This is a genomic window from Nonomuraea diastatica (assembly GCF_004349015.1).
Taxonomy (GTDB): Bacteria; Actinomycetota; Actinomycetes; order Streptosporangiales; family Streptosporangiaceae; genus Nonomuraea; species Nonomuraea diastatica.
The window spans coordinates 1-47,783 of record NZ_SMKP01000068.1; the positions used below are offsets into that span (position 1 = coordinate 1).

Sequence of the window (47,783 nt, forward strand, 5' to 3'; positions counted from 1 at the left end):
GGGCGGAGAGCATCATGATCGGGTCGGCGCCCCGGGCCGACAGGTGGTGCACGCGGGCACGCGGGGTCAGGCCGTGTTCGCGTACGGCCCTGGGCGAGGCGACGAGCAGGGCGGCGGCGCCGTCGGAGATCTGGGAGGCCAGGGCTGCGGTGAGCCTGCCGCCTTCGGCCAGGGGCTTGAGCCCGGCCATCTTCTCGGGCGAGGTGTCCGCGCGCGGGCCCTCGTCCACTGCGACGCCCTCGTAGGGGGCGATCTCGCGCCGGAAGTGACCGGCCTCGATGGCGTGCAGGGCCCGCCGGTGCGACGTGTACGCGTACCGCTCCATCTCCTCGCGGGTGATCTGCCAGCGGGCGGCGATCTGCTCGGCCCCGGCGAACTGCGAGACCTCCCGCGTGCCGTACCGTTCGGCCCAGCCCTTGGAGCCCCCGAAGGGGGTCTCGTGCCCGAGCGGGCGGCCCGCGAGCATCGCGGCCGAGATGGGGACCATGCTCATGTTCTGCACGCCGCCGGCCACCACCAGGTCGTTCGTGCCGGAGAGCACGGCCTGGGCGGCGAAGTGCAACGCCTGCTGGGAGGAGCCGCACTGGCGGTCGATCGTGACGCCCGGCACCTCCTCGGGCAGGCCGGCGGCCAGCCAGCAGGTGCGGGCGACATCGCCGGCCTGCGGGCCGATGGTGTCGACGCAGCCGAAGATCACGTCTTCGACGGCCGAGGGGGCGGCGCCGGTGCGGCGCATCAGCTCCTTGAGCACGTGGGCGCCGAGGTCGGCGGGGTGCGCTCCGGCCAGTCCGCCGTTCCTCCGCCCGACGGGGGTGCGGACGGCTCCGACGATGTACGCCTCGCTCATCCTCGCATCGTAGCAAGCGCTTGGTCTAGCGCGGAACGCCGCATGAACTGGGCAGGTTAGGTGAACAAGCGATTGTCTGAGGCTTCATAATGGGAAGGTGACCACGCGAAAGAACTCCGGCACCGCGACCACCCCGGCCAAGCGCCAGCGCACGACCTCGTCAGGGTCGGCGTCTGAGCGCCGCGACCATCTCGTCAAGCTCGCCGCGGAGCTCTTCGCGCGCAAGGGCTTCCAGGCCACGACCGTCCGCGAGATCGCCGACGAGGCCGGCATCCTCTCAGGAAGTCTCTACCACCACTTCGACTCCAAGGAGACGATCGTCGACGAGGTGCTCTCCACCTTCCTCGACGACCTCATCGCCCGCTACCGCGCCGCCCTCGAGTCCGGTGGCGACGCTCGCACCGTGTTGTCGGAGATGGTCCGCATCGGCTTCGGCACGCTCGAGCCCCACCGCGCCGCGATCACCGTCATGCAGAACGACTGGAACTATCTGCGCCAGTTCCCCCGGTTCAACTACCTCGTCAAGGCCGAGGACGAGGTCGAGCAGATGTGGGTGGCGCAGATCAAGGCCGGCCAGGCGGCCGGGCTGTTCCGGCCCGACGTCGACCCCAAGCTGACCTACCGCATGATCCGCGACACCATCTGGGTCGCGGTCCGCTGGTTCCGCCCCGGCGGCAGGCTCAACACGAGCGGCCTGGCCGAGCACTACATCACCGTGTTGTTCGACGGGCTCGCCACGGGCGAGCGCACCACGCACCGGAAATGAGCCTCGGCAAGGCGGTGCGGCTGGCACTGCAGGAGGTCGCCGAGCCGGCCAAGGCCGAGACGATGCGCGCCTACATGAAGTCCGCGCTGCCGTTCCTCGGCGTCCAGGCCGTGGCCCGGCGGACGGCGCTGCGGCGGGTGTTCGCCGGGCACCGCCTGGCGACCGCGCCCGAGTGGCGCCGGGCGGTGCTGGCGTTGTGGCGGGAGGCCGAATACCGCGAGGAGCGCTATGCCGCCGTCGAGCTGTCCGGCCACCGCTACTACCGCGAGTTCCAGACCCTCTACACCGTGCCGATGTACGAAGAGATGATCGTCACCGGCGCCTGGTGGGACCTCGTCGACGAGCTGGCCACCCACCGCGTCGGCGGGCTGCTGGCCGCGTTCCCCGAGACCATGCGGCCGCTCATGCTGGAGTGGGCCCACGACGCCGACCTGTGGAAACGCCGCACCGCGATCCTCTGCCAAAACCGCTTCAAGGCGCGCACCGACACGGCCCTGCTCTACGCGTGCATCGAGCCGAGCCTGTCCGACAACGACTTCTTCGCGCGCAAGGCCATCGGCTGGGCGTTACGCGAATACGCCAAGACCAACCCCTCCGAGGTCGTACGCTACGTCAACGCCAAGGGCATCTCGGGCCTGAGCCGCCGTGAGGCGCTGAAGAACCTGCCCGCCACCTGAGACGCTATCCCAAGAGCGTCTGGGTGCCGAGGACGGCCAGCAGCGCGAGGCGTTCGGCGTCGTCGGTGCCGGGCTCGGCGGTGTAGACCATGATGCGCAGGTCGCCACCCGCCACGCTGAGCACGTCGCAGTCAAGCGTCACGGGGCCCACCTGCGGATGTTCGATCGTTTTGCGCGCCGCCTCGTGCCGGCCGACGATGCCGGAGTCCCACAACTCGGCGAACCGGTCGCTGCTCGCGCGCAACCGCGCGATCAGGCGGCCCACCTGCTGGTCGGCGGGATAGCGCCCGGCGGTGGCGCGCAGGTCGGCGACCAGCGCGGCCTCGAACGCGCGCCGTGCCTCGGGCGTGTGGCGCACCCGGCCGCCGGGGCCGACGAAGTTGCGCCACACACCGTTGCGGTCGTCGCCCCGCCATCCGGACGGATCGCCCATCAGCGCCGCGTACATCGGGTTGGCCAGGAGCAGCGTCCAGGCCGCGTCGTAGACCCCGACGGGTGTGCCGGCCAGCCTGTCGAGCAGCCGCTGGACGCTCGGAGTGATGAACCCGGGCACCATCTCGGGCCCCGGCGGCTCAAGCCCGGCCATCCGGAACAGGTAGGAACGCTCGTCCGCCGACAACCGCAGCGCCCGCGCCAGCGCCTCGACGACCTGGGCCGACGGGCTGACGGCGCGGCCCTGTTCGAGGCGGGTGATGTAGTCGGCGGAGATCCCGGCCAGCAGGGCGAGCTCCTCGCGGCGCAGCCCGGCCGCGCGCCGGCGACCGCCGCCGGGCAGCCCGACCGTCGCGGGCGAGACCCGGTCGCGCCAGCGCCGCACCGCCTGCCCGAATTCCGTCCGCGTCATGCCACCAGTGTGCACGTGGCACCGGTGTGCTCGCCTGGTACTGGCGGTCCCAGGACAACGGGGCCACTGGCCGGCCGGGGCCGCCCCGCCGGAGGCTGAGGACATGACGACAACACTGATCACCGGAGCGAACAAGGGCCTGGGCTTCGAGACCGCCCGCCGGCTCATCGAAGCAGGTCACACCGTGTACGCCGGCAGCAGGGACGCCGAACGCGGGCGCCTGGCGGCCGAGCGGCTGGGTGCGGGGTTCGTCCTGCTCGACGTCACCGACGACGACTCCGTCGCGGCCGCGGCCAAGACCATCGAGGCCGGCGGCGGGCTCGACGTGCTGGTCAACAACGCGGGCGTCGAAGGGCGCACCCCTGACGGAGGCGTCTTCGGCGCCGCGGACGTGACCGCCGGCATGATGCGCACGCTGTTCGAGACGAACGTCTTCGGCGTCGTCCGCGTCACCCACGCCTTCCTGCCGCTGCTGCGGCGCTCGGCGGCCCCCGTCATCGTCAACGTCAGCAGCGGCCTGGCGTCGCTGGCCGGGGTCACCACCGCGGGCACGCCGGCGTACGCCTACCCGGGTGTCGCCTATCCCGCGTCGAAGGCCGCGGTCAACATGATCACCGTGCAGTACGCGAAGGCGTTCCCCGGCATGCGGATCAACGCGGTGGAGCCCGGCTACACCGCGACGGACCTGAACGGGCACACGGGCACGCAGACCGTGGAGGAGGGCGCCGAGATCATCGTACGGATGGCGCAGGTGGGCCCCGACGGTCCGACCGGGGGGTACTTCGACGTCTCGGGCACTCTCCCGTGGTAGGTCACCTGGTCCACAGGGCGTCCTGGACCGCCTGCACCAGGGCCATCAGCTCCGGTGTGACGTGCTCCTTCGACCAGGCCAGGGCGTAGGTGATGCGCAGGTCGCCCGCGTCGAGCGGCACGAAGCGCACGTCGTCCCGCTTGATGGTCCTGGCCAGGAGGTGCGGGATCGGCAGCAACCCGGCGCCCGCCGCCACCAGGTCGAGCGCGGCGGCGAAGTCGTCGTCGGCCACCATGCGCGCGCGGCCGGGCAGCCCGGACCACGGCCGGCTGAACGGCGTGAGCAACACCTGGCCGCCCAGCTCTGCCGGGGCGACCTTGGCCGAGGGCGCCAGCCGGTGGCTCAAGGGGACGGCCAGGTGGTCGACGGTGACGTGGAACCGGGCGGCCGTGACGAACTGCGCGGGAGCGGGGGTGGCGAGGATGGCCGCGGAGATCTCACCGCTCGCCAGCGCCTGCGCGGCCGCTCCCCGGCCTGCGGGCCGGAGCTCCACGCCGAGCGCCGGGGTGCGGCTCGCGAGCCGCCTGGCGATCCGCGCGGCGAGCGCGCCGACGAGCGGAGGATAAGCAAGGTGAATGGTCGGCCGGGCCAGCCGCGCCGCCTCATCGGTGAACGCCCGGGCCGACTCGATCACCTGCCGCGCGTGCGCGAGCAGCGCCCTGCCTTCCGCCGTGAGCCGCACCTCGCGGGCCGTACGCTGGAAGAGCTGGATGCCGGTGGCGCGTTCGAGACGGGTGATGGCCTGGCTCATGGCGGGCTGCGACATCCCCAGGTCGGCGGCGGCCCTGGAGAAGCTGAGCCGTTCCGCCACCCTGGTAAAGCAATGGATCTCCCTGAGCATAAGCAGCACCAATACATAGTGCATGACGCGCGGGGTACTCGGCAGGATCTCAACGATCTGATCCACGTCCTAGGGAGCCTGGAAGATGTCCCCATTTCCCACGTCCACGGTGCTCGGATACCCGCGGATCGGCCCGCACAGGGAGCTGAAGCGGGCGCTGGAGTCCTACTGGGACGGGCGCGCCACCCGCGACGATCTCGACCGGGTGGGCGCCGAGATCCGCGAGCGGACCTGGCGCAGGCTGGCCGAGCTGGGGTTGGAGGGGCTGCCGAGCAACACCTTCTCGATGTACGACCAGGTGCTGGACACGGCCGTGCTGCTGGGCGCGGTGCCGGCGCGCTATCGCGACGCGGACGACCCCTATTTCGCGATGGCCAGGGGCACCGAGCAGTTGGCCCCGCTGCGGATGACGAAATGGTTCGACACGAACTACCACTACATCGTGCCGGAGATCGGGCCCGACACGGTGTTCGAGCTCGACCCGGGCAAGCCGCTGTCCGAGGTGCGGGAGGCGCGGGCGCTGGGGTACGAGACGCGGCCCGTGGTGGTGGGGCCGGTGACGTTCCTGCTGCTGGCCTCGGCCCTCGACCGGCTGGACGAGGTGCTCGCCTGCTACGAGGAGCTGCTGTCCGTGCTCGCCGCGGAGGGCGTCGCATGGGTGCAGCTCGACGAGCCGGCGCTGGTGGCCGACCGGACGCCGGAGGAGCTGGCCGCCGTACGGACCGCGTACGAGCGGCTGGGGGCCGCCGGTGCGCGGCCGGGGTTGTTCGTGGCCACGTACTTCGGTGAGACGGGAGAGGCGCTGCCGGTGCTGGCCGGCACGCCGGTGGAGGCCATCGGCGTCGACCTGGTCAGGGGCGGCGTGCCGGGAATCGACCTGCCGGGCAAGACCGTGGTCGCGGGTGTCGTGTCGGGGCGCGACGTGTGGCGCACCTCGCCCGAGCGGGCGCTGGCGGCGCTGGCCGGCGTACGCGCCGGGCGGGTGACGGTGAGCACCTCGTGCTCGCTGCTGCACGTGCCCTACGACGTGGCGGCCGAGCCCCGGCTGGATCCGGCGCTGAAGGAGCGGCTGGCGTTCGCCGAGCAGAAGGTGGCCGAGGTGGTGGCGCTCTCGCGGACCGCCTTCCCCTCGTCCACCGCCGGTCTCGTCCCGGCCGCGCCGTCCGTGGCGCCGTCCGTGGCGCCGTCCGTGGCGCCGTCCGTGGCGCCGTCCGTGGCGCCGTCCGTGGCGCTGCCCGCGCCCGTGGCGGCGGAGGGGCGCGGCCCGTACGCGGAGCGCGCGGCGGCCCAGGCCGAGCGCCTGCGGCTGCCTCCGCTGCCGACCACCACGATCGGGTCGTTCCCGCAGACCGGCGCGCTCCGCGCGGCCAGGGCGGCGGTCGCGGCGGGCACGCTGTCGCGGGAGGACTACGAGCGGCGGGTCGAGGCCGAGATCGAGCGGGTCATCCGGCTGCAGGAGGGGCTCGGCCTCGACGTCCTCGTGCACGGGGAGCCGGAGCGCAACGACATGGTCCAGTATTTCGCCGAGCACCTCGACGGTTTCGCCGTCACCGCCAACGGCTGGGTCCAGTCGTACGGGTCGCGCTGCACCCGGCCGCCGATCCTGCACGGCGACGTCGGCCGTCCTTCGCCGATCACCGTCCGGTGGGCGGCCTATGCGCAGTCGCTCACCGGCAAAGCGGTCAAGGGCATGCTCACCGGGCCCGTCACGATCGTGGCCTGGTCGTTCGTCCGCGACGACCTGCCGCTGCGTGACGTGGTGTTCCAGGTGGCCGACGCGGTGCGCGAGGAGGTGAGCGACCTTGAGGCCGCCGGGGTGAAGATCATCCAGGTGGACGAGCCGGCGCTGCGTGAGCTGCTGCCGCTGCGGCGGGCCGCGCAGGACGACTACCTGGAGTGGGCGGTGGCGACGTACCGGAGGGCCACGTCGGGGGCGAGCGACCGCACGCAGATCCACACGCACCTGTGCTATTCGGACGCCGACCAGATCCTGGCCGCCATCGACGGCCTGGACGCCGACGTGACCACCATCGAGTCGGCCCGGTCGGGAGGCAGGATCCTGGGAGCGGTGAAGGCGTTCGGGCGCGGGCTCGGGCCGGGCGTCTACGACATCCACTCGCCGCGCGTGCCGAGCGCGGCGGAGGTCGAGGAGCTGCTGCGCGCGACGCTGGCGGTGCTGCCCGCGGAGCGCGTGTGGGTCAACCCGGACTGCGGGCTGAAGACGCGGACGTACGAGCAGGTGGAGGCGTCGCTGGCGAACGTGGTCGCGGCCGCCCGCGAACTGCGCGACGCGTTGTGAGGCTCAGGCGTGGCGCTCGGTGAACTCCTCGATCGTCATGCCGAACAGCACCTCGTCGTCGAAGCGGCCGCCCGCGTAGTGGCATCTGCGCCGGCGGCCCTCTTCGACGAAGCCCAGCCGCCGGTGCAGGGCCAGCGACGCGTCGTTGGAGGAGTAGACCCTGGCCTCGGCCTTCTGGAACCGGCGCTCGTAGAACATGTAACGCAGCAGCAGGAGGAGGGCCTCGGTGGCGTAGCCCATACGGTGGTGCGGCGTGCCGATGGCGATGCCGTAAAGGAAGACGCCATGGACGCGGTCGGCCCCGTGAGTGAGGAGCGATCCGACCGGGGCGTTGCCGTCCTTGGCGGCGATCACGAGCGAGAACTCGTCGAGATCGGCATCCTGCTCGGCCTCCTCGGCCATCCGCTTCTTCATGCGGGCGGCCGACATGGGCGGCTCGATCCGCCAGGCGTTCCTGACCGCGTCAGAGTGCTCGTCGAAGGCCTGGAACGCCTCCCAGTCCGTCGGCTCCCTGGCGCGCAGGCGTACGCGCTCGCCCACCCAGATCGATACCATTGCAGCAGTCAACCAGACCGCGCCCGCCCGCAGCGAACCGATTACCGCCGCTGAAAGTTTCACCAGGTTTGGGCAGGCAGGGGGCCTGGCGGCGCCTGCTCGCTTGACTATGTCCCGGGCGCTCGCTGATCTAATCCCAGGAAAGCGCTTTCCTTCGGATGGGAGCAGACAGTGAGATCCTTACCTCAGGCCACCGGACAGGGCTGGCGGCGCCTGCTCGCCGTCCTGGCGGCGGCGATCCTCGCCCTGACCGGCGCCGTCGTCGCGCAGCCGCCGCCCGCGAGCGCGGCCAGCGTCGACACCAGCGCCTGGTACGTGCTGGTCAACCGGCACAGCGGCAAGGCCCTCGACCTGTACGACTTCGCGACCGGCGACGGCGCGCCGATCGTGCAGTGGGCCCGCAACGACGGAAACCAGCAGCAGTGGCAGTTCGTCAGCTCGGGCGACGGCTACTACCGGCTCAAGTCGCGCCACAGCGGCAAGGTGCTGGACGTCTACGAGTGGTCAGCCGAGGGCGGCGCGGAGATCGTCCAGTGGGCCGACCTGAACGCCGCCAACCAGCAGTTCCGCCTGGCCGACTCCGACGGCGGCCACGTCCGGCTGATCAACCGCAACAGCGGCAAGGCCCTGGAGGTCTGGGAGTGGTCCACCGCGGACGGCGGCCGCATCTCCCAGTGGGACGACCTCGGCGGCGCCAACCAGCAGTGGCAGCTCGTCAAGATGGGCGGCGGCGGGTCCGGCGACTGCGGCAGCGGGTCGTTCAACGCCGAGGCCGTGCTCAACGGCAGCACCTGGACGGCCAGGAACGGCGGCACCACCCTCTACACCGGCGGCAGCATGATCGAGGCCATGCGCGCGGCTGTGGGCAGCCTGACGTCCGGCCGCACCTCCAAGCAGAAGGTGATCGTCCGCGGCTCCGGCTCGATGAACGCCAACCAGTCGCTTGACCTGCCCAGCTACACCGTCCTCGAGGTCTGCGGCACGATCAACGTGTCGGGGAGCATCAGCGCCAACAACGCGGCCGTACGCGTCCAGAACGTCACCGACGTCGAGGTCACCCACCTCAACGTGACCGGCAACCCGTACTTCGGGGTGTTCGTCCGCAATGGCACCAACATCACGCTCGGCCGGCTCGACCTGCGGCTCGGGTCGTCCGGGCTCGGCGTCCGCATCGACAACCACGCCAACAGGAACGTCCGCACCCGCAACGTGCGCATCGACAGCGTGTACGCCTCCGGCGGCAGCAGCCACGGCGTCGAGACGTACGGCGTGGACGGCATCACCATCGGCACCGTCACGGCGCGCAACACCGGCGAGTCGGGCCTGCTGCTCAACGACACGATCAACGCCACGGTCGGCACCGTCGACGCCCAGGGCGCCGGCACCGGCACCGGGTACGCGGCCTTCCGCATGGCCAACCGCAACGGCCGCATCGGCAGTGGCTACCCGACCAACGTCCGGGTCGGCACCGTCGTCGCCAGGGGCGGCGGACGCGGTGTCTTCTGCGTCTCGGAGAGCGGCGGCGCCGTCATCGACCGCGTGGACATCGCCCAGACCGGCAGCAACTCGATCCTGATCGAGAACTGCTACAACGTCACCATCGCCGCCCAGAGCGGCACCGTGAACGGCTCCGACATCCGCATCGCCGCCCGCAGCGAGTTCCCCGTGACGTCGGACATCACGCTGCAGAACCTGACGCTGACCAACTCCGCCATCAACGAGAACCCGTGCGGCAACAACATCGTCATCCGTAACATCGAGCTGGTGAACTCGCAGATCAACCGTTGTTGACGCGCCCTGTGGGCGAGGCCGCGTTCCGGCGCGGCCTCGCCCGGGTCACTTCAGCGCTCCCGAGGTCAGACCGGACTGGATCTGCCGCTGGAAGACCACGTAGACGACCAGCATGGGCAGGATGGCCAGGGTGAGGGCGGCGAACAGGGCCGCCCAGTCCGCGTCGTATCCGGCGGCGGTGGAGATGTCGGCGATGCCCTGGGTGAGCACCCACTTGTCGCGGTCCTGGAGCAGGATCAGGGGCTTTTGGTACTGGTTCCACTGACCCAGGATGTTGAAGATCGTGATGCTGATGATGCCGGGCTTGGCCATCGGGAGCATGATCTGGAAGAAGACCCTGGTGTGCGATGCCCCGTCCACCATCGCAGCCTCGCCGACCGCCGTCGGCAGCGTGCGGAAGAAGGCGGCCAGGAAGAAGATGGTGAACGGCATCGAATAGGCGATGTACACCAGCACCGCGCCCGCGTACGTGTTCAGCCCGATGAACTGCCCGATCACCGGTATGTTGCCCATGTTCTGGACCACGAAGAACAGCGGGGTCAGTGCCAGGAAGAACGGGAAGGCCAGGCCCGAGACGAACAACATGTAGATCGCCCGGTTGCCGCGGAAGGGGTAGCGCGCCAGCACGTACGCCGCCATAGAGCCGATGAGCATCGTGCCGAACGTGCTGAACGACACCACGATGACGCTGTTGAGCATGTACTTGCCGATGTGGGCCTGCTCCCAGGCCCTGGCGAAGTTGTCCCAGCGCAACGTGGCCGGGAGCGACCACGCGTGGCCGAAGATCTCGTCCTCGCTCTTGACCGAGGCCAGGAAGGTCCAGATGATCGGCACCGTCACGAGGAGAGTCCAGATCGCCAGCGTCAGGTGCGTCAGCACGCCCAGCGGCCCCAGCCGCCGCCGCCGCTCCGCGCGGGCGGCGCTTCTCGAAGGCGCCCCTGTGGTCGCGGGGGTCATCGTAGCCATCTCTCTCAGTACTCGATTCGTTCGCGCCGCGACAGGCGCAGCGACAGGATCGCGAAGCCGACGGTGAAGAAGAACATCACCACGCCAAGGGCGGAGGCGTAGCCGAACCGGAAGTATTCGAAGGCGTTGCGGTAGATCTCGGCCGGCATGACCGTGGTCGACCAGTCGGGCCCGCCCTGCTGGTCGGTCATCACCCAGACGATCGCGAAGGCGTCCATGGCGAGGATGCCCAGATAGACCCAGGCGACCTGGACGGTGTCCCACAGCAGCGGAAGCGTGATGCGGAAGAACAGGGTGATCCGGTTGGCCCCGTCGATCTGGGCGGCCTCGAACATGTCCTTGGGGATGCCCGCCAGCCCGGCCGAGAACAGCACGACGTAGAAGCCGACCGCCTGCCAGACCAGGACGCCGAGCACCGACCAGAACGCGATATCAGGGTCGGACAGGAACCCGATCGCGTCGAGCCCGAGCCCCATCAGCGGGGCGTTCAGCATGCCGCTGCCGTCGGGCCGGAACACCTGCTGGAAGAGCACCGCCACGATGGTGACGGCCAGGACCTGCGGGAAGAAGAAGACCACCCGGTAGAAGCCGGACCCGGGAATGCCCGACACGCCCTGCCGCCCTCCCACGTTGAGCAGGAAGGCGAAGAACAGGGCGATGACGATCGTGATCAGCGGCAGCAGCACGAGCAGGGCGCCGTTGTGGGTGACCGCCTTCCAGAAGACGCTGTCACCCAGCAACCGCTGGAAGTTGTCGAGCCCGATGAACGTCGGCGCGGCCGTCACGCCGCGCCAGTCGGTCATCGCGATGTAGAACGCCTGGATGTACGGCGAGATCACGTAGACCAGGTAGAGAATCACCGGGGCTGCCAGGAACGAGGTGATGAACAGCCCACGGCGATACCTGTTGAACAGCATCAGCGCTTGTACTTCTTGATGGAGGAGTCGTTCTTGATCTCGTCGGCCTTCTTCTGGACGCGCTCGAGGTACGCCTTCGCGGTCAGCCGGCCGGACATGAGCTCGCCGGTGGCGGCCTTGGCCTCGTCGTTGAGCGGCCCGTACCACTTGTCCCAGCGGTAGTAGACGGTGTTCTCGCCCGCGTCGGCGACCGCCCTGGAGGCGCTGGTGACGCCCGGTGAGATGTCGCGGCCCTCGCTGGCGCCCTTGACCACCGTGACCGTGGTGACCAGCTCGCTGAAGTCGCCGGCCGCCTTCTTCGACAACATGGCGCGCAGATATTCCACGCCGGCCTGCGGGTGGGCGCTCTTGGCGGAGACGATGAAGTTCTCGCCGGGCTGGGTGTGCAGGGTGCCGTACGGCATCGCGTCGGAGCCGGTGATGTCGGGGAGGGGGAACATCGCGTACGCGAAGTCGTCCGGCGTGGTGGTCTTCTGCTCGTTCTCCAGCCACGAGCCGCAGGGCAGCATGGCCACCTGGTTCTTGTTCTGGGCGGTCTGCGTCTGCACGTGGTCGAGGCCGGCGGTGCCCTGCATGAGATATTTGGCGCCCACCTCGGCCCAGCGCTCGGCGGCGGTCCGCACGGGCTCGGCGGTCCAGGCGCCATCTTCCAGGTTGTCGATGTTGACCAGCACCTCCTTGCCGCCGATCTTCGCGGCCATGGTGAGCAGCGGCTCGTACAAGTACTGCGGATGCTTGCCGGCGTAGGTGAAGGGCGCCATCTCGCCCGACTTCTTGACGGTCTCGCACAGCGCGAGGAACGCGTCCCAGGTCTTCGGAACCTCCCAGCCGTTGTCCGTGAAGACCTTCTGCGAATACCAGATGCCGTGGATGTAGTTGACGTAGCCGAGGACGCTGAACTTGCCGTCGTAGGTGCCGATGTCGATCACCGCCTGGTCCAGGAGGTCGCGCACCTTGACGTTGGGGTCGTCCCACGAGGGCGCGTCGAGCAGCGGCGTCAGGTCCTGCAGCTGCCCGTCCTGGGAGAGGGCGCCGAAGTCCATGAAGTTGGCGCCGGAGTTGTCGATCACCTCGGGAGGGTTTCCCCCGGCGAAGCGCGGCTGGAGGACCTTGGTGATCTCCTTGGTGGAGTTGTGCTTGATCTCGACGTTCGCGTACTTGCTCTTGAACAGCGGCTGGTGGATGTCCGTGGCGTAGGCCTGGCCGAAGCCTCCGTCGAAGATCCACACCTCGAGGGGTTTGTCACCCACGCCGAACGGGTTGGCCGCGCTGGTGGCGGCCGGCGCCGCCGAGGAGGGCGCGGGCTGGGAGGCAGGGGTCGCGCACGCGGCGAGCGCGCCCGCCACGGGCACGAGAGCGGCACCGCGAAGAAGCTCGCGCCTGGTGATTTGGGGGGTGTTGGGCATGGTTACTGCTCCTGACTTTTCATGCTCCGCGCCTGATACGCCCTGCGTAGCGGCTCTCCAGCGCCTTGTTGTGCTCGTCCCCGCCCGCCACGTTGGCCGACAGGTAGATGGGAGGCGTCTCGCCCATCGCGACGAGCTCGTCCACCGCCTCGGTGACCACCATCTGCGCGAGCAGCGCGGAGGTGATCGTGGAGACCGCACCGTAGCTGCCGCCTCCTGGCAGGTCGAGAAGGGCGTCGCCGTACGGCGCGCCGTTGTCCAGCACGACGTCGGCCAGGTCGAGCAGCTTGCCGCCCGACGGGTGGCGCGAGGTCATCTGGGTGCTGTGCTTGACCGAGGTCAGCGCGATCATGGGATGGCCCTGGTCCTTGACGATCCTCGCCAGCTCGACGACCGTGCCGTTCACGCCAGAGCTGGAGATCAGCACGAACACGTCCTGCGGCGCGACCGGCGCCAGGTCGTAGATCTGCCGCGCGACGGCCGGGTCGCGTTCCAGCTCCGGGGTCAGCACGCCGGGCGGCTGCCCGCCGTACAGGACGAGGTCTCTCGGCGAGAGGCGGTTGCTGGGGACGAGGCCGCCGGCCCGTCCGGCGATCTCCATGGCGATGGCCTCGGAATGCCCGGAGCCGAAGGCGTTGACCACGCCGTCCGCCCTGAGCGAGGCCACGAGCAGCGCCGCCGCCTTCCGCACCGGCTCGGCCTGGCTCTCCGCGACCTGGCGCGCCAGATCGAGGACCTTGTCTGCGTACGTCATCTAGCCTCTCTCCACCCGATGGCTTTCCACGGCACTGATCGTTCGCTCGAACGCCTCGTTGGTCCGTTCGTACGTGCTCTGGGCGATCGCCACGTAGACGGCGTCCAGCACGAACAGTTGCGAGTGGACGGCGGCCAGCCCGCCGAGCCGGAACGTGGTCTCCCTGCTGGCGGTGGTCAGCATCAGCTCGGCCAGCTCGGCCAGCGGGGAGCGGGCGAAAGAGGTGACGGCGACCGTCAGCGCGCCGTGGCTGCCGGCCTCGGCCAGCGCCTCGATGACCTCGCGGGTGCGGCCCCTGTGGCTGATGCCGATGGCCACGTCGCCCTCCTCGAGCAGCGCCGCCTCCGACAGCGCCACGTGCGCGTCTCCCGCGCTCCAGCAGGGGACGCCGATGCGGCGCAGCCGGCCTTCGAACATGGTGGCGACGTTACCGCTGGTGGAGACGCCGACGATGAGGACGCGCGGGGCGGCCACGACGGCGGCGGCCACCTGGGCGACCACGTCGAGGTCGAGTTGCGCGGCGGTGTCGTGGATCAACCGGACGTCGGCGGCGGCCATCACCTCGATGGCCGCGTCGAGCGGGTCGTCGGGGGTGATCTCGTGGCCGACGCCCGCGCCCCAGCCCGCCTGCGCCGCCCGCCCGGTCTCGGTGGCGAGGGCGACGCGCAGCTCGGCGTAGCCGGAGAAGCCGAACGCCCGGCAGAACCTGGTCACGGTGGCGGGCGAGCTGCCGGCGCGCTCGGCCAGCGCGATGATGGTCGACCGCGCGGCCTCGGCCGGATCGCCGAGAATCACCTCGCCCACCCTGCGCAGTGCCTCGGGCAAACCGGGTAGCTCTGTTTCGACGCGCCCTAGCGCTCCTGAAGTCACGAATATTCCTTCCGAATACTCGGTCTTCTGGCGAAAATTATTCTTGCTTCCTGGCCACGTCAAGCCCCAGACTCAGTCCGTGATGCAATCGCTAGTCGTCGGTGTCGATGCCGGAGCCACCTCCACGCGGGTGGCTGTTCACACGCTCGACGGCACGCGGGTGGGCTATGCACGGGCGGGCGCGGGCAATCCGACCGCCCACGGGCTGACCAAGGCGGTGTCGGCGATCGCGACCGCGCTCGGGCAGGCGCTCGGCTCCCTCGACGGGTCGCGGGTGGTCGCCTCGCTGGCCGGGGTCGCGGGGCACGTCCAGGAGATGGTGCCCGCGCTGGCGAAGGTCTGGGCCGGGCACGGCATCGCCGCGGGGCCGCGTTACATGGGCGACGTGCCGATCGCCTACGCCGCGGGGTCACCCGAGCCGGACGGCTCGCTGCTGCTGTCGGGCACGGGCGCGGTCGCGGCCAGGATCGCCGGGTTCGAGCTCGGCGTGGTCGCCGACGGGCTGGGATGGTTGCTGGGCGACGCGGGCTCGGGCTTCTGGATCGGCCGCGAGGCCGCCAAGGCGGTGGTCGACGCCTTCGACCGCGGCCTGCCGGTCGCGGCCCTGGACCACACGGCGCCGGACGCGGACCGCGATCCGGCTCCTGACGCGGAAGCGAACCGCCGGCCCGGCTCTGGCGCGGGAGCGGACCGCGAGCCCGCTCCTGGCACGGGAACGGACCGCGAGCCCGCTCCTGGCGCGAGCGGTGCGGGGGCCGGGAGCGGCCTGCTCGTCGCCCTCGTCGGCGAACACTTTCTCGGCGACGAGCGGCCCGCCGCGCCGCGCGCCGTCGCCGACCGCATCGTACGCCTGGCGCAGGCCGACCACATGCGCCTGGCGAAGTTGGCGTCGCTGGTCAGCCGGGCCGCGTCGGAAGGCGACCCGCTTGCCACCGGGATCGTGCGCGAGGCGGCCGGCCACCTGGTCGCCACGCTCAGAAGGGTGCACGCGTCAGGGCCCGTGGTGCTGGCAGGCAGCGTGCTGACCAGCCCAGGGCCGGTGCGCCAGACCGTGACGGAGTTGCTCGCGGGCGAGCAGGTCACGACGGCGGGTGACGCGGCGAGCGCGGCGGCCTGGCTGGCGGCCCGCGACCTGCTCCCGGAGCCCGACGCCAAGGCCCTGCACACCGCCTTCACCACCACCTTCTGACGGGGGCACCACGGGCTCAAGGTGTCGGTTCTTCAGCCGCAGGGGCGATCAGATCTTCTTGACGACGATCGAGTCGGGGACCAGCTTCTCCAGGTCATCCTCGTCTGAGGTGCAGGTGGTGACCTGGCCTTCCTGCTGGCGCGCGATGACGGCCAGCACGGCGTCGATCGCGTGCTTGTGGCCGTGCAACTTGGCATCGGCCAGGAACCTTCGCGTCTGCCGAGCCTGATCCTTCCCTATCGCGGCCACGTCGAGCCGGGACAGCACCCAGTCCCAGCGTTGCTCGGTGATTCTGCCGTCATGAGCCTCGATCACCGTCATTGGAGACGTCACCACCTCCGCCTGCCCCCGCGCCGCGAGATCCAGCCAAGCGATCATTTTCTGTCGCCACGCACGGCTAGGGACAGGGCTTGACAGTCGAACACGAAGATCCGCAACGTTGGCCGCCGGGGCTCACCGCTTCGCTTGCTCACGCAACTGCCCCCGCGTCGCTCACTCCGCCGGGGCGGCGACGGTCGTGCTCGGCGTCGAGGTGTTCCAGTTCCTCGGTCACCGCCGCGCGCTCGGCTTCGGTGACCCTGCCATATTCTTCCTCCAGCCAGTCCACCAGCTCCAGCAGCCTGTCCCGGTCCCGTTTGACGCGCAGAGCCTCGGCGACGTACGCCGACAGGCCCCGATCTCCCGTCTCCGCACGAATCTCCTCGAGTTCCTCGGGAATCGTCACCGTCACCTTCTTGGTGGCCATATTTGAGGCCATACTCCAGGTATCCATCCCCTTACGAGCATGCCCAACCCGATCAGGGCGCGGGCGCAGTAATGCGTCACCCATCCTGATCATCCGGCCACCCCCGTCAGCACTTTGATCCAGACGAGAAGTGTCTGGGCGCGCCCACCGAGGGCGCACTGGTCGACCAGGACCTCTCCACCGACCCGGCGGGTCCTGCGGATGAAATACTGCCCGCCGGCCTGGCACAGCTCGTAGAACGTCGGCACGCAGTCGCACGTGTAGTCGCAGACGCGTATACGGTTTCCTGCTGCCCAAACGGGGTCCCACGTCAGCCGGGCGAAGCCAGGACCTGGCTCCGGCACATGGGCCGAGTGGAACCGGTCATCCGCAGGCATCGGCGGTGGTTGCGACATGCCGCAACCATAGATCTGGTCGTCTTCTCTTGTCTACATATAGCGATCACTCTGTCTAACTAGACAGAACGATATGTGAACTCTTGCCCGCATTGGCCTATGTTGCCTACGTGGTCGACTACGAAGGGGACACCCACGTCTACGTCCAGATCGCCGACATCCTCCGCCGTCGGGTTTCGAAACTCGACTCCGGACACCCGGTGCCGAGCGAGGCTGATATTCAGTACGAGTTCGGAGTCGCCAGAACCACGGCCAGGCGCGCGGTCCACGTACTGCGTGAGGAAGGACTTATCTACACCGTTCAGGGCGAGGGGACCTTCGTCGGCACACCGGAAGAAGCGCCTCGCAAGCAGCGAAAAGTGCCGTTGTATCAGCAGATCGCGACAGACATCACCGATCAGATCAAGGCGGGGAGATTCCTCCCCCGGCGCCCCATACCGGGCGAGACAGCGCTGGTGAAGCAGTATGACGTCGCGCGCGAGACAGTGCGGCGCGCCATGGCGCTGTTGCGGGAACAGGGGTGGATCTACACCGTCGCCCAGCGGGGCAGTTACGTCTCACCGAAGGAGTCGTGGCCCCAGGACTGACTTGGCCTAAGTGCTTGTATCCACACGTCTAGAATATGGGCATGCTCGACCGCGATGGCCCAGTCCCGCTGTACGTTCAGGTCGCCGACGTGATTCACCGGCGGATCGACAGCGGGGAGTTGCGGACCGGCGAACCCGTGCCGAGCGAGGCGGCCCTGGAGGCGGAGTTCGACATCGCGCGCAGCACCGCGCGCAACGTGGCCCGGGAGCTTCGCCGGCGTCGGCTCGCCCATACCGTTCGGGGCGAGGGCACCTTCGTCGGGCCCGCCGGCGTGCCACGTGAAAAGTCGACGAGAGCCAAGTATACGATCATCGCCGATGACCTGGCCGCGCGCATAAGACGCGGCGAACTCCGTCCCAACAGGGTGATCCCCAGTGAGCAGGTGCTGATGCGGCAGTACGGCGTTGCCAAGGTCACGGCCCGGCTGGCCGTCTCGCGGCTGCGGGAACAGCGGTGGGTCGTCACGGTGCCGCACCAGGGCACCTACGTGTGCGATCCGGCGCGATGGCCCGTCAGCCCTTGACCGCGCCCGCCGTCATCCCGGTGCCGACGCGGCGCTGCAGGAAGAGGAAGAGCAGCAGCGCGGGCAGTGCGAACAGGCTGGCGGCGGCCATGGTGGCGCCCCAGTCGGTGCCGAACACGTCACGGAACGACGAGAGCCACACCGGCAGCGTGCGCTTGTCCTGGTCCTTGATGATCAGCACGTTCACGAACGCGAACTCGTTCCACGCCGTGATGAACCCGAACAGCGAGGTCGCCATCAGCCCCGGCGCCAGCAACGGGAAGACCACCCGCCGGAAGGCCACCAGCCGGCTGCATCCGTCCACCTGCGCGGCCTCCTCCAGCTCCGGCGGGATGGCGGCGAGGAACCCGCGCAGCGTCACGATCGTGAACGGCAGCGTGATCATGAAGTAGACGCCGGTCAGCATGGCCAGCGAGTCGAGCAGGTCGGTGTCCCTGGCGATGATGAACACCGGCACCAGCAGCGCCTCCCATGGCGCCATCTGCGCCGCGAACACCGCCACCACGAACGTGCTCCGCCCCCGCCAGCGCATCCTGGTCATCGCGAACGCCGCCAGCAGCGCCACCACCAGCGCGATCAGCACCGCCGCGACCGTCACCAGCAGGCTGTTGCGCCAGTAGGTCCAGAACCCCGGCGCGTTGACCGCGGTGACGAAGTGTTCCAGCGTCGGATCGACGGGCCAGAACGTCGGCGTGGCCGCCTGGATGTCCCGTGTCGGCTTGAACGCGGTCAGGAACATCCAGTAGACCGGGAAGACCGTCGTCACGAGCGCGGCGACCGCCGTCGCGTTGAGCGCGAGCCGTTTCACGAGCGCACCATCCTTCGCAGGTTGCTGACCAGGGCGACGGCGAGGATCACGACCGTGAGCATGGCGACCGCCGAGCCCAGGTCATAGCGGTGCAGCACCCGGGCGACCTTGAACGCGTAGACCGGCAGGGTGGTGGTGGCGTCGTCGGGGCCGCCCTGGCTGAGCACCCAGATCTGCGGGAAACACTTGGCCACCCAGATCACCTCGAGCGAGGTGATCAGCGCGAACAACTGCCTGAGCATCGGCACGGTGATCTTCCAGAACACCTGCCAGCCGTTGCCGCCGTCGATCCGCGCCGACTCGTACAGCTCGGCAGGGATGGTGGTGAGGCCGGCGTACAGGGTGAGCGCGGCGAACGGGACCGACTGCCACACCACCAGGATCACGAGTACGGCGAACGTGGCCGTGCCGTCGGCGAACCAGGTATAGCCCTGGAAGGAGTCGAAACCGAGGGTGACCAGCAGCCAGTTGACCACGCCCAGCTCCGACTGGAACAACCACTGGAAGATCGTGGTCGCCGCGATGATCGGGGTGGCCCAGGCCAGGGCCAGGGCGCTCATCAGGGCCAGGCGCAGGCCGCGGCGCAGGCGTACGAGCATGAGGGCGACGCCGGTGGACAGGACCACGATGAGCGCCACGTTGATCGCGGTCCACACGACGGTGCGCCACACCACCTGCCAGAACTGCGCGCCGCCCAGCAACTCGGCGTAGTTCTCCAGGCCGACCAGGGTGGCGCCGCCCCTGATCAGCTCGCCCATGCGGAAGTGCTGGAACGAGATCACCGCCGCCTTGAGCATGGGATAGAGCAGGAGGAAGGCCCCGCCTGCCACCGTGGGGGCGATGAGCAGGAAGGGCCAGAACGAGCGGTGTCCAGCCCGCATCAGGATCCGCTGTTCAGGGTCGTGGTGATCGACTCGGAGACCTTCTTCGCCTCCGCCGCCGGGTCGGCGCCGGTGAGCACGGCGGTCATGTACTGCTTGATCACCGAGGTGGCCTCGACGGCGGCCCAGTTGGGGGTGTTCGGGGTGGCCCGGCCGTTGGCCGCGCCGACGGCCATCGCGGCGGTGCCCTCGTCGCCCGACAACACGCCGGCCAGCGAGGTGCGGTTGGGGACGAAGCTCATCGTCGTGGCCAGCTCTTTCTGGAACTTCTCTCCGGCCAGGGCCTTGACCAGCGCGTACGCCTCGTCCTGGTGCTGCGAGGCCACCGGGATGATCAGGTCGGAGCCGCCCGTGAAGACCGTGCCGGGTTTGTCGGCGGTCTTGCCCGGGATGGGGAAGAAGCCCATCTTGTCCCTCAGCTTGTCGTCCACCTCCAGCACGCGGGCGGCGACGCCGGGGACGGCGATGATCTGCGCGGCCTTGCCCTGCGCGAACACCTCGTGTTGCGGCGGGTTGGCCTCGTCGGCGTCCTTGGGGCCCTTGCCGAGGGCCTGGAGTCGCCGGTAGAAGTCCATGCCGGCCCGGGCCTGCGGGCTGTCGAGGGCGCCCTTCCACCGGCCGCCCTCCTGGACGGCCAGGTCGCCGCCCTCGTCCCAGATGAATCCGGCGAGCGCGTACCAGGTCTGGCCGGTCAGATAGATGCCCTGGTTGCCGCCTCTATTTAGCTTTGTCGTGATATCTAGCCACTCGTCGCGGGTTTTCGGGGGCTCCTTGATGCCGGCCTCGGCGAACAGGTCCTTGTTGTAGACGACCACGCGGTTGGCGGCGTACCAGGGGATTCCGTACTGCTTGCCGTCGATGTTCCCCGGCTGGGCCAGCCCTGGCAGCCAGTCCTCACCCTGGAGGTCGGCGATCTTGGCGGTGAGGTCCGTGACGCCGCCGCTGGCGGAGTACTGAGCGACCTGGGTGTTGCCCACCTCGATCACGTCGGGCGCGTCGGTGCTGGCCAGGGCCGCGGTGACGCGCTCGCCGATGCCGTCCCACGCCTGGATCTGGACGTCGAGGTCGACACCCTTGTGCGCGGCCTCGTACTCGGTCTCGAACTGCTTCAGCAGCTCCTGCGTGACGCTGCCGTCCATGATCCACGCGGTCAGCTTCGCAGGGGCGCCGCTCGCCGCCGCCCCGGTCTCCGGCTCTGCGCCGGTGCCGCACGCGCCGAGCGCGAACACGGCCGCCAGGGCAAGGATGCGGTACTTCATGGTGATCCTTCTGGTGCTGGGGGGGTGGGACCCGCGCCCGCCGGGCGGGCGCGGGGCGCGGTCACGCGTTGGGGACGGTGTCCTGGAACGCGGTGCCGGACGAGCGCAGCGAGCCGACCCGGCTCTGCACTTCGGCGGGCGAGAGCACCTCGTTCTTGCTGTGGTAGACGTAGTCGACCTGCTGGCGGTACGTACGGGTGCCCGTCGCTCCCTGGAGATCGATGAACCACTGGTTGAACATGATCCACATCGGGGTCTCGGGGTAGTAGATGTCACCGTGGTCGGCGAAGAGCCGGCCGTCCACGTAGTACTTGATCCGGCCGCCGGAGACCTGGATGACGAGGTCGTGCCAGCCGGCGAAGCTGGCGCGCTCCTCCGTGTGGGTGTTCACGGCCTGCCAGGGCTCGCCCTGATAGGTCTCCCAGCTCGTGGCGTAGAGGATGTTGGCCGGCTCGCCCCAGCCGCCGTTCGGCAGATATTCGAAGTCCAGCTCGCCGTAGTCGGGGTCGAGGTTGAAGCGCAGCGGGGTGATGGTGAAGAACGTCTGCACCACGTGCTCGCCGTCGGGTCCGCTGGTCGGCGCGTCGCTGAAGCGCACGCGGGCGGCGTACGTGCCCTCGTGGAACTTGCGGTTGGCGGTGGACAGCTCGGTCTGCACGGTGCCCGAGGGGGTGCCGTTCGTCGAGGAGTCGAGCGTCAGCAGGCCGCCGGGGAACGAGATCGCGCCGGGCGACCAGGTGGCGCCGGGCACGCCGGGCCCTCCCGAGCTGGAGCGGACCGTCCAGCCGCGCTGGGCCAGCCGGGGGTCGTTCGAGCCCGTGTAGGTGAAGTCGTCGAACAGCTCGCCGCCCGGTCCTGGGGGCACGGTGGGCGTGACGGTGGGGTCGGGGTCGCTGCCGTTGGGCTGGCCCCAGGAGAGCGTGCCGTTGACGTAGACGGTGACCTTGTCCCAGTTCGAGTAGCTGGTCTGAGGGCCGTAGGAGTAGTCGTCGCCCTGCGTGAACGTCTGCCAGTCCGAGCGGTAGAAGCGCAGCTGCATGTCGCCGGTGGTCCGGCCGGGGGCCAGGCTGCCCGAGGTGAAGCCCACCTCCAGATACTGGTCGCCGCCCTGCTGGCGGACGAACTGGCCGCTCACCGTCGAACATCCCACGACCGCCCAGGAGCAGGCGAAGCGGTAGGTCTCGCTGCCGGTGAGGTAGTAGCGGATCTTGACCTGGTTGAGCGGGATCGTGGTGGTGCCGTCGTTGAAGAGCTGGAGCCAGGGCTCGGCCTGGGCCGTGGTGGCGCCGGGTGCGCTGGTCCGGTATTGAAGGCGGACGGCCTGGTCGGCGTTGGCGGGCGCGACCAGGGAGACGGCGACGATGAGAGCGGGGATGGCTAAGGAAAGCAGGACCTTACCGAACTTTCGGGACATGAGTGGGGTTCTCCTTGGTTGGGCGGTCCCCCGACTGTCGTGCGGTGCCAAGAGCAGCGGTGATGCGGCGCGAGTCACGCGCCGGAGTGGGTGCGGCGCGGGTCACGCGCCGGAGTGGGTGCGGCGCGGGTCACGCGCCGCGGCGGATGCGGCCCGCGTACAGCGCCTCCAGGCGAAGGTTGTGCGCGTCGCCCTCGGGGACGTTGACCGAGAGATAGACCGGTGGCACTTCACCGGCTTCGAGCAGGTTGCTGACGGTCTGTGCCACGACGAGCTGGGCCAGCAGGGCTGAGGTGATGGTGGAGACCGCTCCAATGGAGGCGGGCGCTGTGGCGCCTCCGTCGGGCAGGGGCAGGACGGCGTCGCCGTAGGGGGCGTGGTTGTCGAGGACGACGTCGGCCAGGTCGGCGAGCCGGCGGCCCGAGGGGTGGCGGGACGCGACGGCTTCGCTGTGGGCGCGCGAGGTGATCGCGATCAGGTCGTGACCGCGCTCCTTGACGAGCGTGGCCAGCTCGACGACCACGCCGTTGACGCCCGAGTTGGAGATGATGACGAACAGGTCGTGCTCCTGGACGGGGGCCAGGTCGAGGATGGTGCGGGCGATGGCGGGGTCGCGTTCGAGGTCGTAGCGGTCGAGCTCGGCTCTGGGGGCGTCGCCGTACAGGACGATGTCGCGCAGCGCGAGCCGGTTGGTGGGCACGAGGCCGCCCGCGCGGCCGGCGATCTCCATGGCGACCGCCTCCGAGTGGCCCGACCCGAACGCCTGGATCACGCCGCCCGCGGTCAGCGTCTTGGTGAAGAGGCCGGCAGCCCGCGAGATCTCCGGATCCTTCGGGATCACCTGGACGAGGTGCGCGATGTGCTCGGCGAAAGCCTGCGGGGCGACTCGCTGGTTGACCGTCATATATCCCCTTCTGGTGAGCCTGGTCCTGCCGGGCCCTGTTCTGGTAGTCGGTGTCCGGCCACGGCCCGCACGGTGACGTCGAACGCCTGCTTCGTGCGTTCGTACGTGCGCTGGGCGACCGACACGTACACGACATCAAGGACAAGCAGCTGCGAGTGGATCGCGGCGAACCCCTCGGACCTGTAGCTCGTCGCGCGGCTCGCCGTCGTCAGCACCAGCTCGGCCACCTCGGCCAGCGGCGACCTCGGCTGCGAGGTGACGGCCACGGTGATCGCGCCATGGCTGCCCGCCTCCGCGAGCACCTCGATGACCTCGCGTGTCCGGCCGCTGTGGGAGATGCCGATCGCCACGTCGCCCTGGCCGAGCAGCGCCGCGTCTGTCAGCGCGGTGTGGGCGTCGGACCTGCTCCAGGTCGGCACCCGCATGCGCTGCAGCCGGTATTCCATCTCGCTGGCGACGGCCGCGCTGCTCGACACCCCGAACAGCAACACCCGCCCGGCCCTGGCCACGGCATGCGCGACCTTCTCCACCACGGCCAGGTCGAGCTGGTCGCCGGTCTCCTGGATCAGGCGGATGTCGTTGCCCGACACGACGCTCAGCACCCGGTCGAGGCTGTCGTCGGGCAGGATCTCGCGGCCGATGTCGGTCTGCCACGTCTGCTGCGCCACCCGGCCGGTCTCGGTGGCCACGGCCACCCGCAGCTCGGCGTAGCCGGCGAAGCCGAGCGCGCGGCAGAATCGGGTGATCGTGGCGGTGGACGTGGCGCTCCGCTCGGCCAGGTCGACGATGGTCAGCCGGGCCGCCTCCGCCGGGGCGGCGAGAATCGCATCGGCCACCTTGCGCAGCGCCTCGGGCATGTCGTGCTGCTCGGCCCTGATGCGGCTCAGTAGTTCCACGAGCCGATAATTATGTTCAGCATCTGGTGCCGTCAAGGCGTTTGGGCAATAATTTTTGACATGCATCTGGTTCTGGGCGTCGACGCCGGCGGCACCTCGTCGCGGGCCGCGCTGTTCACGCTGGACGGCACGCTGGTGCGGCGCGGGGACGCGGGCGGGGCCAATCCGGGAGCACTCGGCATGGACACGGCCGCGGCCAACCTGACCACCGCCGTCCGCCCGGCCCTGCCGGAGTCCGGATCCGCGCAGCTCATGGGTGTGGTCGCCGGGCTGGCCGGTAACCCCGACCGGTGCGCGGCGCTGGCCGGGCGCGTCTTCGACGACCTCCTCCCCGGCGTGCCGGTACGCGTGGCCGGGGACATCGTGACCGCCTTCGCCGCCGGCACCGCATCACCGTCGGGCACCGTGGTCATCTCGGGGACGGGTGCCATCGCGGCAAAAATTACCGACCACGTCCCCATCGCCACCGCCGACGGGTACGGGTGGCTGCTCGGAGACGAGGGCTCGGCCTTCTGGATCGGCCGCGCCGCCGTTCGTGCCACCATCCGCGCACTCACCACCCTGCCATCCCGCCCCTCCCCCACCACCCCGGTCGGCGCAACGCCAGGCTCCGTCGGCGTCGTCGCCGCGCCCGGCACCGTCCGTGCGGGCGGCGTGTCAGGCGGGGGCGTCACCGTCGGGGACGCCGGTACGGGTGACGGCGCCGGGCCAGGCGGGCTTGGTGCGGGATGGGTGGGCGGCGCTGGCGGGATGCCCGATGCCGAGGCGGGCTGGAAGAGGTCGCTGGCGGGGTCGGTCGTGCGGCACCTGCTGCCCGACGGCATCGGCGGCGATCCCGTGGCGCGGCTGGCGGCGGCGGTGCACGCTCGGCCGCCCCTCGCGCTCGCCGAGTTGGCGCCGCTGGTGAGCCGGGCGGCGCGGGACGGCGATCCTGCGGCGGTCTCCATCGTCGCGGAGGCCGCGTCCAGGCTCGCGAGAACCGCCTCCCGGGTGCACCAGCCCGGCCTGCCCATCGTGCTCGCCGGTGGCGTGCTCACTGCGGAAGGCCCCGTACGGGAGTCCGTACAGGGCCTTCTGGAGGGCGCCGTCACGGCGGGGGACCCGGCGGGGGCGGCGGCCTGGCTGGCCGCGCGCCCGTTGGTGGGCCCGCGAGAGTCCGCGGCGCTTCACCTCCGTTTCACCCGCTCGCCCTAACCCGCGGACGGCATGGTGGAGTTCTTCGGCAGGCGTTCCCGGGTCACCAGCAGGCGCAGCACGCCGGCCTGCTCAGACTCCGCGCTCCAGACGATCCAGTCGTCGCCGAACTCGGCCTGCTGCCGCTCCGGATCCATCCGGTAGCCGCTGTGATCGGGAGCGGGGGTGATGACCTGGAAGACCGCCTTCAGGCCGCGGCTGCACGCTTCGGCGAGCACCTCCCCGACGGTCGGTCCCGGGATAGGAACACCCCGTACATGTACGGAGGCACCATCAGCATTTCAGCCCTTTTTTCACCCTATGAGCAGAGCGGCGCTTCCGTAACTCCCGCCGAAGCCCGTCACGAGCGCCACAGAACGCCCGCCCCGCAGCTCCCGAACGGCCTGGACGACGTTGTTCAGCCCGTGCACGTAACCCTCCGAGAGCAGGCCGCCGTGCGGGTTGACCCAGGCGTGCCGCCGCTCCAGCAGGTACGGGCCCAGCTCCCCCCGCGCCGCTAGGCCGAAGTCCTCCAGTTGCCTGGGCACGAGCCACGAGTAGGCGTCGTAGAGCAGCGCCACGTCCACGTCCGAAGGACGCATGCCGGACGCGCTCCAGAGCATGGGCGCCACGAAGGAGGAGAAGATCGCGGTCACGTCGTGGGCACGGTCCATCGACGAGCAGCCAGGGCCTCCACCGCGCACCACGGCGTGCACGCGCGGCCCGTCGAGCACCGCGCTGACCAGCAGCGCGCACGCTCCGTCGGTCTCCTGGCAGCAATCGGCCGTGCGCAGCGGGGTGCAGACGTACGGTCTGGCCAGGTAGGCGTCGAGGGGGAGCGGGTCGCGGCGCAGGGCGCGGGGGTTGGACGCGGCGTTCTGCCTGGACTGGGCGACGACGGCGTGCAGGTGCTCGGCAGTGAGGCCGGTGTCGTGCAGGTAACGGGTGGCGGCCAGGGCGAACAGCGGGATCGGGCCGGCCAGGCCGTACGTGGGGATCCCGGTGGGGACGGTGTTCATGCGCGTGCCGGAGCGCCCGTTGAGCGCCCGATATATCAGGATGTTGCGGGCGAGACCGGCCTGGATCAGCATCGCCGCGTCCCCCAGGATCGACGCCGCCTGCGTGCCCCCGCCGGCGATGTCGTTGTGCCAGCCGAGCCGCTCGATCCCCAGCGCCCTGGCCACCCGTACGACCGGCGCGGAGTCGTTCATGTGATAGCTGAGCACCGCGTCCACCTCGCGCGGCCCGATCCCCGCGTCCGCGCAGGCCGCCCGGCACGCCTCGGCCGCGAGCTCCTCCTCGGTGCGCCCGGACTCCCTGGTCAGGGCCGTCATCCCGATCCCGGCCACGGCCGCCCGCCCCGCGAAGGGCTGCATGCCCCCTCCTCAGGCGTCCCGCCGGGGCCGGCAGAGCGCGCCATCCGCCTCACGCGACCGGCCCGGGACGGGCCCCCGCCGTGCCACCGGCTCCTTGCCGATCACGCTAACCGGCCGCACCCGCTCTAGACAAGCGCTTGCTCAGCAGGCCGCATCCTGGTTTACGGACAACCGCAACGACCGCGTTCCCGTCCGCAGCCCCCCGCCCCGGACCGGAACGAACCACAGGATCAGCCGCCCGACCAGCGAATAACGGCGAATCACCGGAAGATCTGCGGCGGCGGATAACTGTGTATCTTCACGGAAGCTATCGCCCCTTGTAATACCGAGGTTCGATCAACCGATAGCCCATCATCATCACGCCCGAGGTGAGCGATGGATCTACGCTACGTCCGCTACGCCCTGGCGATCGCGCGCGCGGGTTCACTGCGCCGGGCCGCCACCGCACTGCGCGTCTCCCAGCCCACGCTGTCCGAGCAGCTCAGGGCGCTGGAGAAGGAGATCGGCACCGAGTTGTTCAGCCGCTCGCCGAGCGGGATGCGGCTCACCGAGGCGGGCGAGGCGTTCCTGGCCCAGGCCACCGTCGCGGTCGACGCCTTCGAGCGGGCCGTGACCGCCGCCAGGAGCAAGGGCCACGTCGCGCGCCTGGGCGTGGCCGACGGGCTGACCGACGTGGTGGCCCGCCTGCTGTCCCAGCTCCAGAACGGCAACCTGCGCATCGCTCCCATGGGGACGGCCGAGCAGATCGTCTCCATCGCCGACGGCGCGCTGCAGGCGGGGCTTGGCTACGCGCCCGGTTCCACGCCGAGGGGCGTGGCCAGGATGCTTGTCCACCGTTTCCCGGTGCGCGCGCTGATGCCGCGCGCTCACCCCCTGGCCGCCGCCGGAGCGCTGTCGCTGGCGGACCTGGCGTCGGAGCCGCTGGTCATGCCGGAGTCCGACGCGGTGGCCGGCGCCCGACGTTTCCTCGAAGGGTTCGTACGCCACCGCCTGCACCCCCGCCTCGGCCCGTCGGCGGCCACGCACGACCTGGCCATCGACATGGTGGAGGCGGGCGCGGGCTACACCCTCTGCGTCCGCGAAGGGACGATGATTCCCGACACGCTGGCATTCATCCCTATCAAGGAGGACGTCCCACCCCTGGAGGTCGTCTTCCTCTGGAACCGCCAGGCCGACGTACAGGAGCTGGTCAGCGCGGCCCGCCACCTGGCCCGATCTGGATAGCGCTATTATCTAGCGATGCGCATCTCCGAACTGAGCGCCAGGTCCGGCGTGGCCATCCCCACGATCAAGTACTACCTGCGTGAGGGCATGCTCCACCAAGGCGTGCAGACGTCCGCGACGCGGGCCGAATATGGCGAGTCGCACCTGCGCCGGCTCCGCCTGATCCGCGCCCTGCTCGACGTGGGCAGGCTCTCAGTGTCCTCCATCAAGAAGGTCGTCGCCGCCGTCGACGACGAGTCGCTGCCCATTCACGAGATGCTGGGCATCGCCCACTACGCCCTGAGCCCCGGCGCCCAGCCGGAGCCCGGCGAGGACTGGCAGCAGGCCCGTTCCGAGGTCGACCGCCTCGTCGAGGATCTCGGCTGGGACATCACGCCCGACGCCCCCACCCGCGACGAGCTGGCCCAGACCCTGGTCAGAATGCGCCAGCTCGGCATGGAGGTGGACCTGGCGCCCTACGTCGAGACGGCCGGGAGGCTCGTGTCGGAGGTGGAGATGGACAAGATCCCGTTCGACGGGCCGCGTGACGCCGCCGTGGAGGCCCTCGTGCTCGGGACGGTCCTCTACGGCAGAGTGTTCGACGCCCTGCGCAGGATGGCTCATGAGTCGGAGTCGGCCGCCCGCCTCGGCTCTTAGCCCCGCGCCGGCGATGCGACAGCCTTCAGCGCCGCGAGATATGCGGCGATCGCCGGCCGGACCTCCGCCCCCCGCCGCACCGCCGCGTAGATGTGCCGCCGGACGTCGTGCCCGGTCGGGGCCACGGTGACGATCCCTCCGGGGATGGGCAGCCGTGCGGCGCGGGGGATGAAAGCGATGCCCATCCCCGCTTCGACCAGGGCCAGGATCGCCGTCCAGTCGCCGGCGCGATGCCGCACCTTGGGACGGAAGCCGGCGGAGGCGCAGGCGAGGTGCAGCATGCGGTCGCAGGCGTCGCCTTCGATGGTGCTGACCCACTCCTCGCCTTGGAGAAGCGGCAGGGCGATCGCGGGCTCGCGCGCCGACGGATGCGCGATCGGCAGGGCGAGGTCGAAGTCGTCGGTGCCCAGCTCCACCCTGGTGTGCCTCATGTCGTCGCGGGAGGGCGCTCCTTCGGCCTCCACCTGGACGACCACGTCGAGATCTCCGCCGGCGAGCTGATCGAGGCAGTCGGGCGCAGCGACCTCCCGGATGTCGACCCGCAGCCGTGGACGGCTGTCGCGGAGCATGAGAGCCGCCGGAATGAGCAGCGACGAGATCGCCGAGGGGAAGGAGCCCACCGTGATCCGCCCCAGCTCGCCGTTCACGGTGGCCTGGATCTCTCCCATCGCCCGCTCCAGAAGCGCGAGCACGGCATAGGCGTGGTCCACGAGCACGCGGCCGGCGTCCGTGAGGCGCAGCTTGCGGCCGTCGGCCTCGGCGAGCGGCACCCCCGCCTCGCGCGTCAGCGTCGCCAGTTGCTGCGAGGCGGCCGACGGGGAGATGTGCAGCGTGGAGGCCGCGGCATGGAGTGTGCCCTGCTCGTGCAGGGCCACGAGCACCTTCAGGCGAGCCGGATCAACCATGCACATCAACTTACCATTACCGGCCGTAATCATTTGATTGTCTTCACGGTTCAGGGGCGGCACCATGGGAGCCGAGCACCGAAGCCGAGAAGGAAGGGGTGCACGGTTCATGAAGGCACTCGCCCTGAGCGCAAGCCCCCGCAAGGACGGCAACTCCCGTCTGCTGGCGGAGACCGTCCTCGAGGGGGCGGCGAGCCGCGGGCACGAGGTCAAGCTCGCCGATCTGACCGATGCGGTCGCGGCGCCGCTGCGAGACTGCCACACGTGCCGGCAGGCGGACGGAGCATGCTCGATCGGAGACGGCTACGAGACGCTTCTGCGGCGGCAGGTCCTCCCGGCCGACGCGCTCGTCCTCGCCACCCCGCTCTACTGGTACGGCATCGCCGGACAGCTGAAGATCTTCATCGACCGCCTCTTCTGCTACATCAAGGCCGACCACCCCGACAGCGCGGACGTCACGCAGCGCCTGGCCGGCAAGCGGATGGCCGTCGTGGTGAGCTCCGAGGAGACCTACCCTGGCTCGATGGTCGGCGTCACCGCGCAGTTGCAGGAGCTCGCCCGCTACCTCCACCACGATCTGGTCGGCGTCGTGCGCGGTGTCGCCAACTCGCGTGGGGAGGTGGCGCGTGACCCGGCGGATCCGCTGGCCCAGGCGTTCGGTCTCGGAACGCGCCTGTTCGAAGGACACGTGAGCGACCACCGCATCGACACCGTGCGCAACGGTGTGGTGTGGCCGTCCTGACCGCGCTGGAGTCACGATGCTCATCCGGACACTCCACGACGTGCTGGGGTCCGCGCACGATGTCGACTGGACCAACGGCACGAGCCGCCGCCTCCTCGTCGCGACGGACGGACGCGGCTACACGCTCACCGACACCCGCGTGCGTCCGGGCACGACCACCCTGCTCCGCTACGACCGGCATCGCGAAGCCTGCTACTGCGTCGAGGGCGAGGGCCGGGTCGAGACGGCCGACGGGTTGTTCACCATCGCCCCAGGCACGTTGTACGCGCCGGACCCGGGCGAGGAACACCGCCTGACCTCGGCCGGCGGGATGCGGCTCATCTGCGTGTTCCGTCCCGCGCTCCAGGGTGACGAGAACCACGATCTCGCGCCGGGACACCCTTCCGGATTCTGACGAACCCCATGCTCCCTACACCATGCCGTTGGCCCGCAGGGTCCGCACGGCGCCGACCGTGACGTCCCCGCGCCAGTCGAGCGCCCCGGCGGGCGAGATGCGCGCGTAGTCGACGACCCACCCGCCGTCGTCCTGCTGCTCCCCCGCCAGCCGTACGAGATCGGCGGCGATCACCTCGGGCTCGAACAGGCCGCGGGCCGGCCTGCCGGGGAGGGGCGCGAAGTCGAGCGGCCGCAGCGCCTCGTTCTCGGTGCCGCCCTCGACCGGCACCCGCCCGTCCGCGGGGATGTGGCCGCCCAGCCGCTTGAGCAGCCCGGCGGCCTCCGGCCGGCTGTCGTGGACGGCGTCCAGGAAGTGCACGGAGAACAGCAGCACGTACGCGTGCGGCACGCCCTCCAGCCGCTGGATCGCGTCGAGGCAGTAACGTGTGGCCCGCTCCAGCCACGGATGCGCGGCGACGGCCGGGTCGTGCGCGGCGACGTGGTGGGCCGCGGCCGCGGTCACGGAGGTGATCTGCAGGGACGAGACGGCCGGGTCGCCGCCCCTCCACCAGGGCGCGCTGGCCTCGGAGACCGTGAGCGGCAACGAGAACGGCAGCCCGCCGTCGGGCAGCGTCACCGAGTCCAGCCAGTCGCACAACGCCGCGGCGTCCGGCCCGGTGTGCGGTGCTGTGTGCTCGGCGACGTCCCCGAACACCGCGAAAGCGTGCAACGCCGCCCCCGGCTGGCTCTCGGGGGTGCGCAGGTCGGGCTCCAGGCCCCAGCCGTAGCCGCCGTCGGGATTGCGGTAGGCATCGAGGGCGGCCAGCACGGAGGCGGCGTCGCCCTCGCCCATCAGCAGGTCGTAGCGGCGGCGGTCAAGGACACGCGCGTGCCCGGCCAGGAAGCCGGGGATCGCGGAGAGATTCACGTTCATACCGTCATCGTGCCCGGATCGCCGCCTGCGGTCTTGTAGGTTCCGGACACATCACTCGCGGATCGTGACCGGCCGCTTGAGCAGCCACAACGCCGCCCGCTGGAGGAGCGTCCGGTGGATCTCGTTGTCGTAGGACCTGGTGTCGTGGCCCAGCGCGTCGTAGAAGACCCGGCCACGCCGGACCGGCCGCGCCCACACGAGGGGCTGGCCGTTCGACGAGGCCAGCGGCCTGACGTCGGGCAGCACGTCGAGGTCGCTGTAGACCTCGTCGACCACGTCGAAGTCGCGCAGGCCCTCGACCACCGGATGTCCACCGTGCACCCGCACGCCCGTCCATCCCAGCGGCGGATGGTGGGACTTGGGCCAGCTCCAGCAGCCGCCCAGGACCCGCGGCCAGCCCTGCCAGTCGTCGAAGCAGATCGAGGCGGTGTGCATGCACAGCAGCCCGCCGCCCCGGTCGAGGTGGTCGAGAAGGGTGGTGCGGGCCTCGGCCGGTAAGGAGAAGGCCCAGGCGGCCCGCTGGTCGGCGAAACGGTCGTGGCCCATCTGCCAGCGCAGCGCGTTGACGGTGATGAGCTGGACCTCCGACGGCTCGCTCAGCGCGCCCGCGATGTCCTCGGTGATCTCCGACTCGACCCCGACCTCGGAGAGCACCCCGGCGAGCACCTCCGACGTGGCGGCGAAGTCGTGGAACAGGCCTCCTGAGAGGATCAGATTTCTCGCCACCCATCCAGCCCATCATGCTTGCCGCGGCATTGCCACCCGTGAACCGTCACGTCCGGCGTCCGGCCGGGGGCGTCACCGTCCGCTCGCGGCTCACAGGCGGCCCCGGCACGCACCCCGGCGCGGTGACGCGGCATGATGCCACCGTGGACTTCGAGGAGCACCGCCCCATGCTGCTGGGGCTGGCCTACCGCCTGCTCGGCAGCATGTGGGACGCCGAGGACGTCGTACAGGAGGCGTGGCTGCGCTGGCAGGGCACCGACCACGACGAGATCAGGGAGCCGCGGGCGTTCCTGGTGACCGTGGTCACGCGGCTGGCCCTCGACCAGCTACGCTCCGCGCGAGCCAAGCGGGAGGCCTACACCGGGCCGTGGCTGCCCGAGCCGGTGCTGACGTCGGAGGCCGGCCCGCTGGACACGGCCGAGCTGCGCGACACCGTCTCTTTCGCCACCCTGCACATGATGGAGCGGCTCTCGCCGCCGGAGCGGGCGGTGTTCGTGTTGCGGGAGGCGTTCGAGCTGCCGTACGGCGAGATCGCGGAGATCGTCGAATCCTCCGTGGCCAACGCCAGGCAGTTGCACCACCGGGCGTCCGTGCGGCTCGCCCAGGGGCGCGACAGGTTCCAGCCGACGACGGAGGACCACACCAGGCTGCTGGTGAAGTTCATGGAGGCGGCGAAGGGGGGCGACCTGGACGCGCTCACCGAGCTGTTCCACGAGGACGTGGTCTCGTGGAACGACGGCGGCGGCAAGGTCAAGGCGGCGCTGCGCCCGGTCGCCGGCCGGCGCAAGGTGCTGGCCCTCCTGTCCGCGCTGGTGACCCGCTACGCCTTCACGGACGTGCGGTTGCTGGACGTCAACGGCAGTCCGGCGTACTGGACGCGGTCGGAAGAAGGCGATCAGGTCGTGATGGTGAACGTCCACGACGGCCGCATCAAGGACATCTACGCCGTCCTGAACCCGGACAAGCTGGTGCGTGTGCACAAGATGTGACGCCCGGCCTCACCCGTCCGGGCGCCCGCACGACCTATAGTCACGCGTATGGATCTCGGCATCTCGGGCAAGGTCGCCCTCGTCACCGGAGGCAGCGCGGGAATCGGGCTCGCCGCGGCCAAGAGTCTCGCGCGCGAAGGCTGCGACGTCTGCGTCAGCGCCCGCAGCCCGGAACGGCTCGCGGACGCGGTGGTGGAGCTGCAGGAATACGGCAAGGTCGTGCACGCCGTGCTGGCCGACGTGGAGGACCCGGCGGCCGCCCGGCGGATCGTCGAGGAGACCCGCGACGTGCTCGGGCCGATCGACATCCTCGTGGCCAACGCGGGCGGCCCGCCGGCCGGCCGGTTCGACGAGGTGGGGCTGGAGGAGTGGGACGTCGCGATCCAGCGCAACCTGCTCGGCACCGTACGCCTCATCCACGCCGTCCTGCCGGAGATGCGCTCCCGCGGCTGGGGCCGGATCGTCACGGTCACCAGCAGGTCGGCCCGCGAGGCGATCGACGGCCTGGCGTTGTCCAACGCCACCCGCTCGGCCGTGGCCGGCGTCGTGCGCACGCTCGCCCGCGAGGTCGGCCGCGACGGCGTGCTGGTCAACAACGTGATGCCGGGCCCAATCGAGACCGAGCGGCTGCGGGAGCTGGCGGGCGGCGACGAGGCGCTGCGGCAGCGGGGCGATTCCGTGCCGGTCGGCCGCATCGGGCGCGCCGAGGAGGTCGGCGACGTGGTGGCGTTCCTGGCCGGCGAGCGGGCGTCGTTCGTGAACGGGGTCTCGCTGCTGGTCGACGGCGGGGAGAGCCACGTCATCGCCTGACGGCCGCGGCCGCGAAACGCCTGCTCGCCGGCGCTGCGCGGCCGTGGCGGAGCGGGTGCTCGGGCACCGCTTAGCACATGACATCCTTCCCTTAAGGGACGGAGTGCGATAAGGCAGGGGCGTAACGGCATGGAGAAGCCGGTCATCGTGACGGTGGACGACGACCCGGGCGTCTCGCGGGCGGTCGCCCGTGATCTGAGGCGCCGCTATGGTCAGAACTACCGGGTCGTCCGCGCCGAAGCGGCCAAGGACGGCATCGAGGCGGTCAAGGAGATGCGGCTGCGCGGCGTCGACGTGGCGGCCATCCTGGCCGACTACCGCATGCCGCAGATGAACGGCGTGCAGTTCCTCGAAGCCGCGATGGACCTCTATCCGTACGCGCGCCGGGTGTTGCTGACGGCCTACGCCGACACCGACGCCGCGATCCAGGCGATCAACGTGGTCGACCTCGACCACTATCTGCTCAAGCCGTGGGATCCGCCGGAGGAGAAGTTCTACCCGGTGATCGACGGGCAGCTCGACGCCTGGTTGCGAACCGACAGGATTGAGCGGTCGGAGCTGCGCGTGGTCGGCGACCGGTGGTCCGCGCCGTCCTACAAGGTGCGCGACTTTCTGGCCCGCAACCACGTGCCGTACCAGTGGATGCTGGCCGAGGACCCGGAGGGCGCGCAGCTGGTGAGCGCGGCCGGCGAGGGCTGCCATCTGCCGCTGGTGGTGACCGCCGACGGCACCACGCTGGAGTCTCCCGACCAGTCCGCGCTGGCCACGGCGGTGGGGTTGTCGACCACTCCGGCCACCGACTTCTACGACCTGATCGTGGTGGGCGGCGGGCCGGCCGGGCTCGGCGCGGCCGTCTACGGCGCGTCGGAGGGGCTCAACACGGTGCTGGTCGAGGCGTACTCGTCGGGCGGCCAGGCGGGCCAGAGCTCCCGCATCGAGAACTACCTGGGTTTCCCCGACGGCGTCTCCGGCCAGCAGCTGGCCGACCGGGCGCGCAGGCAGGCGCTCAAGTTCGGGGCGGAGCTGCTGACCGCCCGGAAGGTGACCATGCTGGAGCCGCGCGGGCAGGCGCGGGTGATCGGGTTCAGGGACGGCGGGGAGATCGCGGCCCACGCGGTGATCCTGGCGACCGGCGTCACCTATCGCCGGCTGGAGGCGCCGGGGCTCGACGAGTTCGTGAGCCGGGGCGTGTTCTACGGGGCGGCCCTGACCGAGGCCCCGGCGTGCAAGGACACCGAGGTCTACATCGTGGGCGCGGCCAACTCGGCCGGGCAGGCGGCCGTCTACCTGTCGGGATTCGCGAGCAAGGTCCACTTGTTGGTGAGGAGTGATGGTTTGGAGAAGTCCATGTCTCACTACCTCATCGAGCAGATCGCCGCGCTGCCCAACGTCGAGGTGCACCTCCAGACGGAGGTCGTCGGCGGTGGCGGCAGCGACCACCTGGAGCGGCTGACACTGTCGACCAAGGGCGAGGAGCGCACGGTCGACGCCCAGTGGTTGTTCGTGTTCATCGGGGCCGAGCCGTACACGTCGTGGCTCGGGGAGACGATCGAGCGGGACGCGCGGGGGTTCGTGCTGACCGGGCCCGACCTGGTGCAGGGCGGACGGCGGCCGCGCAACTGGCCGCTGCGGCGCGAGCCGTACTACCTGGAGACGAACGTGCCAGGGGTGCTGGCCGCGGGCGACGTACGCGCCGAATCGATCAAGAGAGTGGCCTCCGCCGTCGGCGAGGGCGCGATGGCCGTCGCGCTCGTGCACCGTTACCTGGAGAAGCAATGAGCCGACAGACGAGCATCGACATTGACGAGATGCGCAAACTCTTCCTGTTCGAGCGGCTGACCGACGAGCAGCTCACCAAGCTCGCCGGCAGCGGCGCGGTGCAGACGTACGCGCAGGACGAGGACATCCTGCGGCAGGGCGAGCCGGCGGAGTGCTTCGCGGTGCTGATCGAGGGCGAGGTGCAGATGATCAGCGAGACGGTCAGCGCCGGCACCGTCGCCATGCCCCGCACCTCACAGCCCGGCGTCTACGGCGGCGCCACCTCGGCCTACCTCGGCGAGCGGGCGCCGCGGACCTACCAGCACACGCTGCGGGCCACGGCCCCCTCGCGGATCTTCATGTTGCCGGCCAAGAAGTTCGCCTACATCGTGGCCGAATGGTTCCCCATGGCGATGCACCTGCTCGACGGCCTGCTGTCGGGCGGCAGGATGCAGCGGGAGATCATCGACCGGCGGCAGCGGCTCACCGCGCTCGGCACGATCACGGCCGGGCTCACCCATGAGCTGAACAACCCGGCCGCGGCCGCCGTACGCGCGGTCAGCGAGCTGCGCACGCTGCTCAGGACCTCGCGGTTGCAGCTCGCCCAGCTCGCCCAGGACGGCATCGCGCCCGACAAGCTCCGCACGCTGGTCGAGGTCCAGGAGCACTGCACCGAAGCCCTGGGCAAGCAGCAGCGCTCGCCGCTGGAGATCTCCGACGCCGAGGACGCGCTCGGCGAGGAGTTGGACGAGGCGGGCGTCGAGGACGCGTGGGACCTGGCGCCGGCGCTGGTCAACGCCGGGTTCTCCGGCGACGACCTGCAGAGGGTCCGCGGCAAGGTGGGCGAGGAGCACACCCCGGCCGCGCTGCGCTGGCTGGCCGACGCGATCGAGATCTCGCAGATGTTGAGCGAGGTGACCGAGGCGACCGAGCGCATCACCTCGCTGATCCGCTCGGCCAAGCAGTACTCCCAGATGGACCGGGCGCCGTTCCAGATGGTCGACGTGCACGACCTGCTCGACAGCACGGTCGCGATCTTCCGCGGCAAGATCCCGCCGGGCGTCACGGTGGTCACCGACTACGACCGCACACTGCCGCTGATCCCCTGCTACGCGGGCGAGCTCAACCAGGTGTGGACCAACCTGATGCACAACGCGCTCGACGCCATGGGCGAGTCGGGCACGCTCACCATCCGCACCGCGCACGACGAGGACGAGGCGATCGTCGAGATCGGCGACACCGGGCCCGGCGTCCCCGAGGCGATCAGGGACCGGATCTTCGAGCCGTTCTTCACCACGAAGACCGTGGGCGAGGGCACCGGGCTGGGTCTCGACATCTCCTACCGGATCGTGGCCGGGCGGCACGGCGGGGAGATCAAGGTGCGCTCGAAGCCGGGCGACACCTGGTTCGAGGTACGGCTGCCGCTGCGCGAGCCGGCGGCGGTTCCTGAGCCTTCCGTATGAGCCCGGGTGCGCGGCGAGCATGCGGAAACCAGCGGCAATCTCGACTTGTCATGATGAGTCGTGACCCCGTGTAATGGTTGATCGTAATGCGGAAAGGGGCATGCCCGTGGCCACGCCCCTTTCCCGGCAGCCCTCGGAAGGATTCTCGTCTTGATCATCGACTGGACCCGGCGGGCCCTACCGGCCATGCTCGACGACCTGAAGGCCGTGGTGGAGCTGGAGACCCACAGCTACGACAAGGCCATGCTGGTCAAGGGTCTGCGCGAGATCCGAGCCAGAGCCGTCGGACGGCTCGGGACACCCGACGACGAGATCTTGCACGAGGGCGGGCAGCACGGCGACATCCTGGAGCTCACCTACCAGGGCAGCGTCCCGGGCACGGTGCTCATGCTCTGCCACTACGACACCGTCTGGCCGACGGGGACGCTGCGGTCCTGGCCGTTCGCGGTGGTGGACGGCAAGGCCACGGGGCCCGGCGTGTTCGACATGAAGACGGGGCTCGTGCAGTCGATCTGGACGCTGCGCGGGCTGCGGGAGCTGGGCCTGCCGCACCCGAGCGTGCGCTACCTGTTCAACGGGGACGAGGAGATCGGCAGCCCGGCCTCGCGCGAGCACATCGAGGCGGCCGGCATCGACGCGCTGGCCACCCTGGTCTTCGAGGCGTCCATGGACGGCGCGCTCAAGACCGCGCGCAAGGGCGTGGGGCTGTTCAACGTGAGCGCCACCGGAGTGGAGGCGCACGCGGGGCTCGACCCGTACGCGGGGGCGAGCGCGATCCACGCGCTGGCCGAGGTCGTCACCACGCTGGCCGCGGCGGGTTCGCCCGAGCGCGGCACCACGGTCAACGTCGGCCTGATCGGCGGCGGCACCGGCCGCAACGTCGCGGCCGGGCGGGCGACCTGCGGCGTGGACGTACGCGTGAGCGATCCCGCGGAGATGGAGCGGATCGACGAGGTGTTCGCCCTGCTGACGGTGTCGGACCCGAGGGTGTCGATCTCGTCGACCGGCGAGTGGAACCGGCCGCCCATGACGCCCAACCCGGCCTCCCAGCGGCTGTTCAAGGAGGCGCAGGAGGTGGCGGCCGGCTTCGGATGGCTGCTGGACGAGGCTGCGGTCGGCGGCGCCAGCGACGGCAACATCGTCGCCGCGCTCGGGCGCCCGGTGCTGGACGGCATGGGGGCGATCGGCGACGGGGCCCACGCGCGGCACGAGCACGTGCTCGTGGAGCACATCCCCGACCGGACGGCGCTGGCGATCGGCCTGGTCAGCGCTCTGGCGTGACCGCGCTGAAAACGTTGTCACGGGCGCGGTCGAGCGCCGTGAGCACGGCTCCGTGAAGCACCGCGTCGCCCTTGACCGTGGTGGCGCGGATCTCGGTGGGCGCCGGTGACATGGCCCGCAGATGCTCGGCCGCCTGCTCCGCCAGCGCGTCACCGCCTTGCTGTCCCAGCTCGCCGCCGAGCACGATCAGCCCCGGGTCGAGGATGGCGACGCAGGCGAAGGCACCCTTGGCGATGCGCGCGGCCAGCTCGGCGCGGTCGAGCCCCTGGACGGCCTCGGCCGACACGAGGTGGCAGAAGTCGGTGCCCCCCAGTCCAGGAAGCCGATCTCTCCCGCGCCACCCGACGCCCCTCGCCGGAGCCTGCCGCCGAGCACGACCGCCGCGCCCGTCGCGTCGCCCAGCCAGAGCAGGACGAAGTCCTCGCTTCCCTGCGCCGCTCCCGTGCGGAGCTCGGCGACGGCGGCGAGGTCGACCTCGTTCTCCAGGAGCACCGGCACCCCCAGGCGCCGGCCCAGCGAGGAGATCAGCCCCGGCCGCCACCCGGGCACCTCGTTGCCGGACCCCAGCTCTCCGGTGCGCGGGTCGACCAGCCCCGGCGCGCCCGCCGTCATCGGGTGGGTCGCGGACTGGCTGTCCTACCCGGCCGCGTTCGTCATGATCACCGGTGTGGTGGCACTGCTCACCCTGCTGGCCCCCGTTCTGCGGCCCGCGCCCGCGTCCACCCCTCGCAAGAAGGAGCACTCAGCGCCCGCTGACCGGCGACCCGGCGCCGGGACGCGGGCCGCGAGGCTCCCGGCCTGGACTGCGGCGGCCTCTCGCGTATACGCTCCCAAGCGAGCGCTTGGTTTATCGCTGAGGGGCCGCCGCATGAAGTTCTCGACCTTCCACCTCTTCCACCGCTTCGACGGCCAGAGCTTCAAGGACGTCTACGACCACCACCTGGAGCTCATCGAGCTGGCCGAGGAGCTGGGGTTCGACGGGGTACGGCTGGCCGAGCACCACTTCCGCGACTACGGCGTCGTCCCGAACCTGTTCACCATGCTCGCCCACGCCGCCGCCCGCACCACTCGCCTCAGGCTGGGCACCGGCATCGTGGTGCTGCCCCTGCACGACCCGATCCACGTGGCCGAGGAGGCCGCGCAGGTGGACGTGCTCTCCGGAGGGCGGCTGGACCTGGGGATCGGGCGCGGATACCAGAGCGTCGAGTTCGAGGGGTTCGGGATCGACCTGGCGGAGGCCCGCGACCGGTTCAACGAGGCGCTTGAGGTGATCGTCGGGCTCTGGACGCGGGAGGCGTACCAGCACGAGGGGAAGTTCTACCGGACCGGCGCCGAGGTCTCGCTCGTGCCCAGACCACTGCAGACACCCCACCCGCCGCTGCACGTCGCGGCCGTCTCGCCCGAGACCGTCACCATGTACGCCGAGCGTGGGCTGCCTATCCTGGCCGACCCCGCGGCGACGTTCCGCAAGGTCTGCGCGGCGGCCGGGACCTGGCGGGAGACGGCCGCGCGGGCCGGCCACCCGGACGGGGCCGAGCTGGTGGTGGCGCGCAGCGTGTACGTGGCCCCGACCCTGGAGCAGGCCCGCGCGGACCAGGAACGCTTCGAGGCGTCGTTCGACCGGTCGCGCATCTTCAACGAGCGCAGCGCCCCCATCGACCCGAAGACCGGCCGCGCCGCCCAGGGCTTCGAGTACTACCAGGACCGCTATCTCAAGGGCGGCTCCGTGTCGGCCGGCTTCCGCTGGGAGCAGCTGGAGGTCATCGGGGACCCGGCACGGGTGATCGAGCAGATCACGCTGCTCAGGGACGCCGGCTTCACGAACCTGCTGTGCGACTTCGGCAGCACCCGGCCGATGCCGCTGGAGGAGATGAAGCGCGTCATGCGGTTCTTCGCCGCCGAAGTGATGCCCGCGTTCCGGAGGTTCTGATGATCCACAGCCTGTCCCTGTCGGACGTCCTCGCCGACCACGCCCGCAGCCGCCCAGGGGTCACCGCGGTGGTGGACGGCTCGACGCGGCTGACGTACCCGGAGCTCGACGCCCGCGTGACCCGCCTGGCCGGCGCCCTGGCCGGGCTGGGGGTCGGCGGCGGCGACCGGGTGTTGTGGCTGGGCCAGAACTCCCACGCGGTGCTGGAGCTGCTGCTGGCCTGCTCGCGCCTGGGCGCGGTGTGCTGCCCGGCCAACTGGCGGCAGTCGGAGGACGAGCTGCGGTTCGTGCTGGCCGACCTGACCCCGTCGGTCGTCGTCTGGGAGCCGTCGGACACGACGGCCGCCCTGCGCGGCTCAGGCTCGGGGACGTGGGTACAGTCAGGCGAGGCGTACGAGCGGCTGATCGCGGACGCGAGCCCGCAGGAGTTCCCCCAGGTGGCGGACGCCGAACCGGTTCTGGCCCTCTACACCGCGGCGTTCGGCGGCCGGCCCTGCGCCGCCCTGCTCGGCAGCGCCGCGCTCATCGCCCACGCGGCCTCGCTGCTCGTCGTCCGGCAGATGGAGCCCGGCTTCACCTTCCTCAACAGCGGCCCGCTCTATCACGTGGGCACGATGATGTTCTGCCTGGCCACGTTCCAGATCGGCGGCACGAACGTCTTCACCCCCGCGTTCGACGCCGAGGAGGTGTGCCGGCTGGTCGACGCCGAACGGGTGACGCAGGCGTTCCTGTTCGGGCCGATGATCGACGCCGTCGCGAAGGCGAACGCGGACGGTGCGTACGACCTGTCGTCCCTGCGCTTCGTCGCCCACACGGCCGAGTGGGACGACATGATCACCGTGGACGGCTCGCCCTGGTGCCGGTCGAAGATGGGCGGGTACGGGCAGACGGAGGTGGGCGGGATGCTCACGTTCCTGGGGCTGGCCGAGGGCGGCGCGGGTTTCGCGGGGCGTCCGAACCCGCTGGTCCAGGTACGGTTGCTGGCGCCGGACGGCGCCGAGGTGCCGGTGGGCGAGGTCGGGGAGATCTGCGCGCGGGGTAAAACTCTCTTTTCCGGATATTTCGCCCGTCCCGACTTAAATGCAGCCAAGTCGGCGTACGGCTGGCACCACACCGGCGACCTCGGCCGCCGCGAGCTCGACGGCACCGTCACCTTCATCGGCCCCAAGCTCCGCATGATCAAATCAGGGGCCGAGAACATCTACCCCGCCGAGGTGGAACGGGCGCTCGCGTCACATCCCGCGGTGGCCGCCGCCGCCGTCATCGGGGTGCCCGACCCGGTCTGGCACCAGGCGGTCAAGGCCGTCGTCGTGCTCCACCCGGGCGGGACGGTGACGGGCGACGAGCTCATCGGGCACGTCCAGGCGTTGCTGGCGTCGTACAAGAAGCCGCGAGAGGTCGTCTTCGTCGACGAGATCCCGAAACGCGGCCCCACCCCCGACTATGACGCTCTGGACGCCGCGCACGGCGGCGGAGGCTACCCGGGTCACTGACTCCCGCAATTGCGAGAACACTCGAATTTGATGGCATACTCTCATATTTATGAGACTTCCCACCGAACGTCACCCGGAACGCCCCTTCGACCCGCCCGCCGAGCTCCGCGGGCTGCCGGCGATGAGCCGGCTGGAGTTCGCCGACGGCCACCTCGGCTGGCTGGCCGCCACCGCCGCCGCGGCCCGCACCGTGCTGGGCGACCCGAGGTTCAGCGCCCGCCAGGAGATCAAGCACGTCGTCACGCACTCCTCACGTCCTGGCGGACCCGGCCAGGCGGCCCCGCCAGGCTTCTTCGGCAGCATGGACCCGCCCGAGCACACCCGCTACCGCCGGCTGCTCACCGGCCAGTTCACGGTGCGCAGGATGCGCCTGCTGGAGCCGCGCATCGAGCAGATCGCCGCGGGCCGTCTCGACGCCATGACCGCGGCCGGGCCGCCTGCCGACCTCGTACCGGCGTACGCGCTGCCGATCCCGTCCATGGTCATCTGCGAGCTGCTCGGAGTGCCGTACGCCGACCATGATTTCTTCCAGGAACGCAGCTCCCAGCTCGTCATCCCCGGCGGCGACCCCGCGGCTGTCGGCGACCTGACCGCCTACCTGCGCGAGCAGGTACGGCGCAAGCGCTCGGCGCCCGGCGACGACCTGATCAGCGGCCTCATCACCGACCTGACGGACGAGGAGCTGGCCAACGTCGCCCTGCTCCTGCTCGTCGCCGGCCACGAGACCACCGCCAACATGCTGGCCCTCGGCGTGTTCGCGCTCCTGGAACACGGCGCTCCTCTCGACGAGGACTCGGACGACGCCGTCGAGGAGTTGCTGCGCTGGTTGTCGGTCCTGCACCTGGGCGCGCCGCTCCGTACCGCGCTGGAGGACGTCGAGGTCGCGGGCGAGCTGGTCAGGAAGGGCGAGACCGTCGCCGTGTCCCTCCCCGTCGTCAACCGCGACCCGTCCGTCCACGACGACCCGGAAGCGCTCCGGATCGACCGTGGCGCCTCGAGCCGGACGCCACGCCGGCACCTGGCGTTCGGCCACGGCGTGCACCAGTGTCTCGGGCAGCAGCTGGCCAGGATCGAGCTGCGCATCGGCTACCGCGCCCTGTTCGCGCGCTTCCCCGGGCTGCGGCTGGCCGTCCCCGCGGCCGAGGTGCCGCTGCCGCACGACGCCACGGTGTACGGCGTCACCAGCCTGCCCGTCACCTGGCCCACGGGCTGACGCTCGACGCGGGCGGGCGGTCACAGGATGGCCAGCGGGGTGAGCGGGCTGCCGGTGCCGCCCTCGATCCTGAGCGGCGCCGCCACGAACACGAACTCCGTACGCCCGGCCGCGCCCAGCTCCTCCAGCCAGAGCATCTCGATCAGGTGGACACCGTGCCGGTGGAGGAGAATGAGGTGCAGGTCGTCGGCGAGTCCTTCCTCGGCGCGCCCGCGCGCGTCGAGCCCGCCGATCGCGGCGTTGTCCGCGGCGACCGCCGCGACGTCGTGCGCGGCCAGCCACCGGCCCGCCGGGGCCGACAGTCCCGGCTGGCCCGACCAGTACTCCTCGCGCGACCGTTCCCACACCTGGGGCCAGCCCGTACGGATCACCGCGACGTCCCCCGGCCGCGGTGTGGCGATGTCCGCCAGCAGGCCGGCCGTGATCCGCTGATCGGCCGGCAGGTGGTCCAGGCCGAGGTGGCGGGGCACGTCGAACAACACACCCCTGGCGACCACCCCGCCCACCCGCTCGATGCCGCACCGGGTCGCGCCGTAGGAGCGCACCCTGGCCGCGGGGTGGCCGTTGTAGAGCTCGTCGCCCGACCACATGTGGCACAGCGCGTCCATGTGGGTCGTGGTGCCGTGGTGGGTCACGAGCAGCGCGTCGTCGGCCACGCGCAGGCCCTCGCCGATCGGCCGCGCCCCCGCCGCGTAGTCACCGCCGTCCACGGACATGAAGTGCTGCGGCAGCGGGCGCCCGGGCAGATGCGGGACCGTCGTGGGCGCGGGCGAGGAGGTGGCGCCCCTGATCGGCATGGCCAGGCTCAGCACCTCGCCCGTGGTGGCGCTGCGCAGCGCTTCGAGCACCACGGCGGGGGTGAGGAGGTTGAGAGTGCCACGCTGATCATCTGGGCCGAATCGTCCCCAGTTGTTAGGCTCGTCTACCACTGAGCTCCCTTTCTCCGCGGAGGTCTGATGCACTGCGAGCCCCGGTTCTCCGGCGTACGCGAGGTCTTCGAGCGGCACTTCTCCGACGGCGAGGAGCTGGGCGGCGCCCTGGCCGTCTATCTGGACGGCGAGCTGGTCGTCGACCTGTGGGGCGGGGTCGCCGACCGGCACACCGGGCGGCCCTGGCAGGAGGACACACCCGCGTTCGTCTACTCCTGCACGAAGGCGGTCACCGCCACCGTGCTGCTGCAACTGGCGGAGCGGGGCCAGGTGGACGTCACCGCGCCGGTCGCCGACGTGTGGCCCGAGTTCGCCGCCGAGGGCAAGGCGGCCATCACCGTCGAGCAGGTGCTCACCCACCAGAGCGGGCTGCCGGTGATCGAGGAGCCGGTGCCGGTGGAGGAATTCGAGGACCACGCGGTGATCGCGGCCCGGCTCGCCGCCCAGGCGCCCCTGTGGGAGCCGGGGAGGGCGCACGGCTACCACGCGCTGACCTACGGGTTCCTGCTGGGCGAGGTGATCAGGCGGGTGACGGGCAAGACCGTCGGGGATCTGGTCGCCGCCGAGATCGCCCGCCCTCTGGGACTGGAGCTCTGGGTGGGGGCGCCGGACACCGTGATCGCGCGTACGGCCCGGCTCCGGGCCGGCGAACGCGCGCAGCCGGGCCAGGCCCCCGCACCCACCGAAGCCGCGCCGGGCGGGCGGGCGCGGGACGTGCTGGCCGAGATGGCCAGGGCGGCACAGGACCCGCAGAGCCTGATGAACCGGGCGCTCGGCAACCCCGGCATGCACCTGCTCAAGGGCGGCGCGAACCATCCGGTCATCCTGCGCGCCGGATGGCCGGCGGCCGGTGCCGTCGCCACCGCGCGGGGGCTGGCCGGGTTCTACCGGGCGCTGATCGCCGGCGAGCTCCTGCCTTCCGGCGCGCTGCGTGAGGCCGTACGTCCGCGCGTGAGCGGCCCCGACCGGGTGCTGCTCCTGGACACCTCGTTCGGGCTCGGCTTCATGCGGCCGTCGTTGACGTTCTTCGTGCCGTCGGAGACCGCTTTCGGCCACACCGGCATGGGGGGCTTCATCGGCTTGGGCGACCCCGAGCGCGGCCTGGCCGTCGGCTACGTCATGAACAGGATGGCCGCCGCGCTCTCCGGCAACCTGCGCGGCATCCGCCTGGTGGAGGCCGTCTACCGAGCCCTGTGACCGCATGGGGGCTCAGTGCATGGTCACGCCGCCGCTCACCGACAGGATCTGCCCGGTGATGTAGGCGGCACGATCCGTGCACAGGTAGGCGACCAGGCCCGCCACGTCGGCGGGCGTGCCGAGGCGGCGCAGCGGGATGCCGCGCGCGATCTTGCCGACGAGCCCTGGATCGGCCTCTGACACCTTCCGCAGCATGGGCGTGTCGGTGGGTCCTGGGCAGACGACGTTGGAGGTGACCTGGGCTCTCGCGGCCTCGCGGGCGAGCGTCTTGGCCAGCCCGAACAGCCCCGCCTTCGTGGCCGCGTACGCGCCTTCGCCTCCTGAGCCGGCCCTGGCGCCGTCGGAGGAGACGAACACCAGCCGTCCCCAGCCTCGGTCCAGCATGCCGGGCAGCAGGAGCTTGGTGAGCAACATCGGCCCGCGCAGGTTGACCTGCCACATGAGGTCCCAGCTCGCGAGGTCGCTCTCGGTGAACGGCTGCACGACCGACACCCCGGCGCTGTGCACCAGGATGTCCACCGGCCCCACGGCACCGCCGAACGCCTCGACGGACGGGGGTGCGGCCAGGTCGACGGCCAGCGCCCGTGCGCCGGGGAGGGCCGAGGCGACCTTCCCGGCGTTCGGCAGGTCCACGTCGGCGACCACCACGCGGGCGCCGAGCGCGGTCAGGTCGGCGGCGATGGCCGCGCCGATCGCGCCCGCTCCCCCGGTCACCACCGCCACGCGCCCGTCCAGGCGCAGCCCGTCCATCAGGTAAGCGTCCGTCCTGTCCATGCCGCGGCCAGGTCCGCCGCGGCGGTGCGGATGGCGAGCAGGCCGATCGTGTGCTTCATCACGGCCCGCGCGTAGTCGTCGGGAATGCCCGCCACCGCGTCCTTGACCACCGTCACCCGGTAACCCAGGTTGACCGCCTCCAGGGCCAGCCCGGGGATGCCCAGGTTGAGCGAGACCCCGGCCGCGACGACGGCGGTGACGCCCATCGAGCGCAACGTCATGTCGAGCGAGGTGCCGGTGAACGGGGAGAAGCCGTGGTAGCGCCGGCTCTCCAGGTCGCCGCCGTCCCGCAGCTCGGGGATGATCTCGATGGCGGGCGTGCTGTCCAGCATGTGCCCGGGGTCGTTGAGCAGGGACACGATGAACGGGCAGTTGCCCGTGTGGGAGCCGGCCCGGTCGGGGCGGAAGGCGGCCGTGCAGTGGATGACCGGGATCGCGACCGCCCTGGCCGCGTGGAGGAGGCGGGCGGCGTTGGCCACGACGTCGTGCCGGATGCACGCATCCACCAGATCTGGAAATTTCGTGAGATCGCCGACGACGCCCCGCTGCATCTCCATCACCAGCACGGCTACCCGCTCCACCGGCTACCTCCGCATGACTTAGCCGAGCGCTTGCTTGGTAACGTCGACCAGCATAACACCTGCCACCCCCGTCATCCCCGATTGACGCTGGGCGAAATTTCTGGACTCGTGACAACCGGAACCCCGGGTGAGACCGTCAAACCGAAGACGGCTGCCTGATGGGGGTAGGACTTGGTCCCTGGTTACCGTGAAGTGCGCCAGCTCGGCGCCGGCCGTACCGGCCGCGTGTTCCTCGCCACCTACCAGCAGACCGGCGCCTACGTCGCGATCAAATACCTGAACGCCACGCTGCGCCGGGACACCGAGTTCATGGACCGCTACCGGACGGACACCCACGAACTCGTCGAGATCGACGACCCGAACGTGGTCAAGCTCTACGAGTACGTCGAAACGCAGAGCAGGGCCGCCATCGTCATGGAGCTGGTGGACGGCGTAACGCTGCGCACCCTGCTGGCCGAGCACCACAGGACCAGCCCGGAGGCGGCCCTGGCCGTGGTGAAGAGCACGCTGCTGGCCCTGGCCGCCGCCCACGAGCGGGGCGTGCCGCACCGCGACGTCAAGCCGGACAACATCCTCGTCCAGGCCGACGGCACCACCAAGCTGGCGGACTTCGGCGTCGTGGTGCACGCCGAGGAGCCGGGCGTGCCCGCCGGCAGCCCCGAGTACATGGCGCCCGAACTGTGGACCCAGGGCAGGGCGGGCCCGCCGGCGGACGTGTACGCGGCCGCGTGCGTCCTGTTCGAGGCGGCCAGAGGGCGGCCCCCCTACCGGGCGTACAAGGAGGGCGACGACGGCGGGCTGGACGTGCCCGCGCTGCGCGACAAACATCTGGTGGAGCCGGTGCCCGTGGAGGTCGCCCCCGACACGCTGCGCGACCTGCTCAGGCGGGGGCTCGCCAAGGACCCCGCGCTCCGGTACGCCTCCGCCCGGCACTTCGCGGCGGAGCTGGAGGAGGACGCCGTCGCCGGGTACGGCCCCGACTGGGAGAAGCGCGGGCGCCGCCACCTCGCCGAGCTGGCCACGCTGCTCGCCCTCCGCTTCCCGCTGGCCAGGACCGACCAGGCCGCGACGGCCGCGTCCCGCATCCGCGACCGCATGCCGAGGGTGCCCCGGTTGCCGCCGCACCTGTGGGTGGCCGGCGCGACGGTGGTCGCCGTGTCGATCACGATCATGATGTCGGGCGGCCGGCTGTCCCCCGGACCGGGGGCGATCCTCATGCCGCCGCCCGAGACGCAGAGCGAGCCGGAACCGACCCAGGCCGACGCCACCACGGCCGGCCCGACCAGGACGTCCGCCGCCCCCCGGCGCACGACCGCCGGGCCGACGCC

51 protein-coding genes are annotated in these 47,783 nt (G+C 70.8%); 23 read left to right on the top strand and 28 right to left on the bottom strand.

Annotated elements, in window-relative coordinates; translation table 11 throughout:
• A partial coding sequence (locus E1294_RS23595; RefSeq protein WP_132511581.1) for an acetyl-CoA C-acyltransferase occupies nucleotides 1-847 on the bottom strand: 847 nt, incomplete at its 3' end.
• Nucleotides 848-944: 97 nt separating this feature from the next.
• Here E1294_RS23595 and E1294_RS23600 point away from each other — a divergent pair.
• Entirely contained in the window at nucleotides 945-1,613 is a 669-nt protein-coding gene (locus E1294_RS23600) for a TetR/AcrR family transcriptional regulator (protein WP_132511583.1), read from the top strand.
• Nucleotides 1,610-2,290, top strand: coding sequence for a DNA alkylation repair protein (locus E1294_RS23605; RefSeq protein ID WP_132511585.1), 681 nt, complete (start codon nucleotides 1,610-1,612; stop codon nucleotides 2,288-2,290). The genes E1294_RS23600 and E1294_RS23605 overlap by 4 nt, the downstream gene beginning before the upstream one ends.
• Before the next feature lie 4 nt (nucleotides 2,291-2,294).
• Here E1294_RS23605 and E1294_RS23610 read toward each other — a convergent pair whose 3' ends face one another.
• Nucleotides 2,295-3,134, bottom strand: a complete 840-nt coding sequence (locus E1294_RS23610) for a helix-turn-helix domain-containing protein (RefSeq protein ID WP_132511587.1) — start codon at nucleotides 3,132-3,134, stop codon at nucleotides 2,295-2,297.
• Between the two features lie 103 nt (nucleotides 3,135-3,237).
• Between E1294_RS23610 and E1294_RS23615 the strand changes: the two genes are divergently transcribed.
• Entirely contained in the window at nucleotides 3,238-3,945 is a 708-nt protein-coding gene (locus E1294_RS23615) for an SDR family NAD(P)-dependent oxidoreductase (protein WP_132511589.1), read from the top strand.
• Between the two features lies 1 nt (nucleotide 3,946).
• On the opposite strand, the gene E1294_RS23620 is transcribed toward E1294_RS23615, so the two are convergent.
• Complete coding sequence (locus E1294_RS23620) at nucleotides 3,947-4,810, bottom strand: LysR family transcriptional regulator (RefSeq protein WP_132511591.1); 864 nt, start codon at nucleotides 4,808-4,810, stop codon at nucleotides 3,947-3,949.
• 61 nt (nucleotides 4,811-4,871) lie between these two features.
• On the opposite strand from E1294_RS23620, the gene metE reads away from it, so the two are divergent.
• A complete protein-coding gene (gene metE / locus E1294_RS23625) occupies nucleotides 4,872-7,085 on the top strand; it encodes a 5-methyltetrahydropteroyltriglutamate--homocysteine S-methyltransferase (RefSeq protein ID WP_132511593.1) in 2,214 nt (737 codons plus the stop codon).
• A gap of 3 nt (nucleotides 7,086-7,088) precedes the next feature.
• On the opposite strand, the gene E1294_RS23630 is transcribed toward metE, so the two are convergent.
• Complete coding sequence (locus E1294_RS23630; RefSeq protein WP_132511595.1) at nucleotides 7,089-7,640, bottom strand: GNAT family N-acetyltransferase; 552 nt, start codon at nucleotides 7,638-7,640, stop codon at nucleotides 7,089-7,091.
• A gap of 171 nt (nucleotides 7,641-7,811) precedes the next feature.
• Here E1294_RS23630 and E1294_RS23635 point away from each other — a divergent pair, with 171 nt between their 5' ends.
• Nucleotides 7,812-9,431: an RICIN domain-containing protein gene (locus E1294_RS23635; protein ID WP_425465219.1), complete on the top strand. Its 1,620-nt coding sequence runs from the start codon at nucleotides 7,812-7,814 to the stop codon at nucleotides 9,429-9,431.
• 45 nt (nucleotides 9,432-9,476) lie between these two features.
• Here the strand turns inward: E1294_RS23635 and E1294_RS23640 are convergent, their stop codons facing one another.
• From E1294_RS23640 to E1294_RS23660, 5 genes are read right to left on the bottom strand one after another with little or no spacing between them, the layout of a single operon-like run.
• Entirely contained in the window at nucleotides 9,477-10,388 is a 912-nt protein-coding gene (locus E1294_RS23640) for a carbohydrate ABC transporter permease (RefSeq protein WP_132511597.1), read from the bottom strand.
• Nucleotides 10,389-10,402: 14 nt separating this feature from the next.
• Nucleotides 10,403-11,314, bottom strand: coding sequence for a carbohydrate ABC transporter permease (locus E1294_RS23645; RefSeq protein WP_132511599.1), 912 nt, complete (start codon nucleotides 11,312-11,314; stop codon nucleotides 10,403-10,405).
• A complete protein-coding gene (ngcE, locus tag E1294_RS23650; protein ID WP_132511601.1) occupies nucleotides 11,314-12,720 on the bottom strand; it encodes an N-acetylglucosamine/diacetylchitobiose ABC transporter substrate-binding protein in 1,407 nt (468 codons plus the stop codon). The genes E1294_RS23645 and ngcE overlap by 1 nt, the downstream gene beginning before the upstream one ends.
• Before the next feature lie 19 nt (nucleotides 12,721-12,739).
• On the bottom strand, nucleotides 12,740-13,474 hold the full coding sequence (locus E1294_RS23655; protein WP_132511603.1) for a sugar isomerase domain-containing protein: 735 nt from the start codon (nucleotides 13,472-13,474) through the stop codon (nucleotides 12,740-12,742).
• Nucleotides 13,475-14,344 (bottom strand): MurR/RpiR family transcriptional regulator, encoded by an 870-nt coding sequence (locus tag E1294_RS23660; protein WP_132511605.1) that lies wholly within the window; start codon nucleotides 14,342-14,344, stop codon nucleotides 13,475-13,477. It lies immediately after the preceding gene.
• An 82-nt stretch (nucleotides 14,345-14,426) separates the two neighbouring features.
• Between E1294_RS23660 and E1294_RS23665 the strand changes: the two genes are divergently transcribed.
• Nucleotides 14,427-15,533 carry an N-acetylglucosamine kinase gene (locus E1294_RS23665; protein ID WP_342775075.1) on the top strand — a complete coding sequence of 369 codons (1,107 nt, stop codon included), beginning with the start codon at nucleotides 14,427-14,429 and terminating at the stop codon, nucleotides 15,531-15,533.
• 48 nt (nucleotides 15,534-15,581) lie between these two features.
• Here E1294_RS23665 and E1294_RS23670 read toward each other — a convergent pair whose 3' ends face one another.
• From E1294_RS23670 to E1294_RS23680, 3 genes are all read right to left on the bottom strand, one after another.
• Nucleotides 15,582-15,854 (bottom strand): hypothetical protein, encoded by a 273-nt coding sequence (locus E1294_RS23670; RefSeq protein ID WP_246083220.1) that lies wholly within the window; start codon nucleotides 15,852-15,854, stop codon nucleotides 15,582-15,584.
• Nucleotides 15,855-16,002: 148 nt separating this feature from the next.
• Nucleotides 16,003-16,278 carry a CopG family transcriptional regulator gene (locus E1294_RS23675; protein WP_132511609.1) on the bottom strand — a complete coding sequence of 92 codons (276 nt, stop codon included), beginning with the start codon at nucleotides 16,276-16,278 and terminating at the stop codon, nucleotides 16,003-16,005.
• Between the two features lie 89 nt (nucleotides 16,279-16,367).
• Complete coding sequence (locus E1294_RS23680; protein ID WP_132511611.1) at nucleotides 16,368-16,673, bottom strand: hypothetical protein; 306 nt, start codon at nucleotides 16,671-16,673, stop codon at nucleotides 16,368-16,370.
• 110 nt (nucleotides 16,674-16,783) lie between these two features.
• Between E1294_RS23680 and E1294_RS23685 the strand changes: the two genes are divergently transcribed.
• Complete coding sequence (locus E1294_RS23685; RefSeq protein ID WP_246083221.1) at nucleotides 16,784-17,260, top strand: GntR family transcriptional regulator; 477 nt, start codon at nucleotides 16,784-16,786, stop codon at nucleotides 17,258-17,260.
• Between the two features lie 41 nt (nucleotides 17,261-17,301).
• A complete protein-coding gene (locus tag E1294_RS23690) occupies nucleotides 17,302-17,784 on the top strand; it encodes a GntR family transcriptional regulator (RefSeq protein WP_132511615.1) in 483 nt (160 codons plus the stop codon).
• Here E1294_RS23690 and E1294_RS23695 read toward each other — a convergent pair.
• From E1294_RS23695 to E1294_RS23720, 6 genes are all read right to left on the bottom strand, one after another.
• A complete protein-coding gene (locus tag E1294_RS23695; RefSeq protein WP_132511617.1) occupies nucleotides 17,774-18,592 on the bottom strand; it encodes a carbohydrate ABC transporter permease in 819 nt (272 codons plus the stop codon). The genes E1294_RS23690 and E1294_RS23695 overlap by 11 nt on opposite strands.
• The gene (locus E1294_RS23700) at nucleotides 18,589-19,473 is read right to left on the bottom strand and encodes a carbohydrate ABC transporter permease (RefSeq protein WP_132511619.1); all 885 of its coding nucleotides are present in this window, start codon (nucleotides 19,471-19,473) and stop codon (nucleotides 18,589-18,591) included. The genes E1294_RS23695 and E1294_RS23700 overlap by 4 nt, the downstream gene beginning before the upstream one ends.
• Nucleotides 19,473-20,732, bottom strand: a complete 1,260-nt coding sequence (locus E1294_RS23705; RefSeq protein WP_132511621.1) for an extracellular solute-binding protein — start codon at nucleotides 20,730-20,732, stop codon at nucleotides 19,473-19,475. The genes E1294_RS23700 and E1294_RS23705 overlap by 1 nt, the downstream gene beginning before the upstream one ends.
• A gap of 61 nt (nucleotides 20,733-20,793) precedes the next feature.
• Nucleotides 20,794-22,146 carry a cellulose binding domain-containing protein gene (locus E1294_RS23710; protein WP_132511623.1) on the bottom strand — a complete coding sequence of 451 codons (1,353 nt, stop codon included), beginning with the start codon at nucleotides 22,144-22,146 and terminating at the stop codon, nucleotides 20,794-20,796.
• 130 nt (nucleotides 22,147-22,276) lie between these two features.
• Nucleotides 22,277-23,050: a sugar isomerase domain-containing protein gene (locus tag E1294_RS23715; protein ID WP_132511625.1), complete on the bottom strand. Its 774-nt coding sequence runs from the start codon at nucleotides 23,048-23,050 to the stop codon at nucleotides 22,277-22,279.
• Complete coding sequence (locus tag E1294_RS23720) at nucleotides 23,047-23,946, bottom strand: MurR/RpiR family transcriptional regulator (protein ID WP_246083222.1); 900 nt, start codon at nucleotides 23,944-23,946, stop codon at nucleotides 23,047-23,049. The genes E1294_RS23715 and E1294_RS23720 overlap by 4 nt, the downstream gene beginning before the upstream one ends.
• Before the next feature lie 60 nt (nucleotides 23,947-24,006).
• Between E1294_RS23720 and E1294_RS23725 the strand changes: the two genes are divergently transcribed.
• The gene (locus E1294_RS23725; protein WP_165977442.1) at nucleotides 24,007-25,140 is read left to right on the top strand and encodes an N-acetylglucosamine kinase; all 1,134 of its coding nucleotides are present in this window, start codon (nucleotides 24,007-24,009) and stop codon (nucleotides 25,138-25,140) included.
• Here the strand turns inward: E1294_RS23725 and E1294_RS23730 are convergent.
• Together E1294_RS23730 and E1294_RS23735 are read right to left on the bottom strand one after the other, a co-directional pair.
• Nucleotides 25,137-25,358, bottom strand: coding sequence for a hypothetical protein (locus E1294_RS23730; RefSeq protein ID WP_132511631.1), 222 nt, complete (start codon nucleotides 25,356-25,358; stop codon nucleotides 25,137-25,139). The genes E1294_RS23725 and E1294_RS23730 overlap by 4 nt on opposite strands.
• Before the next feature lie 75 nt (nucleotides 25,359-25,433).
• A complete protein-coding gene (locus tag E1294_RS23735; protein ID WP_132511633.1) occupies nucleotides 25,434-26,495 on the bottom strand; it encodes a thiolase C-terminal domain-containing protein in 1,062 nt (353 codons plus the stop codon).
• Between the two features lie 375 nt (nucleotides 26,496-26,870).
• Between E1294_RS23735 and E1294_RS23740 the strand changes: the two genes are divergently transcribed.
• The gene (locus tag E1294_RS23740) at nucleotides 26,871-27,719 is read left to right on the top strand and encodes a LysR family transcriptional regulator (RefSeq protein WP_132511635.1); all 849 of its coding nucleotides are present in this window, start codon (nucleotides 26,871-26,873) and stop codon (nucleotides 27,717-27,719) included.
• Nucleotides 27,720-27,734: 15 nt separating this feature from the next.
• A complete protein-coding gene (locus E1294_RS23745) occupies nucleotides 27,735-28,355 on the top strand; it encodes a MerR family transcriptional regulator (RefSeq protein WP_132511637.1) in 621 nt (206 codons plus the stop codon).
• On the opposite strand, the gene E1294_RS23750 is transcribed toward E1294_RS23745, so the two are convergent.
• The gene (locus E1294_RS23750) at nucleotides 28,352-29,260 is read right to left on the bottom strand and encodes a LysR family transcriptional regulator (protein WP_165977443.1); all 909 of its coding nucleotides are present in this window, start codon (nucleotides 29,258-29,260) and stop codon (nucleotides 28,352-28,354) included. The genes E1294_RS23745 and E1294_RS23750 overlap by 4 nt on opposite strands.
• Before the next feature lie 109 nt (nucleotides 29,261-29,369).
• On the opposite strand from E1294_RS23750, the gene E1294_RS23755 reads away from it, so the two are divergent.
• Together E1294_RS23755 and E1294_RS23760 are read left to right on the top strand one after the other, a co-directional pair.
• Complete coding sequence (locus E1294_RS23755; protein WP_132511641.1) at nucleotides 29,370-30,002, top strand: flavodoxin family protein; 633 nt, start codon at nucleotides 29,370-29,372, stop codon at nucleotides 30,000-30,002.
• 16 nt (nucleotides 30,003-30,018) lie between these two features.
• On the top strand, nucleotides 30,019-30,396 hold the full coding sequence (locus tag E1294_RS23760) for an ectoine synthase (protein WP_132511643.1): 378 nt from the start codon (nucleotides 30,019-30,021) through the stop codon (nucleotides 30,394-30,396).
• Nucleotides 30,397-30,411: 15 nt separating this feature from the next.
• On the opposite strand, the gene E1294_RS23765 is transcribed toward E1294_RS23760, so the two are convergent.
• Nucleotides 30,412-31,311 carry a hypothetical protein gene (locus E1294_RS23765; protein WP_132511645.1) on the bottom strand — a complete coding sequence of 300 codons (900 nt, stop codon included), beginning with the start codon at nucleotides 31,309-31,311 and terminating at the stop codon, nucleotides 30,412-30,414.
• A gap of 51 nt (nucleotides 31,312-31,362) precedes the next feature.
• Entirely contained in the window at nucleotides 31,363-32,037 is a 675-nt protein-coding gene (locus E1294_RS23770; protein WP_132511647.1) for a ThuA domain-containing protein, read from the bottom strand.
• 38 nt (nucleotides 32,038-32,075) lie between these two features.
• On the opposite strand from E1294_RS23770, the gene E1294_RS23775 reads away from it, so the two are divergent.
• From E1294_RS23775 to E1294_RS23795, 5 genes are all read left to right on the top strand, one after another.
• The gene (locus E1294_RS23775) at nucleotides 32,076-33,026 is read left to right on the top strand and encodes an RNA polymerase sigma-70 factor (RefSeq protein WP_246083223.1); all 951 of its coding nucleotides are present in this window, start codon (nucleotides 32,076-32,078) and stop codon (nucleotides 33,024-33,026) included.
• 48 nt (nucleotides 33,027-33,074) lie between these two features.
• A complete protein-coding gene (locus E1294_RS23780; protein ID WP_132511651.1) occupies nucleotides 33,075-33,836 on the top strand; it encodes an SDR family NAD(P)-dependent oxidoreductase in 762 nt (253 codons plus the stop codon).
• A gap of 129 nt (nucleotides 33,837-33,965) precedes the next feature.
• Nucleotides 33,966-35,615 (top strand): NAD(P)/FAD-dependent oxidoreductase, encoded by a 1,650-nt coding sequence (locus tag E1294_RS23785; protein WP_132511653.1) that lies wholly within the window; start codon nucleotides 33,966-33,968, stop codon nucleotides 35,613-35,615.
• On the top strand, nucleotides 35,612-37,057 hold the full coding sequence (locus E1294_RS23790; protein WP_132511655.1) for an ATP-binding protein: 1,446 nt from the start codon (nucleotides 35,612-35,614) through the stop codon (nucleotides 37,055-37,057). Before E1294_RS23785 ends, E1294_RS23790 begins: the two co-directional genes overlap by 4 nt.
• Nucleotides 37,058-37,207: 150 nt before the next feature.
• Nucleotides 37,208-38,338, top strand: a complete 1,131-nt coding sequence (locus tag E1294_RS23795; protein WP_246083224.1) for a M20 family metallopeptidase — start codon at nucleotides 37,208-37,210, stop codon at nucleotides 38,336-38,338.
• On the opposite strand, the gene E1294_RS54700 is transcribed toward E1294_RS23795, so the two are convergent.
• Complete coding sequence (locus E1294_RS54700; RefSeq protein ID WP_220447907.1) at nucleotides 38,322-38,624, bottom strand: hypothetical protein; 303 nt, start codon at nucleotides 38,622-38,624, stop codon at nucleotides 38,322-38,324. The genes E1294_RS23795 and E1294_RS54700 overlap by 17 nt on opposite strands.
• Complete coding sequence (locus tag E1294_RS58155; RefSeq protein WP_220447905.1) at nucleotides 38,525-38,950, bottom strand: ROK family protein; 426 nt, start codon at nucleotides 38,948-38,950, stop codon at nucleotides 38,525-38,527. The genes E1294_RS54700 and E1294_RS58155 overlap by 100 nt, the downstream gene beginning before the upstream one ends.
• A gap of 256 nt (nucleotides 38,951-39,206) precedes the next feature.
• On the opposite strand from E1294_RS58155, the gene E1294_RS23805 reads away from it, so the two are divergent.
• Genes E1294_RS23805 through E1294_RS23815 form a run of 3 tightly spaced genes read left to right on the top strand, consistent with a single transcriptional unit; the run spans nucleotide 39,207 to nucleotide 42,974 of the window.
• Nucleotides 39,207-40,268 carry an LLM class flavin-dependent oxidoreductase gene (locus E1294_RS23805; protein ID WP_132511657.1) on the top strand — a complete coding sequence of 354 codons (1,062 nt, stop codon included), beginning with the start codon at nucleotides 39,207-39,209 and terminating at the stop codon, nucleotides 40,266-40,268.
• Nucleotides 40,268-41,761, top strand: coding sequence for an AMP-binding protein (locus tag E1294_RS23810; RefSeq protein WP_181958542.1), 1,494 nt, complete (start codon nucleotides 40,268-40,270; stop codon nucleotides 41,759-41,761). The genes E1294_RS23805 and E1294_RS23810 overlap by 1 nt, the downstream gene beginning before the upstream one ends.
• A gap of 49 nt (nucleotides 41,762-41,810) precedes the next feature.
• Nucleotides 41,811-42,974: a cytochrome P450 gene (locus tag E1294_RS23815; protein WP_132511659.1), complete on the top strand. Its 1,164-nt coding sequence runs from the start codon at nucleotides 41,811-41,813 to the stop codon at nucleotides 42,972-42,974.
• Nucleotides 42,975-42,994: 20 nt separating this feature from the next.
• Here E1294_RS23815 and E1294_RS23820 read toward each other — a convergent pair whose 3' ends face one another.
• Nucleotides 42,995-43,903, bottom strand: coding sequence for a cyclase family protein (locus E1294_RS23820; protein ID WP_132511661.1), 909 nt, complete (start codon nucleotides 43,901-43,903; stop codon nucleotides 42,995-42,997).
• A gap of 27 nt (nucleotides 43,904-43,930) precedes the next feature.
• On the opposite strand from E1294_RS23820, the gene E1294_RS23825 reads away from it, so the two are divergent.
• Nucleotides 43,931-45,100, top strand: coding sequence for a serine hydrolase domain-containing protein (locus tag E1294_RS23825; RefSeq protein ID WP_132511663.1), 1,170 nt, complete (start codon nucleotides 43,931-43,933; stop codon nucleotides 45,098-45,100).
• Nucleotides 45,101-45,112: 12 nt separating this feature from the next.
• On the opposite strand, the gene E1294_RS23830 is transcribed toward E1294_RS23825, so the two are convergent.
• Both E1294_RS23830 and E1294_RS23835 read right to left on the bottom strand, forming a co-directional pair.
• Nucleotides 45,113-45,850 (bottom strand): SDR family NAD(P)-dependent oxidoreductase, encoded by a 738-nt coding sequence (locus tag E1294_RS23830; RefSeq protein WP_132511665.1) that lies wholly within the window; start codon nucleotides 45,848-45,850, stop codon nucleotides 45,113-45,115.
• Entirely contained in the window at nucleotides 45,850-46,455 is a 606-nt protein-coding gene (locus E1294_RS23835) for a cysteine hydrolase family protein (protein WP_246083226.1), read from the bottom strand. The genes E1294_RS23830 and E1294_RS23835 overlap by 1 nt, the downstream gene beginning before the upstream one ends.
• Nucleotides 46,456-46,626: 171 nt before the next feature.
• Between E1294_RS23835 and E1294_RS23840 the strand changes: the two genes are divergently transcribed.
• On the top strand, nucleotides 46,627-47,783 hold a 1,157-nt coding region (locus E1294_RS23840; RefSeq protein WP_132511667.1), incomplete at its 3' end, for a serine/threonine-protein kinase.

Coding starts and splice junctions, on each gene's coding strand:
- E1294_RS23690 (WP_132511615.1), top strand. CDS start 17,302: ATGCTCGACCGCGATGGCCCAGTCCCGCTGTACGTTCAGGTCGCCGAC.
- E1294_RS23610 (WP_132511587.1), bottom strand. CDS start 3,134: ATGACGCGGACGGAATTCGGGCAGGCGGTGCGGCGCTGGCGCGACCGG.
- E1294_RS23810 (WP_181958542.1), top strand. CDS start 40,268: ATGATCCACAGCCTGTCCCTGTCGGACGTCCTCGCCGACCACGCCCGC.
- ngcE (WP_132511601.1), bottom strand. CDS start 12,720: ATGCCCAACACCCCCCAAATCACCAGGCGCGAGCTTCTTCGCGGTGCC.
- E1294_RS23620 (WP_132511591.1), bottom strand. CDS start 4,810: ATGCACTATGTATTGGTGCTGCTTATGCTCAGGGAGATCCATTGCTTT.
- metE (WP_132511593.1), top strand. CDS start 4,872: ATGTCCCCATTTCCCACGTCCACGGTGCTCGGATACCCGCGGATCGGC.
- E1294_RS23760 (WP_132511643.1), top strand. CDS start 30,019: ATGCTCATCCGGACACTCCACGACGTGCTGGGGTCCGCGCACGATGTC.
- E1294_RS23790 (WP_132511655.1), top strand. CDS start 35,612: ATGAGCCGACAGACGAGCATCGACATTGACGAGATGCGCAAACTCTTC.
- E1294_RS23605 (WP_132511585.1), top strand. CDS start 1,610: ATGAGCCTCGGCAAGGCGGTGCGGCTGGCACTGCAGGAGGTCGCCGAG.
- E1294_RS23630 (WP_132511595.1), bottom strand. CDS start 7,640: ATGGTATCGATCTGGGTGGGCGAGCGCGTACGCCTGCGCGCCAGGGAG.
- E1294_RS23805 (WP_132511657.1), top strand. CDS start 39,207: ATGAAGTTCTCGACCTTCCACCTCTTCCACCGCTTCGACGGCCAGAGC.
- E1294_RS23830 (WP_132511665.1), bottom strand. CDS start 45,850: ATGGACGGGCTGCGCCTGGACGGGCGCGTGGCGGTGGTGACCGGGGGA.
- E1294_RS23750 (WP_165977443.1), bottom strand. CDS start 29,260: ATGGTTGATCCGGCTCGCCTGAAGGTGCTCGTGGCCCTGCACGAGCAG.
- E1294_RS23825 (WP_132511663.1), top strand. CDS start 43,931: ATGCACTGCGAGCCCCGGTTCTCCGGCGTACGCGAGGTCTTCGAGCGG.
- E1294_RS23645 (WP_132511599.1), bottom strand. CDS start 11,314: ATGCTGTTCAACAGGTATCGCCGTGGGCTGTTCATCACCTCGTTCCTG.
- E1294_RS23780 (WP_132511651.1), top strand. CDS start 33,075: ATGGATCTCGGCATCTCGGGCAAGGTCGCCCTCGTCACCGGAGGCAGC.
- E1294_RS23815 (WP_132511659.1), top strand. CDS start 41,811: ATGAGACTTCCCACCGAACGTCACCCGGAACGCCCCTTCGACCCGCCC.
- E1294_RS23700 (WP_132511619.1), bottom strand. CDS start 19,473: ATGCGGGCTGGACACCGCTCGTTCTGGCCCTTCCTGCTCATCGCCCCC.
- E1294_RS58155 (WP_220447905.1), bottom strand. CDS start 38,950: ATGACGGCGGGCGCGCCGGGGCTGGTCGACCCGCGCACCGGAGAGCTG.
- E1294_RS23675 (WP_132511609.1), bottom strand. CDS start 16,278: ATGGCCACCAAGAAGGTGACGGTGACGATTCCCGAGGAACTCGAGGAG.
- E1294_RS23680 (WP_132511611.1), bottom strand. CDS start 16,673: ATGTCGCAACCACCGCCGATGCCTGCGGATGACCGGTTCCACTCGGCC.
- E1294_RS23765 (WP_132511645.1), bottom strand. CDS start 31,311: ATGAACGTGAATCTCTCCGCGATCCCCGGCTTCCTGGCCGGGCACGCG.
- E1294_RS23740 (WP_132511635.1), top strand. CDS start 26,871: ATGGATCTACGCTACGTCCGCTACGCCCTGGCGATCGCGCGCGCGGGT.
- E1294_RS23655 (WP_132511603.1), bottom strand. CDS start 13,474: ATGACGTACGCAGACAAGGTCCTCGATCTGGCGCGCCAGGTCGCGGAG.
- E1294_RS23755 (WP_132511641.1), top strand. CDS start 29,370: ATGAAGGCACTCGCCCTGAGCGCAAGCCCCCGCAAGGACGGCAACTCC.
- E1294_RS23640 (WP_132511597.1), bottom strand. CDS start 10,388: ATGACCCCCGCGACCACAGGGGCGCCTTCGAGAAGCGCCGCCCGCGCG.
- E1294_RS23785 (WP_132511653.1), top strand. CDS start 33,966: ATGGAGAAGCCGGTCATCGTGACGGTGGACGACGACCCGGGCGTCTCG.
- E1294_RS23735 (WP_132511633.1), bottom strand. CDS start 26,495: ATGCAGCCCTTCGCGGGGCGGGCGGCCGTGGCCGGGATCGGGATGACG.
- E1294_RS23665 (WP_342775075.1), top strand. CDS start 14,427: ATGCAATCGCTAGTCGTCGGTGTCGATGCCGGAGCCACCTCCACGCGG.
- E1294_RS23725 (WP_165977442.1), top strand. CDS start 24,007: ATGCATCTGGTTCTGGGCGTCGACGCCGGCGGCACCTCGTCGCGGGCC.
- E1294_RS23710 (WP_132511623.1), bottom strand. CDS start 22,146: ATGTCCCGAAAGTTCGGTAAGGTCCTGCTTTCCTTAGCCATCCCCGCT.
- E1294_RS23670 (WP_246083220.1), bottom strand. CDS start 15,854: ATGACGGTGATCGAGGCTCATGACGGCAGAATCACCGAGCAACGCTGG.
- E1294_RS23705 (WP_132511621.1), bottom strand. CDS start 20,732: ATGAAGTACCGCATCCTTGCCCTGGCGGCCGTGTTCGCGCTCGGCGCG.
- E1294_RS23745 (WP_132511637.1), top strand. CDS start 27,735: ATGCGCATCTCCGAACTGAGCGCCAGGTCCGGCGTGGCCATCCCCACG.
- E1294_RS23615 (WP_132511589.1), top strand. CDS start 3,238: ATGACGACAACACTGATCACCGGAGCGAACAAGGGCCTGGGCTTCGAG.
- E1294_RS23715 (WP_132511625.1), bottom strand. CDS start 23,050: ATGACGGTCAACCAGCGAGTCGCCCCGCAGGCTTTCGCCGAGCACATC.